At 62.9% G+C, this 50,318-nt stretch carries 37 protein-coding genes and 1 pseudogene; 31 read left to right on the forward strand and 7 right to left on the reverse strand.

Annotation, left to right across the window (positions count from 1 at the left end):
- The first annotated feature begins 118 nt into the window (after positions 1-118).
- From QM672_RS28385 to QM672_RS28420, 8 genes and pseudogenes are all read left to right on the forward strand, one after another.
- Positions 119-5,344 (forward strand): MG2 domain-containing protein, encoded by a 5,226-nt coding sequence (locus QM672_RS28385; protein ID WP_415086632.1) that lies wholly within the window; start codon positions 119-121, stop codon positions 5,342-5,344.
- Positions 5,345-5,537: 193 nt separating this feature from the next.
- The gene (gene pbpC / locus QM672_RS28390; protein ID WP_415086634.1) at positions 5,538-7,658 is read left to right on the forward strand and encodes a penicillin-binding protein 1C; all 2,121 of its coding nucleotides are present in this window, start codon (positions 5,538-5,540) and stop codon (positions 7,656-7,658) included.
- 143 nt (positions 7,659-7,801) lie between these two features.
- Positions 7,802-8,959 (forward strand): LysM peptidoglycan-binding domain-containing protein, encoded by a 1,158-nt coding sequence (locus tag QM672_RS28395; RefSeq protein WP_415086636.1) that lies wholly within the window; start codon positions 7,802-7,804, stop codon positions 8,957-8,959.
- A gap of 335 nt (positions 8,960-9,294) precedes the next feature.
- A complete protein-coding gene (locus tag QM672_RS28400; RefSeq protein ID WP_311934410.1) occupies positions 9,295-10,110 on the forward strand; it encodes a GntR family transcriptional regulator in 816 nt (271 codons plus the stop codon).
- Between the two features lie 90 nt (positions 10,111-10,200).
- Positions 10,201-11,747 (forward strand): annotated as a pseudogene (locus QM672_RS28405) (putative N-acetylmannosamine-6-phosphate 2-epimerase).
- A gap of 25 nt (positions 11,748-11,772) precedes the next feature.
- Positions 11,773-13,116, forward strand: coding sequence for an extracellular solute-binding protein (locus QM672_RS28410; protein WP_311934411.1), 1,344 nt, complete (start codon positions 11,773-11,775; stop codon positions 13,114-13,116).
- A gap of 316 nt (positions 13,117-13,432) precedes the next feature.
- Complete coding sequence (locus tag QM672_RS28415; protein WP_367625721.1) at positions 13,433-14,296, forward strand: carbohydrate ABC transporter permease; 864 nt, start codon at positions 13,433-13,435, stop codon at positions 14,294-14,296.
- On the forward strand, positions 14,293-15,123 hold the full coding sequence (locus QM672_RS28420; RefSeq protein ID WP_311934413.1) for a carbohydrate ABC transporter permease: 831 nt from the start codon (positions 14,293-14,295) through the stop codon (positions 15,121-15,123). The genes QM672_RS28415 and QM672_RS28420 overlap by 4 nt, the downstream gene beginning before the upstream one ends.
- Here QM672_RS28420 and QM672_RS28425 read toward each other — a convergent pair.
- Positions 15,120-15,998, reverse strand: a complete 879-nt coding sequence (locus QM672_RS28425; RefSeq protein WP_311934414.1) for a MurR/RpiR family transcriptional regulator — start codon at positions 15,996-15,998, stop codon at positions 15,120-15,122. The genes QM672_RS28420 and QM672_RS28425 overlap by 4 nt on opposite strands.
- Positions 15,999-16,117: 119 nt before the next feature.
- Between QM672_RS28425 and QM672_RS28430 the strand changes: the two genes are divergently transcribed.
- The 9 genes from QM672_RS28430 (at position 16,118) to QM672_RS28470 (ending at position 29,340) form a co-directional block, all read left to right on the forward strand.
- Complete coding sequence (locus QM672_RS28430) at positions 16,118-16,921, forward strand: N-formylglutamate amidohydrolase (RefSeq protein ID WP_311934415.1); 804 nt, start codon at positions 16,118-16,120, stop codon at positions 16,919-16,921.
- A 113-nt stretch (positions 16,922-17,034) separates the two neighbouring features.
- Positions 17,035-18,627: an amino acid permease gene (locus QM672_RS28435; RefSeq protein WP_311934416.1), complete on the forward strand. Its 1,593-nt coding sequence runs from the start codon at positions 17,035-17,037 to the stop codon at positions 18,625-18,627.
- A 98-nt stretch (positions 18,628-18,725) separates the two neighbouring features.
- Entirely contained in the window at positions 18,726-20,099 is a 1,374-nt protein-coding gene (locus QM672_RS28440) for a glutamine synthetase (RefSeq protein WP_311934417.1), read from the forward strand.
- Between the two features lie 172 nt (positions 20,100-20,271).
- Positions 20,272-21,657, forward strand: a complete 1,386-nt coding sequence (locus QM672_RS28445; protein ID WP_415086641.1) for an aldehyde dehydrogenase family protein — start codon at positions 20,272-20,274, stop codon at positions 21,655-21,657.
- An 81-nt stretch (positions 21,658-21,738) separates the two neighbouring features.
- Complete coding sequence (locus tag QM672_RS28450; RefSeq protein ID WP_367625725.1) at positions 21,739-22,905, forward strand: iron-containing alcohol dehydrogenase; 1,167 nt, start codon at positions 21,739-21,741, stop codon at positions 22,903-22,905.
- A 151-nt stretch (positions 22,906-23,056) separates the two neighbouring features.
- The gene (locus QM672_RS28455) at positions 23,057-23,935 is read left to right on the forward strand and encodes a phosphotransferase (protein WP_415086643.1); all 879 of its coding nucleotides are present in this window, start codon (positions 23,057-23,059) and stop codon (positions 23,933-23,935) included.
- A 324-nt stretch (positions 23,936-24,259) separates the two neighbouring features.
- Positions 24,260-25,030, forward strand: a complete 771-nt coding sequence (locus QM672_RS28460; RefSeq protein WP_415086645.1) for a hypothetical protein — start codon at positions 24,260-24,262, stop codon at positions 25,028-25,030.
- A gap of 681 nt (positions 25,031-25,711) precedes the next feature.
- A complete protein-coding gene (locus tag QM672_RS28465) occupies positions 25,712-27,004 on the forward strand; it encodes a porin (RefSeq protein ID WP_415086647.1) in 1,293 nt (430 codons plus the stop codon).
- A gap of 980 nt (positions 27,005-27,984) precedes the next feature.
- Positions 27,985-29,340, forward strand: coding sequence for a porin (locus QM672_RS28470; protein WP_311934423.1), 1,356 nt, complete (start codon positions 27,985-27,987; stop codon positions 29,338-29,340).
- Positions 29,341-29,597: 257 nt separating this feature from the next.
- On the opposite strand, the gene QM672_RS28475 is transcribed toward QM672_RS28470, so the two are convergent.
- The gene (locus tag QM672_RS28475) at positions 29,598-31,277 is read right to left on the reverse strand and encodes a tetratricopeptide repeat protein (RefSeq protein WP_415086649.1); all 1,680 of its coding nucleotides are present in this window, start codon (positions 31,275-31,277) and stop codon (positions 29,598-29,600) included.
- A 292-nt stretch (positions 31,278-31,569) separates the two neighbouring features.
- Between QM672_RS28475 and QM672_RS28480 the strand changes: the two genes are divergently transcribed.
- Positions 31,570-32,763 (forward strand): porin, encoded by a 1,194-nt coding sequence (locus QM672_RS28480; protein WP_415086651.1) that lies wholly within the window; start codon positions 31,570-31,572, stop codon positions 32,761-32,763.
- A 135-nt stretch (positions 32,764-32,898) separates the two neighbouring features.
- Here QM672_RS28480 and QM672_RS28485 read toward each other — a convergent pair whose 3' ends face one another.
- Positions 32,899-33,936 (reverse strand): transglycosylase SLT domain-containing protein, encoded by a 1,038-nt coding sequence (locus tag QM672_RS28485; protein ID WP_376717643.1) that lies wholly within the window; start codon positions 33,934-33,936, stop codon positions 32,899-32,901.
- A gap of 1,404 nt (positions 33,937-35,340) precedes the next feature.
- Between QM672_RS28485 and dapA the strand changes: the two genes are divergently transcribed.
- Positions 35,341-36,231, forward strand: coding sequence for a 4-hydroxy-tetrahydrodipicolinate synthase (gene dapA, locus QM672_RS28490; protein WP_311934427.1), 891 nt, complete (start codon positions 35,341-35,343; stop codon positions 36,229-36,231).
- A 134-nt stretch (positions 36,232-36,365) separates the two neighbouring features.
- Positions 36,366-36,839 (forward strand): SsrA-binding protein SmpB, encoded by a 474-nt coding sequence (smpB, locus tag QM672_RS28495; RefSeq protein ID WP_311934428.1) that lies wholly within the window; start codon positions 36,366-36,368, stop codon positions 36,837-36,839.
- A 108-nt stretch (positions 36,840-36,947) separates the two neighbouring features.
- Here smpB and QM672_RS28500 read toward each other — a convergent pair whose 3' ends face one another.
- Both QM672_RS28500 and QM672_RS28505 read right to left on the reverse strand, forming a co-directional pair.
- On the reverse strand, positions 36,948-37,592 hold the full coding sequence (locus QM672_RS28500) for a uracil-DNA glycosylase (RefSeq protein WP_394309696.1): 645 nt from the start codon (positions 37,590-37,592) through the stop codon (positions 36,948-36,950).
- A gap of 218 nt (positions 37,593-37,810) precedes the next feature.
- Complete coding sequence (locus QM672_RS28505) at positions 37,811-38,479, reverse strand: NYN domain-containing protein (protein WP_311934430.1); 669 nt, start codon at positions 38,477-38,479, stop codon at positions 37,811-37,813.
- A 433-nt stretch (positions 38,480-38,912) separates the two neighbouring features.
- Between QM672_RS28505 and rpoZ the strand changes: the two genes are divergently transcribed.
- On the forward strand, positions 38,913-39,290 hold the full coding sequence (rpoZ, locus tag QM672_RS28510; RefSeq protein WP_311934431.1) for a DNA-directed RNA polymerase subunit omega: 378 nt from the start codon (positions 38,913-38,915) through the stop codon (positions 39,288-39,290).
- 179 nt (positions 39,291-39,469) lie between these two features.
- Positions 39,470-41,662 (forward strand): RelA/SpoT family protein, encoded by a 2,193-nt coding sequence (locus tag QM672_RS28515; RefSeq protein ID WP_367625753.1) that lies wholly within the window; start codon positions 39,470-39,472, stop codon positions 41,660-41,662.
- 73 nt (positions 41,663-41,735) lie between these two features.
- On the opposite strand, the gene QM672_RS28520 is transcribed toward QM672_RS28515, so the two are convergent.
- The gene (locus tag QM672_RS28520; RefSeq protein WP_311934432.1) at positions 41,736-42,080 is read right to left on the reverse strand and encodes a hypothetical protein; all 345 of its coding nucleotides are present in this window, start codon (positions 42,078-42,080) and stop codon (positions 41,736-41,738) included.
- 235 nt (positions 42,081-42,315) lie between these two features.
- On the opposite strand from QM672_RS28520, the gene pyrE reads away from it, so the two are divergent.
- From pyrE to QM672_RS28565, 9 genes are all read left to right on the forward strand, one after another.
- Positions 42,316-42,906, forward strand: coding sequence for an orotate phosphoribosyltransferase (gene pyrE / locus QM672_RS28525; RefSeq protein WP_311934433.1), 591 nt, complete (start codon positions 42,316-42,318; stop codon positions 42,904-42,906).
- A gap of 2 nt (positions 42,907-42,908) precedes the next feature.
- A complete protein-coding gene (locus tag QM672_RS28530; RefSeq protein ID WP_415086655.1) occupies positions 42,909-43,691 on the forward strand; it encodes a pyridoxine 5'-phosphate synthase in 783 nt (260 codons plus the stop codon).
- Positions 43,688-44,095: a holo-ACP synthase gene (acpS, locus tag QM672_RS28535; protein ID WP_367625736.1), complete on the forward strand. Its 408-nt coding sequence runs from the start codon at positions 43,688-43,690 to the stop codon at positions 44,093-44,095. Before QM672_RS28530 ends, acpS begins: the two co-directional genes overlap by 4 nt.
- 376 nt (positions 44,096-44,471) lie before the next feature.
- Entirely contained in the window at positions 44,472-45,272 is an 801-nt protein-coding gene (lepB, locus tag QM672_RS28540; protein WP_415086657.1) for a signal peptidase I, read from the forward strand.
- A complete protein-coding gene (gene lepB / locus QM672_RS28545; protein WP_415086659.1) occupies positions 45,272-45,943 on the forward strand; it encodes a signal peptidase I in 672 nt (223 codons plus the stop codon). Before lepB (QM672_RS28540) ends, lepB (QM672_RS28545) begins: the two co-directional genes overlap by 1 nt.
- The gene (gene rnc, locus QM672_RS28550; RefSeq protein ID WP_311934437.1) at positions 45,940-46,653 is read left to right on the forward strand and encodes a ribonuclease III; all 714 of its coding nucleotides are present in this window, start codon (positions 45,940-45,942) and stop codon (positions 46,651-46,653) included. Before lepB (QM672_RS28545) ends, rnc begins: the two co-directional genes overlap by 4 nt.
- Before the next feature lie 137 nt (positions 46,654-46,790).
- Positions 46,791-47,705: a GTPase Era gene (era, locus tag QM672_RS28555; RefSeq protein ID WP_311934438.1), complete on the forward strand. Its 915-nt coding sequence runs from the start codon at positions 46,791-46,793 to the stop codon at positions 47,703-47,705.
- A gap of 90 nt (positions 47,706-47,795) precedes the next feature.
- A complete protein-coding gene (gene recO / locus QM672_RS28560; RefSeq protein WP_415086661.1) occupies positions 47,796-48,527 on the forward strand; it encodes a DNA repair protein RecO in 732 nt (243 codons plus the stop codon).
- 65 nt (positions 48,528-48,592) lie between these two features.
- Positions 48,593-49,129, forward strand: coding sequence for a hypothetical protein (locus tag QM672_RS28565; RefSeq protein WP_415086663.1), 537 nt, complete (start codon positions 48,593-48,595; stop codon positions 49,127-49,129).
- Positions 49,130-49,268: 139 nt separating this feature from the next.
- Here the strand turns inward: QM672_RS28565 and QM672_RS28570 are convergent, their stop codons facing one another.
- Positions 49,269-50,042, reverse strand: coding sequence for a TrmH family RNA methyltransferase (locus QM672_RS28570; protein WP_311934441.1), 774 nt, complete (start codon positions 50,040-50,042; stop codon positions 49,269-49,271).
- Between the last annotated feature and the right edge of the window lie 276 nt (positions 50,043-50,318).

Consider the following 50,318-nt stretch of genomic DNA (forward strand, 5'->3'; position numbering starts at 1 on the left):
GTCGTCAGTTATCGATTGGGTCCCATCCATAACTGACGACACGCCCGGGTCACGCCGACTCGCTAGCGTGGACAGGACCGCCGCAACAAGCCCGGGGGCGGGTAAGAGGACAGGCAACATGGTCAGGCAGGCAGCGCGCCAAGGCGTCTTCGTGCGGTTTTTCTCAGCATTCGTGCTCATGCTCGCCGTGCTGGGCTGGGTGGCCGCCGGCCCGGTGCAGGCGGCGCCGCTGTTCCAGGCCGACAGCTATTCCTATGCGGCCGACAGCTACAAGGACAGCATCGCCAAGCTCGCCAAGACCATGAAGAAGAGCGCGCCGCAGCTCCAGGAAGAGCTGAAGGCGGCCATCAGCTCCGACAATGCGCGCAACACCGCCGTGGTGGTGGAGCAGTTCATCGCCCTGTCCCCCAATGACGGTGCGATGTGGAAGCGCCTCGCCGATTTGCTGCTGGTGGCCGAGCCCTTCAACAGCCAGGACGGCTACGAACTGCCCTACAAGGCGCTTGGCGCCTCGATTCGCGCCTATCAGCTTGCCAAGACGCCGCAGGAACAGGCCGACGCGCTCAACGATGTCGCCCAGGCGCTGGTCAAGCGCGAGGATTGGCGGCCAGCCCTCAACGCCTATCGCGCCAGCCTCGATCTGGTCGACAATGCCGAGATTCGTGAAGCCTATGAGGACGTGCGCAAGGATCATGGCTTCCGTATCACCGATTATACGGTGGAGAGCGACGCGCCGCAGCCGCGCCTGTGCTTCCAGTTTTCCGATCCGTTGAGCAATGCGGTCGCCGACTACACGCCCTATTTCACCCAGGATCCTGGGCCTGTCTCGGCCGTCACGGTCGACGGCACCAAGCTCTGTGTCGAAGGCCTGAAGCATGGCGGGCGCTACAAGGTCACCGTGCGCCAGGGTCTGCCTTCTGCCGTGGACGAAAGCCTGCTCAAGAACGCCGAGTATGAAATCTATGTGCGCGATCGCCTGCCATCCGTGCAGTTCGTCGGCAAGAGCTACGTCCTGCCGCGCACCGGCCAGAACGGCATCCCTCTGGTCTCGGTCAATTCCACCCAGGCCAAGCTCGCGCTCTACCGGGTCGGCGACCGCAGCCTGATCTCCGCCGTGATCGATTCCAATTTCCTCGACCAGATCTACGGCTCCCAGGCCAGCGAGATTGCCCGCACCAAGGGCAAGAAGGTCTGGGAAGGCACGATGGACCTTACCAGCACCCCGAATCAGGACGTCACCACCGCCTTTCCGGTCGACGAGGCGCTCGGCAAGATCGAGCCCGGCCTCTATGTGATGACGGCCCAGCCCGGGGAGGTGAAGGAGGACGAGGACAACCAGCTCGCCACGCAGTGGTTCGTCGTCTCCGATCTCGGCCTGTCGACACTGAAGGGCAAAGATGGCCTGCACGTCTTCCTGCGCTCCATCGCCTCGGCCGAGCCGCTTGCCAATGTCACGGTGCGCCTGCTTGCCCGCAACAACGAGATTCTCGGCTCGGTGAAGACGGATGCCGATGGCGCTGCCTTCTTCGATGCCGGCCTCACCAAGGGCAATGAGGGCCAGGAGCCGGCCCTCGTGGTCGCGTCCGACGAGAAGAGCGACTACGCCTTCATCGACCTTACCCAGCAGGCCTTCGATCTCACCGATCGCGGCGTTACCGGCCGCGACCCGCCGGGGCCGGCCGATGCCTTCGTCTATGTCGAGCGCGGTGTCTACCGCCGCGGCGAGACGGTGCATGCCGCCATCCTGTTGCGCGACGGCAATGCCAATGCCCTGGCCGAGGTGCCCGTCACCATGGTGGTGCAGCGCCCTGACGGCGTCGAATATTCGCGCACCGTGCTGAAGGACCAGGGCGCCGGCGGCCGCACGGCCGACATCGCCATCATTCCCTCTGCCGCCAGCGGCACCTGGCGCGTCGTCGCCTATACCGATCCCAAGGCGGCACCGGTCGGCGAGACCACCTTCCTGGTCGAGGACTATGTGCCCGATCGCATCGAGTTCGACCTCGCCACCTCGGGCACCCGCATCGACCGCACCAGCGGCGCCAACCTGAAGGTGGACGGGCGCTATCTCTTCGGTGCCCCGGCCGCCGGGCTCGACATCGAGGGCGATGTCTCCGTCTCCACCGACAGCCAGCCTTTCTCGCAATGGAAGAACTATGCCTTCGGACTGTCGGACGAGAATGTCGATACGGTGCAGAACACCGTCGACGATCTCGCCCAGACCGACGACAAGGGCCACGCCGAATTCACCGTGCCGCTGCCGCAGCTGCCCACGACCACCCGTCCGCTCAAGGCCAATTTCGTCATCCGCATGAAGGAAGGCGGCGGCCGCGGCGTGGTGCGTAGCGCCTCCCTGCCGATCGCCTCCACCGGCCCGATGCTGGCCTTGAAGCCCGGCTTCGCCGAGGGCACGGTGCCCGAGGGCCAGCAGGCCTTGTTCGATGCCATTGCCGTCGATCCCCAGGGCAACCAGGTGGCGGCCAAGGGGGCGACCTGGACGCTCAAGCGCCTGACCACGACCTATCAGTGGTACAAGAGCAACAATCGCTGGAACTACGAAGCCGTCACCACCGCCCGCAAGGTCGGCGGTGGCACGGTCGACCTCGCGGCCGACAAGCCCGCCCAGATCTCGGCGCAGGTGCAGTGGGGCCAGTACCGTCTCGAAATCTCGGCGGATGGGCTGGCTTCTTCCTCCAGCTCTTTCTATGCCGGTTATTACACCAGCGAGAAGGCCGACACGCCCGACATGCTGCCGGTCGCCCTCGACCAGACCAGCGTCAAGACCGGTGATACGCTGCAGGTGAAGATCGACGCCCGTTTCGCCGGCAAGGCCTCGGTGCAGGTGGTCGGCGAGAAGCTGCTGTCCTCCACCCTGGTCGACGTGCCGGAAAAGGGGACGACCGTTCCCGTCACCGTCGGCAAGGATTGGGGCACGGGCGCCTATGTCGTGGTCACCCATTTCCGGCCGATGGACGTTGCCGCCAAGCGCATGCCGACGCGCGCGATCGGCCTTGCCTGGTTCGGCATCGACCGCAATGAGCGCACGCTCAAGGTCACGCTCACGCCGACCGAGTTGATGAAGCCGCGCCAGCCTCTCAAGGTGCCGGTGAAGGTCGAGGGCCTTGCCGGCGAGAAGGCCTATGTCACCGTGGCGGCCGTCGATGTCGGCATCCTCAACCTCACGGGCTACAAGCCGCCGGAGCCGGAGACTTTCTATTACAGCCAGAAGCGCCTTTCGGCCGAACTGCACGATCTCTACGGCCAGTTGATCGACGGCATGGAAGGAGCGAAGGGGCGGATCCGCACCGGTGGTGACGGCGGAGCCAATTTCAACAGTCCGCCGCCGACGCAGGCGCCCCTGGCCCTGTTCTCCGGCATGGTCGAGGTCGGTGCCGACGGCACGGCCGAGATCAGCTTCGACATTCCCGCCTTCAACGGTCTAGTGCGGGTGATGGCGGTGGCCTGGACGCCGACCAAGGTCGGCCATGCCTCGGCGGACGTCAAAGTGCGCGATCCGGTGGTGATCGCCGGCACCTTGCCGCGCTTCCTTGCCGTGGGCGATCAGTCGCGCTTCCGCCTCGATCTCGTCAACGCCGAGGCCGCGCCGGGCGACTATACGCTCGCCGTCACTATGGAAGGGCCGATCGGCGCCCAGCCGTCAGCGCTCTACCAGACCGTGAAGATCGGGGCGGCTGGCTCGCGTACGCCGGTCAACATTCCCATCACCGCCAACGGCATCGGCACCGGCAAGCTTGTCGCCACTTTGGCGGGTCCCGGCAATGTTGCCATCGACCAGAGCTTCACGCTCGGAGTCCTGCCGGCCAATCCGCCGGTGACGCGCCGCACGATCCAGACCATCGCGGCCAATGGCGGCGGTATCACCGTCAATGCCGACCTGGTCGCCGAAATGGTGCCCGGCACCGGCGCGGTCTCGCTTTCGGTGGGGCCGTTCAGCGCCCTCGACGTGCCCGGCCTGCTGCGCGATCTCGATCGCTATCCCTATGGCTGCTCGGAACAGCTCGTCAGCCGCGCGCTGCCCTTGCTCTATCTCAGCGAACTCGGCGGGAATGCGATCGATCTCGACGGCACGGTGAAGGAACGCCTGGGCGATACGGTGCAGCGTCTGCTCGCACGCCAGGATTCCAACGGTGCCTTCGGCTTGTGGAATGCCGACAGCGGTGAATTATGGCTGTCGGCCTATGTCACCGACTTCCTGCTGCGGGCTCGCGAGAAGGGCTTCGCCGTGCCGGAACTGGCGCTCAACCAGGCGGTCGACTATCTGCGCAACCGCGTCGGCAATGCGCCTGACGTGGAAGAGGGCAAGGGCGAGGATATCGCCTATGCCCTCTACACGCTGGCCCGGGCCGGCAGGGCGCCGGCGGGTGATCTGAAATATCTCGCCGATACCAAGATCGGCCAGTTCGGCAGCGCCATGGCGCGGGCCCAGATCGCCGCCGCGCTCGGCATGCTCGGCGACAAGCCGCGGGCCGGCGAGGCGTTCGGCTCGGCAGCCGAGGCGCTCCAGAAGGAGACCAGCGATACCAGCCTGGCCTATCGCAATTACGGTTCTCCGCTGCGCGACGCCGCGGCGGTGGTGGCGCTTGCAGGGGACAACAATGCCAGCCTGCCGGTGATCAAGGCGGCGCTCAAGGTCATTACCGATGCGCGCTCCAAATCTCGCTATGCCTCGACCCAGGAGATGACCTGGATGGTACTCGCGGCCCGGAGCGTCGCGGACCAGGCCCGTTCCCTCAAGCTGATCGCCGATGGCTCGGAGCAGCAGGGTGCCTTCTACAAGGTCTATCGCGGCGAGGCGCTCAAGGCCCCGCATTCGGTCTCGAACCCCGGCGCTTCGGCCCTGCAGGCCGTGGTTGCGGTTTCCGGCTCGCCCGTCGTGCCCGAGCCCGCTGCCAATAACGGCATGAACCTGACGCGCAGCTACTTCTCGCTCGACGGCAAGGCCGTGGATCCCACCGAGGTGAAGCAGAACACCAGGCTGGTGGTGGTGGTGAGCGCCAGCCGCAGCGGCGACAACCAGACCGGCAACTTCCTGCTCGTCGACCGGCTTCCGGCCGGCTTCGAGATCGAGAATCCGAACCTGGTCGTCACCGGCGAGACCGGCAGCATGTCCTGGCTCAAGGATCTCACCGAGGTCACCCATTCGGAGTTCCGAGACGACCGCTTCGTCGCCGCGTTCACCGACCAGGCCGCGAAGGTTGCCTATGTCGTGCGCGCGGTGGCGCCTGGCCGCTACATCCTGCCCGGTACCACGGTGGAGGACATGTACCAGCCCGAGCGCAACGCCACGCTTGCCACCGGCACGCTGACGGTGACCGAAAAATGAGGAGAAGGCCGCGCTATACCCTCCCCTGGAGGGGGAGGCTCGGCCTGAAGGGCCGCGGTGGGGTGATCCTCACCTCGAAACACATTGTATCGTTCGCTGTCGCTCTCCACTGGGAAGCTGGCATTGTCACCCCACCCCGACGCTTTGCGTCGACCCTCCCCCTCCAGGGGAGGGTGAAACCAGCGCTGCGCCCATGACCGCCCGGCGCGTCCATATCCTTTGCGCGCTTCTGTTCACGGCCATTGTCGCCGTGAACGCCGGCGGCTTTGCGCTGTCGGAAGCTGTCAGGCGCCTCGGGCCGGTGCCCCTGGGCGAGAACGTGACCTATTCCCCGCTGGTGGTGGACCGCGACGGCAAGCTGCTGCGACCCTTCACCACCGCGGACGGCTATTGGCGCCTGCCGGCAAAGCCGGAGGAGGTCGACCGGCGCTTCCTGTCGATGCTGGTCGCCTATGAGGACAAGCGCTTCTATTCCCATCACGGCATCGATCCGGTGGCGATGGCCCGGGCTGCCTGGCAGATGCTGAGCCGAGGGCGGATCGTCTCCGGCGGTTCGACCCTGACCATGCAGGTCGCGCGACTGCTCGAGCCGCGGCCGGATCGTACCTTTGCCGACAAGGCGGCGGAGATGATCCGCGCCGTCCAGATCGAGAACCGACTGAGCAAGGAGCAGATCCTCGGCCTCTATCTGGCTTTGGCACCCTATGGCGGCAATCTGGAAGGAACACGGGCCGCATCGCTCGCTTATTTCGGCAAGGAGCCCAAGCGCCTTTCGACAGCGGAGGCGGCGATGCTGGTGGCCCTGCCGCAGGCCCCTGAATCGCGCCGCCCGGATCGGGCTCCGGCCGCAGCCAAGGCGGCCCGAAACCGGGTCTTGCGGCTTCTCGCCGGCAAGGGCGCACTTCATCCCGATCAGGCCGAGGCCGCGACGCTGGAGGCGGCACCGCAGGGGCGCAAGCCCTTCCCGATCCTGGCGGCCCATGTCGCCGAACGGCTGGTGCGGCAGGAACTGGTGCTTCAGGCCCAGGCCGGCAGGAACGAGCCCAATCCGGTAGTGACCACCACGATTGCCCGCTTCCTGCAGGAGCAGCTCGAGAACCTGGCGCGCGAGCGTGCGACCGCCTTGGGCGGCGGCGTTTCGGTTGCCATCGTCGCCGTCGACAATGCCAGCGGTGAGGTGAGGGCGCATGTCGGCGGCGTCGGCTATTTCGACAAGGCGCGGGCAGGCCAGATGGATCTTGCCGAATCCTCGCGCTCACCCGGGTCCACCCTCAAGCCGTTCATCTATGGTCTTGCCTTCGAGGATGGCCTCGCCCATCCCGAGACGCTGGTGGATGATCGTCCCGCGCGCTTCGGGGTCTACAAGCCCGAGAATTTCGACGATGCCTTTCAGGGCACCGTCACCATGCGCCGTGCCTTGCAGCAGTCGCTCAACGTACCGGCGGTGATGCTGCTCAATTCCATCGGGCCGAACCGGCTGATCGCCCGCATGAAGAATGCCGGTGCCGAGCCGTCTTTGCCGCCCGACGCCGTGCCGGGCCTAGCCGTTGGTCTCGGCGGCGCCGGAGTGAAACTCACCGATCTTGCCACGCTCTATCTGGCACTGGCCCGGGACGGGGAGGCACTGCCGCTGATCTGGCGACCGCAGGACCGCGCCCTTGGTGCGCAGCCCCATCGCCTCTTCGAGAAGGCCGCGGCCTGGCAGGTCGGAAATGTCCTGATCGGCGCGCCGCCGCCGGAGAACGCGGTGGGTGGCAAGATCGCCTACAAGACCGGCACGTCCTACGGCTATCGCGATGCCTGGGCGGTCGGGTTCGACGGTGCCAACACGGTCGCCGTCTGGGTCGGGCGACCCGATGGCGCGCCCGTCTCGGATCTGGTCGGGCGCAAGGCCGCCGCTCCCATCCTGTTCGATGCCTTTCAGCGCATCGGTGAGAAGCGGGTGCCGCTCAAGCCGCCGCCGTCGGGCGTGGTGTTTGCGCGGACCTCGGAATTGCCGCCAGCCTTGCAGCGCTTCCGTCCCGGCGCCTTACCCGAAATTGCCGCCGCCGGTTCGGGCGATGCCCCTCTGGTGATTTCCTTCCCGCCCGATGGCGCACGGGTCGAGGTTGCCGGGGGAGAGCCGGATGCCGCGCTGGCTCTCAAGGCGATGGGGGGGGCGCCGCCCTTCACCTGGCTTGCCGATGGCCTGCCTATCGTGATTGGCGAACAACGCCGCGAAGCGGTCTGGGACAAGCCGGGCAAGGGCTTTGCGCGGCTCTCGGTGATCGATGCCAGGGGGCATACCGCCAGTGTGCAGATCAGGCTGGATTGACGGTAGGTTTGTTCGGCGTCTCGATGACCCAGTACGAGTTTTTCCGGCCGAAACCATAATATTCCTGTCAAGAAGTGGGCCTATCCTCAGATGCCGGGCATTCCTTTCATTGGCTGAAATCCATTTTTCCGGGAGAACGCATCGTGCAGGCAGGGCGTTACGTGATCAAGCAAGGCGATACCTTGTGGGGAATCGCCGGCCGCTACTACGGCAACCCGGTGCGCTGGCCGGAGATCTATGCCTACAACAATGAGCCGGCGATCGTGGCCAAGACCGGACACGGCATCGTCAATCCCGACCTCATCAAAGCCGGAGCGGTGATCTACCTGCCGAAGCAGCATCGTCGCGTGGTTCTGCGCGGTACGTCGACAGGCCCGGCTCCGACGGCGAAGCCACAACCCGCCAATCCGCCCGCCCCCAGCTCACCCACGCCCGCCCCTACCCCGACAAGGGGCGGCACGACCCCGTCCCATTCCCATACGCGCACTCAGCCCGATGCTGGCAGCAACCCGGCGGCCAGGACGCTCGCGAACAATTTCGGTTTCGGCTATCAGCTCGACGACCTGCCGATCATCGAGATCAAGGGCAATGGCTTCTCGGCCAGGGTCAAGCTGAAGGGGGCGATCTTCCTGCAGCCGACCGACAAGGTGCCGCTTCTCGTCTACAGCAATAAGGGGCTCGAGTCGCAGGCGCGCCAGCAGACCTCGACCGTGCTGGGCGAGCTGGTATCCGGCGGCAAGTTGAGTTGGGACCGCAAGTCCAACAGCGTCACCTATGAATGCCAGCTCACCTTGCGCGCGAATGCGCATTCGCCGGGCGCCCAGTTCTCTGCGGGCATATCGAGCACGGGCGAACCGGTGCTCAAGGCCACCCTGACCTATCCGCGTATGACCGGGCGAATCCGCGACTATGTCTATGTCGCCAGCGAGTTCAAGGTCGAGATCGAGCTGAAGCCGGACCAGCATTTGCGCCCGCCGCTGCCCGAGCCGGTCCTGGTACCGAGCTATCGTCCGGTTCCCGATGCAACGCGGGTGTGGCGCCCCCAGCCGGTGCACACCGACCGGAAGCCTGCACCTACTCCGGAATCCTCGTCGGGCATCCATTGGGGCAAGGCGACGGTTGCCATCGTCGGCGCGGTGGTCATCGTCGGGCTGACCCTGCTCGAGGACGCGGCCACCGCCGGAGGCGGTGTGGCCGATGATCCGGCGAGCTTCGCCGCCGCGGGCGCCTTGCTGCGCTGGGGCTTGCGCCGGGCGGCCGTGCAGGCGGCGCCGAGACTGGCACCGGCGCTGGCCTATTGAGTCCAAGCCGACTTCCGGCTTTTCGAGCACGAAATCTGTTCTTCCATGCGGTTTCAGGACCTACCGGGCCGGGCAGCCATGCTGACCGGCCTTTTCTCGTCGCCGATGCGTCAATCGAGATTGCGTGTTAGACAGAGGCCGAGTCAGGCAAGAACGACGTTCCTCCTTTGCGTGGCGGCGATGTGAACGTGCCTTTGCGATCCCGCCCATTCGAGCAAGGCGGGTACAGGCGGAAAGGCTGCTTTGCCTGGTGTTTTTGTAATGCTGTGCCCTTGCGTCTCCTGGTCAGTCCACTGAGCCGCAGGGCGCCTTTGCCTGAAAATGTCTGGTGCCGCATGTCTTCTTCCTTCTCTCCCGACCAGAATGCCGGCCGCTCCGAACCGGCAGAAAGCGCGGAGGTCGAGCGGCTGATCGATCATCTGCAACGCAAGGGACGCCTGGAAACAGAAAGCCCGACCGCGCTCTATCGACGCCTGCAGGAGGCCCTGCGGAGCGCCATCTCGGAGGGAATCGTTCCGGCGGGCGCCATGATCCCGGGCGAACGTGAACTGGCCCAGCGCCTCGATCTGTCGCGCGTGACCGTGCGTAATGCCATCAAGGGGCTGGTCGAGGAGCGGTTGCTGGTTCAGCGTCACGGGGCGCGGACCAGCGTAGCGCTGCGCCTGGAAAAGCCGATGACGGTGTTTACCAGCTTCTCCGAAGATATGGAGGCGCGCGGTCGCGTGCCCGGCACGACCTGGCTGCGCCGCGAGGTCGGTGTGGCCGACACGACCGAAGCCATGGCCCTGGGGCTCTCGCCGGGGGCAGGGGTGTGCCGCCTGCACCGGCTCCGGCTGGCGGATCGCGTCCCGATAGCGATCGAATATTCGGTCCTGCCGGCAGAGTTCCTGCCGAACCCGGATCTGATCGAGGGGTCGCTCTATGTGACGCTCGAGCGGCGCGGCTGCCAGCCGGTGCGCGCGCTCCAGCGGGTCAGGGCCGATGTGGCGACCGCCCACGAGGCGCGCCTGCTCGAGATCGAGACGGGAGCGCCCATTCTCGAAATGGAGCGTCGCTGCTCGCTTGAAAACGGGCGGGTGGTCGAACTGACCCGCAGCCGCTATCGCGGCGATGCCTATGATTTCATGGTCGAACTGGCCCGTCGCGGCTGAAGGGTGAATGATCTCCCAACTGGTATTAAACAGGTTGCATTCTGGTCCTATTGATGTCAGGCTTCCTCATCAGCAATCGAGGAGCATCGGGTGGCATCCGCAGTTGAACGAGCGCTCGATGGATTGATCGTGTCCTGCCAGCCGGTGATCGGCGGCGCCATGGACCGGACCGAGATCGTCGTCGGCTTCGCACTGGCCGCCGTAGCGGGTGGCGCCGCGGCCTTGCGCATCGAGGGGCTGGCCAATGTCCGGGCCGTGCGGGCGGCGACGTCGCTGCCGGTCATCGGCCTGATCAAACGGGCCGAGGCAAACACGCCCGTGTTCATCACGCCTCTGCTGACGGACGTCACGGACCTGGCGGAAGCCGGTGCCGACATCATCGCATTCGATGCCACGCAGCGCTCGCGCCCCGTCCCTGTGCCGGCGATGATCGCCGCCATCCATGCCGCCGGACGTCAATCCATGGCCGATTGCGCCGGCTTGGCGGATGCCACCGCGGCTGTGGAAGCAGGGGCATCCGTGATCGGCACCACCCTGTCCGGCTATGTCGGCGGGCCGGTGCCGGAGGAGCCGGATATCGATCTCGTGCGCCAGGCCGCGGCGCTCGGCAGGCCGGTTTTCGCCGAGGGGCGCTATCGCACGCTGGCCCAGGTGCAGGCTGCGCGTCAGGCCGGCGCCGATGCCGTGGTGGTCGGGTCCGCCATCACGCGCCCCGAGCATATCACGAGCTGGTTCGTCGAGGCGGTCAAGTCGCCCTCCGCCCCATCTTCTTAGGAACGCCCATGCAGCGACGGCCTGTCCTTGCGATCGACATCGGCGGCACCAAGACGCTCTCGGCCTTGGTCGACGGTAACAGGGTCCTGGCGCAGCGCCGTGTCGAAACCGCCCGCGAAAGTGGTCCGCAAGCCTGGCTCGATGCCGTCGTCGCGAGCATCGCTGATTGGCGCGGACGCTATGCCGCGGCCGGCATCGCCGTCACCGGTCGGATTGCAGGAGGCCGCTGGTCGGCGCTGAACCCGGCCATCCTGCCGGTGCCGGATGGTTATCCTCTCGTGGAGGTTCTCATTGAGCGCCTGGGCGTGCCCGTCACCGCGGTCAACGATGCCCAGGCCGCCGCCTGGGGCGAATATCGCTTCGGTGCCGGGCAGGGCACCGACATGGTGTTCATGACGGTATCGACCGGCGTTGGCGGTGGTCTGGTCCTGGGCGGGCGCCTGCTGACCGGCCGCAACGGCCTGGCCGGGCATGTTGGCCAGATCCTGACCGATCTCATGGCAGGTGAGCAGCGATTGGAGGATGTTGCGGCCGGCTCTGCCCTGGCGCGATTGGCGGGCGGCAGCGGGCAGTGGCCCGACCCGCCGGCCCTGCTGGCGGCTGCGCGGGCCGGCGATGCTCGCGCCGAATTCCTGATCGACGGCGCGGTGCTCCCGTTGGTTCGTGCTGCGCGCTCCCTGCAGATGCTGGTCGATCCGGATTGCTTCATCATCGGCGGCGGCCTCGGCCTGGCCGAAGGTTTCCTTGACCGGCTGCACAGCCACGCCGCGGCGCTTCCTTCCCAATACCGTCCCGAATTCCGCGCTGCCGCGCTCGGCGCCGAAGCGGGACTGATCGGCGTGGCCGATCTCGTCGACCCATAACCAGAAAGCGCACCGGAGGTGGATCATGTTTGAGCTGAAACGAGGCCGAAGGAACAGATGCAGGGCGCTGCTGGCCGGTCTGGCGCTGGTGCTGGCGGGCAGCACGAGCGCCCTGGCCGAGGTTACCGTCCTCGGCTGGCCGGGCGGGCCGGAGGAGACGGCCCTGCGGGCGACCGCCAAGGCCTACAACGAACGCTCCGGCCTTGCCGAGGCTGACAAGGTCAAGCTGATCTTCTTCAACCGCGAAGGGTTCTGGGACAAGCTGCAGGCGGACCTCGCCGCCGGCTCGACCGAATTCGATCTCAACCTGGTCGCCACCTATTCGCTCGGCAAATATGCGCCCTTCATGCAGCCGGTGGACCTGCCCGCCGACAGCGCCAAGGTCTTCGGCGAGAAGGTGCTGAAGACCATGCAGTTCGACGGCAAGCAATATGGGGTGCCGACGGACCTGTCCTTGCATTTCATGTATGTGCGCAAGGACTTGATGGAAAAGCTCCTGGCCGATGACGGCTGGAAGAAGACCTATGGCGAGATCGCCCAGAAATATCTCGGCAAGCCGCTGCAGCCGGTGAAGCCGGAGGAGTGGACCTGGGACGACTATGCAGCCACGGCCCTGTTCTTCACCAAGAGCATCAATCGGGCCAGCCCGACGCGCTACGGCACCGTGCTGCAGATGAAGAACCTTCTGTTCAACATGATGGTGTTCCAGACCATGGCGCGCTCCTACGGCGCCGATTGGCAGGACGCCACAGGCAAGATCACGGTGGACTCGCCCGCCTACCGCACCAGCCTGGAGCTCTACAAGAAGCTCTACGATGCCGGCGCCAGCCCCAAGGATTCGCTGTCCTACGAATATGCCGAGGCCAATGCCGCCTTCGGCGCCGGGCAGGTCGCCACCATGCTGCAATGGAACGCTGCCGCGGCCGATCTCGACAATCCGGCCAAGAATGCCGTGGTGGCGGGCAAGATCGACACGCTGGCTCCACCCAAGGGACCCGAGGGACGCACCACCCATATTCACGGCCTCGGCTTCGGCCTCAACAAGGCTTCGACCCATAAGGAGGGAGCCGTCAAGTTCCTGAACTGGCTCGCGGGAGCCGAGGCGATGAAGATCTATGCCGAGGCGGGCGGTTCGCCGGCACTCGACAACAGTCTCACTGCTGCGCTGCCGAAACGGCCGGATCTCGCCAAGATCGGCGACTTCGCCGGGCAATATGGTTTCGTGATGACGGGCGGCACCTCGGCCGGCGCCCTGCAGGTCTATGAGACCCAGGCCAAGAACTTCACCGGCTATTGGGCGGGACAGGCCGACCTTGATACGGTACTGAAGGAAACGGCCGCCAAGATGCAGGAATTGTTGAAGAAATAGGCAATTGTCCTGCCGCTGGTAAATACTCACCTCCTGCCACCAAGATCGCACCGCCCCTCACCTTACCTATCCCCGTAGAAACGGGGCGAGGGGACTTCGATGGCGCGTTCCATCGTGCAGCGATCTTATCTCGCCCAACCGCTGGGCGAGATGGGAGGTTCGGGGACCGATCGCGACGCCTGCGCTCCCTCGCCCCGTTTCTACGGGGAGAGGTAAGGTGAGGGGCGGTGCGACCTTGGTGATAGAGGTGTGCACCTATGTGGCGGGCTTTTGTCGATATTCTCGAGACTTGCTATCATCTGCCGGAGACAGCCTGATGGCGCTCGCCAAGAGCAAGACACCCTATCTGCTCATCGCTCCGATCACCGGATTCCTGATCTTTCTGGTGGCGCTGCCGCTATGCATCGACATCATCTATGCGCTCTCGAACGTGACCTTCGAGACTTTGCGCAGCCCGAGCCTGCAGGGCTTTGGCAATTTCCTCACGGTGCTCCAGGACGGTGCATTCTGGAAGGCCATGGGCTTTTCCCTGAAATTTGCCCTGGCCGCCTCGATTGCCCAGATCCTGCTCGGCCTGTTCCTCGCTATCTTTCTCAGCCCGCTCTTGGCCAAGCGCCCCTGGCTGATGGCCGTCCTGATGCTGCCGATGATGTTGGCCCCGGCCCTGGTCGGCCTGATGTATCGCCTGGTGCTGCAGGAATTCGTCGGCGTGATCCCCTATTATTTCCTGTTGTTCACCGGTGACAGCCCGGCTTTCCTCAGCCCGGACAATGCCTTCGCCACGCTGGTGACCATCGAGGTGCTGCAGTGGACGCCCTTTGCCCTGCTGATCCTCTATTCGGCCTATCAGGCAATCCCCATCGAGATCAGGGAGGCGGCGGCCATCGACGGTGCGGGCTATTTCCGACGGCTGCGCTGGATCGATCTGCCCTATATGGCGCCGACCATCGCCATCACCTTCTTCTTCCGCTTCATCGACAGCTTCCGGGTCTTCGACAATGTCTATGTCCTCACCGGCAGCGGGTCCGGCGGCAGCACCACCACTATCAGCATCTACATCTACGAAGCCTTCTTCCGTGGCAGCAATATCGGGGTTGCCGTGGCAGCATCCCTGATCCTGCTGATCATGTCCTACGTCGTGGTGGCGGGATTGATGAAGCTGGCGGAGCGCCGCGCATGACACGGTTTCTCACCCTGCTACGCTGGATCGTCTTTCTTCTCGCGGCCTTCGCGCTGAACTTTCCGCTGATCGCCACCCTGGTCGCGGCCTTCAAGAGCGAAGCGGAGATTGCCGAGAATCCGTCCTTGCTGATCGAGGCGCCGACGCTGGAGAATTTCGCCAAGGTCTTCGAAATCTCCGACCGCTTCGACATTGCCCACTATCTCGTCAACAGCCTGATTGCCGCCTCGTTGGGCTCCCTGTTCGCGATCCTGCTCAGTTTTCCGGCAGCCTATGCCATCGTTCGCCAGGGCGTCGGCCAGCGCTGGCTGCTGCCCGGCGTGACCAATCTGCGCGCCATTCCGCTGATCATCTTCTCCATCCCGATCTATCTGATCTATCAGCGCCTGGCCTTGCTCGACACCCGCTTCGGGCTCGCCCTGATCCTGTGTCTCGTCAATTTGCCCTTGGTGCTGGTGCTGGTCGCCAATGCCGTCAGGGACCTGCCGATCGAGATCGAGGAAGCGGCGCTGGTCGATGGTGCCAGCACCTTCTATGTGCTGTGGCGGGTGGTGCTGCCCTTGACCGCCCCGGCCATCGCCTCCTCGCTGATCCTCGCCTTCATCTATGCCTGGAACGAATTCCTGTTCGGCCTGATGCTGACGACGCAGAGCGCCGTACCGATCACCGTCGGGGCTTCGTTCTTCTTCGCCGCGAGCGGTGGCGGGGTGCAATGGGGCACGGCGGCGGCGGTAATGATCCTCTCCGTGCTACCGCCCTTGCTGCTCAGCCTGCTGGCCTATCGTTATATCGGACGCTCGCTGACGGCCGGTGCGGTCAAGGGCTAAACCGGGCGCTGGCTGTTCTTGCGCAGGATCTCCAGGGCTTCCATGCGAGCCTTGGAGAGGTCCCACAGCGTCTTGGTGGCGGCGGCCATCAGGGCCTCGATGATCGCCAGGATCGCCGCGTTCGAGTCCCAGTTCGACGGCACCCCCGTGCGCGCCGAAATGACATGGCGGGCAAAACGGGCGATCGGCGACAGCCACTGATCGGTGAACAGGATGATGGTGGCGCCGCGTTCGGTGGCCTCCTGGGCCAGCAGGATGACATCGTCCTGGTAGCGCCGGATATCGAAGACGATCAGCACGTCGCGCTTGCCGAAATCGATGACCTGATCGCGCCAAGTCGCCGCCTGTCCCTCCACCAGCGTGACGTCGGGACGGATGACCCTGAGATGGCGCACGGTATAGAGCGCGACGGCCTCGGTGAGGCGGCCGCCGACGACATGCAGCCGGCGCTTGGTGTCGGTGATGATCGCGAGAATCGCATCGAACTCGGTCGGCGCCATCGCCTCGAAGCTGTGGGTGATGTTGGCGACCACTGCGGCGGCGAAGGCGGAGAGTGGAGATGCGTTGGCCTGCTCCGGCGCCTGCTTCATCAGCGGCGACTGCAACTGCGCTTCGAGCTCGTCCTTGAGATGACGCTGGAAATCGGCATAGGCGCCGAAGCCGAGCCGCGCGATGAAACGCAGGATCGAGGGCGCGGAGATGCCGGCGCGCGAGGCAAATTGCGCAACGGTTTCAAGGCCTGCGAACGGATAGTTCGACAAGAGGACATGGGCGGCGCGGCGCTCCGTGGGGGTCAGCGAGCCGAGCTTGCCGCGGATGGTCGTCGCCAAGGTCTCATCGCTTGCCGTGGCCGCCGCGTCTGGGCTTTTGGTCATCAGGCGACTCCCTCTGGAAAAGCGAGAGTGGAAGGTGGACACAATTTTCACAATTGACAAGTCGGCTACGGCTGTACTCAAAATAACACTCAATACAAAAACAAGCTCGGACGTAATGAATGTTAGAATCGCTCGCCGAGAGAGCCGCCGGAGGGACATCGGAAGGGGAAACCCAGCCCGAAACCGCTATCCTGGACAATGGTCGGGGTAGGGGAGCCTATGTCCTCGTCTGCGAGCACGCCTCCAACTTCGTTCCTGCGCGTTATGGCAAGCTCGGCCTGTCCGACGCCGACCTGCAACGCCATATCGCCTGGGATCCCGGTGCCCTCGGGGTTGCCCGTGCGATGGCACGCGAACTCGATGCGCCGCTGGTCTCCTGCGCCGTCAGCCGCCTCGTGATCGACTGCAACCGCGATCCTTCGGTCTTCGATGCCATTGCCCTGAAGAGCGAGGACACGGTCATTCCCGGCAATGTGGATCTCAGCGAGGTCGAGCGCGCGCGGCGGGTGCATGAGGTTTATGAACCCTTCCATGCCGGCGTTGCCGCCGCGGTGGTGGCCAAGCGGCTGGACGGACCGGCCGCCGTCATCGGTATTCACAGCTTCACGCCGGTCTATAACGGCACCCAGCGCCCCTGGCATGTCGGCATTCTCTTCGATCGCGACGAGAGCCTGTCGGGACCGATGATTACAGCTCTGCGCGAGGACCCGGATCTCGTGGTCGGGGTCAACGAGCCCTACAGCCCGGGGGATCGCGTCTATCACACGCTCGATCGCCATGGCCAAAGCCAGGGCCTTCCCAGCGTGATGATCGAAATCCGCAACGATCTCCTGGCGACGCCGAAACAGCAGGAAGAATGGGGCATGAAACTTGCTACCATCTTGAAGCAGATCGGCCTGCCGGGGGACGATTCGCCAAAATGAGAGAGCCGGAGCGCCGGCCGGAAACGACAGCAGTGTGAAAGGCAATATCCATCGGTCCAATGGCTATCGGTCCAATGTCGACCGATCCTGGACCATAAGTCGGGGGACTTTCTATGAGTGGATCGACTGACGAGGACGTCAAAGTCCTCCATTCCATGGGGTACGCGCAGGAATTGGCGCGCCGCATGGGCGGCTTTTCGAATTTTGCGATTTCCTTTTCCATCATCTGCATCCTGGCGGGCGGCATCACCTCGTTTCCGCTGGCAATGGGGACCGGCTCCGGCTTCGAGGCGACGATCGGCTGGGTCATCGGCGGTGTCTTCGCCCTTGTTGTCGCGGCCTGTCTCGGGCAGATCGGTTCGGCCTATCCCACGGCGGGCGGCCTCTATCACTGGTCCTCGATTCTCGGCGGTCGCGGTTGGGGCTGGGCAACGGCGTGGATCAACCTTCTCGGTCTGATCTTCGTGGTCGCATCGGTCAATGTCGGCGTCTGGCTGCTGTTCAGGGACCTGGTGCTTTCGGGCGTCTTCCATGTCGACGTAACGGCTTGGACCGCTGTCACCACCGACCCGCTGCCGTCGGGCATGACGGCCGAACAGGCAACGGCAATCAACAGTTCTGCCTATACCGCGCAGGTCGTTGCGGTTAGCCTGATCACGCTGGCCCAGGCCTTGATCAACCATTTCGGCATCAAGCTCACCACGTTGCTGACCGACTTCTCGGGCTATCTCATCCTGGTGATTGCCGTGGTGCTGACCCTGACTTTCCTGGGTTGGGGCGCCGGTTGGGACTTTTCGCGTCTCACCACCTTCGTGAACAATACGGGTGATCCGGGCGGCAATTACGTGCCCGAGGCACGGCCTGCCTTCATCGCCTTCCTGGTCGGCCTGCTCTACCCGCTCTACACCATCACCGGCTTCGATGCCTCGGCGCACACCTCCGAGGAAACCCAGAATGCCCGCGTGGCCGTGCCTAGAGGCATGATCCATTCGGTGTTCTGGTCGCTGGTGTTCGGCTTTGCGATGGCGGTGTCCTTCGTGCTGGCCAGCCCGGACCTGGCCCAGACCGCCAAGGACGGCGGCGCCGGCTGGTTCAACCTGTTCAACAACCTGCCCGCGCCGGGCCTGCTCAAGGACATCCTGGCCATCGGCATCGTGCTGGCCAATTTCATCTGTGCCCTGGCCGGCCTGACCTCGACCTCGCGCATGATCTATGCCTTTGCCCGTGACGGCGGCCTGCCGGCTTCCGGCATCTGGAAGGGCGTGAGCCCGACCTGGCGCACCCCGGTGGCGGCGATCTGGCTCGGAGCGGTGCTCTCGGTCGCCGCGACGCTCTATTCGCCGGCCTTCGCGGCGCTTGCAGCGGGCTGCGCGCTGTTCCTCTATGTCTCCTATGCCATGCCGATCGCTGCCGGCCTGTTGGCGGAGGGCAAGACCTGGACCGAGTTCGGACCCTTCCGCCTCGGCATCTGGTCCAAACCTCTCGGCGCGATCGCCGTGCTCGGCGTGCTCGTCCTGATGTATGCCGGCATCCAGCCGCCCTTCGATATCCTGATCAACTATGCCATCGGCCTGCTGGTGTTGCTGCTGGTGTTGTGGTTCGGCATCGAGGCGCGCCGGTTCAAGGGCCCGCCGATCGGCGGTGACATCGCCAGGCGCGCCAGCGAGATCGCCGAGGCCGAGAAGGCGGTCGGCCAGAGCACCTAAACACGACGACAGCCGGCCCTGGTCGCAGCCGGGGCCGGCCAATCCAGTGCACCGAACCATCCACCAAGAATAATCTAGAGAGACGGAACTAGCGGATCATGGCGAACCCAGCGAGACCAACCAATGCGGCCGAGGCGATCGCCTATGTGCGCGAGCACGGATTTTCCGATGTGAAAGTCGGTGTCTTCGACATAGACGGCGTCTTCCGCGGCAAATACATGGCTCGCGAGAAGTTCGAGAGTGCTCTCGAAAAGGGCTTCGGCTTCTGCAACGTGGTGCTCGGCTGGGATTCCAACGACCAGCTCTATGACAACACCTCGTTCGCCGGTTGGCACAATGGCTATCGCGATGCCGAGGCCCGCTTCCTGCCCGAGACCATGCGCGTCATCCCGCTGGAAGACGGCATGCCGCTCTTCATCGGCGAATTTGCGGGTGAGGCCGAGAGCTATTGTCCGCGCGGCACGCTGCGCCGGGTGCTCAAGCGTGCCGCCGACATGGGCTACAAGGTCTCGGCCGCCGCGGAGTTCGAGTTCTTCGTCTTCGACGAGACCCCGCACAGCGTGCGCGAGAAGCGCTTCCGCAATCTGAACAACATCACGCCTGGCTTTTTCGGCTACTCCATGCTGCGCGCCGGCGTGCATGCCGATTTCTACCAGGATCTCCTGCAGATGTGCCGGGAGATGGACATGGAGATCGAGGGGCTGCACACCGAGACCGGCCCCGGTGTGCTCGAGGCAGCGCTCAAGGTCGATGAGGCCCTGGCCATGGCCGACAAGGCCGCCCTGTTCAAGACCTATACCAAGATCCTGGCGCAGAAGCGCGGCTGGATGGCGACCTTCATGGCCAAGTGGTCGCATGATTGGCCGGGCCAATCGGGGCATCTGCACGCCTCGCTCTCCCATCTGAAGACGGGCAAAGGGGCATTCTACGATCCCTCCAAGCCGCATGCGATGTCGGACGAGATGCGCTGGTTCGTTGGTGGCCAGCAGGCGCTGATGCCCGAATTGCTGGCGATGATCGCCTGCACGGTGAATTCCTACACCCGGCTGATCCCGGGCTTCTGGGCCCCGACCGATGCAAGCTGGGGCGTGGAGAACCGCACCTGCGCCCTGCGCGTCATTCCCGGCTCCGAAAAGTCCCAGCGGGTCGAGTATCGCGTGGCCGCTGCCGACATCAATCCCTACATCGCGCTGGCGGCGGCGATCGGATCGGGCCTGTGGGGCATCGAGAACCGTATCGAGCCCGACGCGCCCGTGCAGGGCTCGGCCTATGACAAGAAATTCCCGAAGGCGAGGCAGCTGCCGCGCTCGCTGTGGGACGCGGCGCAGCGCCTCAAGGCTTCCAAGGCGGCGCGGTCCTTGTTCGGCGATGCCTTCGTCGAGCACTATGCCGCCACCCGCGAATGGGAGGAGCGTGAATTCCGCCGGACGATTTCGGATTGGCAGCTGGAACGCTATTTCGAAATCATCTAGATGTGATCACAAAGACAGGTCATCCCGGACGCATTGCAGCATGAAATGATGCGATGCAGATCCGGGACCGCCCGTCAGTTATGTCTCATTCGGCTGGCGGTCCCGGATCTGCGAAGCGACTCTTCGCGCCGCATCGCGTCCGGGACGACCAGCATTTTCGAGGTTCTCAATCATGTCCGACATCGTCTGTATCTCTCCCATCGACGGCAAGGAGCTGGTGCGTCGCCCGGCCGCCAGTGCCGCCGAGATCGACGCGGCGCTGGCCGCGGCCCGCAAGGCCCAGAAGGAATGGCGCCGGCTCTCCATCGAGGAGCGTAGCGCCTATGTCCTGAAGTTCCTCGACGCCATGCTGGCGATGAACCAGGAAGTCGTGCCCGAACTCGCCCAGCAGATGGGCCGGCCGGTACGCTATGGCGGCGAATTCCGCGGCTTCGAGGAGCGCGTGCGCTACATGGTGCGCATCGCCAAGGACAGCCTGGCTCCCACCATCCCCGACGATGACCGCCCCGGCTTCAAGCGCATGATCAAGCGCGAGCCGCTCGGCCTGGTCTTCGTGGTGGCGCCCTGGAACTACCCCTTCATGACCGCGGTCAACACGGTCGCCCCGGCGCTGATCGCCGGCAACGCCGTGATCCTCAAGCATGCGGCGCAGACCATCCTGGTGGGAGAGCGCTTCCAGAAGGCGATGGACGCGGCAGGCCTGCCCAAGGGGGTTTTCCAGAACCTGGTGCTCACCCATGAGCAGACCAGCGACATCCTGGCCAAGGGGCTGGTCGACCACACCAACTTCACCGGTTCCGTCGCAGGCGGCCGCGCCATCGAGAAGGCCGCTGCCGGCACCTTCATGACGCTGGCACTCGAACTCGGCGGCAAAGACCCAGCCTATGTGCGCGCCGACGCCAATGTCGAGCATGCGATCGAAAACCTGGTGGACGGTGCCTTCTTCAATTCGGGCCAGTGCTGCTGCGGCATCGAGCGCATCTATGTGCATGAGAGCCATTACGATCGCTTCGTCGACGGCTTCACCAGTCTCACCAGCCAATATGTGCTCGGCAACCCGCTCGAGGAGGGGACGACGCTCGGCCCGATGGCCAATGTCCGCTTCGCCGACTGGGTGCGCAAGCAGACGGCCGAGGCCCTTGCCAAGGGCGCCAAGGCCCATATCGATACGTCGAAGTTTGCGGCCAACGCCACCGGCACGGCCTATCTCGCCCCGCAGGTTCTCACCAATGTCGACCATTCGATGTCGGTGATGATGGAAGAGAGCTTCGGTCCCGTCGTCGGCATCATGAAGGTGAAGTCCGACGAAGAGGCCGTCGCCCTGATGAATGACTCGCCCTATGGCCTCACGGCGGCGATCTGGACCCAGGACCTCGACGCGGCCGAGCGTATCGGTGGCGAGATCGAGACGGGCACCATCTTCATGAACCGTTGCGATTATCTCGACCCCGGCCTGACCTGGACCGGCGTGAAGGATACCGGCCGCGGCACAGGCCTGTCGCGGCTCGGCTATGACTCGCTGACCCAACCCAAGAGCTATCACTTGCGCAACCTGTGATCGGAGGGCGGGTCTTCAGACCCGCCTTCATCTCGCCAATGGCGGCTCTGAAGACCCGCCCCCATTTTCTGGACCCTGCCCATGACCACCACGTCTCCCCGCGCCAATTGGAGCTACCCCACCGCCATCCGTTTCGGCGCCGGCCGCATCTCGGAACTGGCGGAAGCCTGCAAGAGCGCCGGCATCACCGCGCCGCTGCTGGTGACCGATCCCTTCCTCGCCACCCAGAAGATGACCAAGGACGCGCTGGAGAGTCTGAGGGCGGCCGGGCTGCATGCCGCCATCTTTTCGGACGTGAAGCCGAATCCGGTCGAATCGAACGTCTATGCGGGCCTGGAAGTGCTGCGCAAGGGCGGGCATGACGGCGTCGTCGCATTCGGTGGGGGCTCCGGTCTCGATGCCGGCAAGGTCATCGCCTTCATGGCCGGCCAGAAGCGGCCGATGTGGGACTTCGAGGATATCGGCGACTGGTGGACCCGGGCCGATCCCAGCGGCATCGTGCCGATCGTCGCCGTGCCGACCACGGCCGGCACCGGTTCGGAAGTCGGCCGGGCAGGGGTGATCACCCAGGAGAAGACCCACACCAAGAAGGTGATCTTCCACCCCCTGATGATGCCCAAGGTGGTGATCTGCGATCCCGAGCTCACGGTGGGCATGCCCAAGCACATCACCGCCGGTACGGGTCTCGATGCGCTGGCCCATTGCCTGGAAGCCTATTGCTCGCCCTTCTATCATCCGATGGCCGAGGGCATGGCGGTGGAGGGCGTGCGCCTGGTCAAGGAGTTCCTCCCGCGTGCCTATAAGGACGGCACGGATCTCGAAGCCCGTGCCCACATGATGTCGGCGGCGGCGATCGGCGCCACCGCTTTCCAGAAGGGGCTCGGGGCCATCCACGCGCTCTCCCATCCGGTTGGCGCGCTTTACGACACCCATCACGGCCTGACCAATGCGGTGTTCATGCCCTATGTCATCGCCTTCAACAAAAAGGCGGTGAAGGAGAAGATCGAGCGCCTCGCCGCCTATATCGGGCTGAAGCCGCGCTATTCGGCCTTCCTCGACTGGACGCTGGCGCTGCGCGAGGAACTCGGCGTGCCGCATACCCTCGCCGGCCTCAAGGTCGACGACCAGAAATTCGACCTGATGTCGAAGATGGCTCCGAAGGATCCGACCGCCGGCGGCAATCCCGTCACGCTCACCAAGGCCGGTGCCCTCAAGCTCTATCGCAAGACGCTGGAAGGGGCTATCTAGCCTGATCTGATGGTGCTCGGCCGGGGCGGCGACAACTTCCCGCCTTAGCGACGAAGCGCTGGCAATCGTGCAGCAAAGCGCGTCATTCGCATGCGCTTTGCCTTTGGCGTGACGGGATAGCCGATCCCGAGGCGCTATGTTTGAAACTGTCATGCCGAGCAAGCCCGATCATTACGACCGCCTCGCAGCCTTGCCCTTGTGGGACGGTGCCATCGTTGTCGAGCCGATTGCGGGCGGGCTGACCAATCGAAATCTTTTGGTTACTGCACGGCACGGTCGCTTCGTGGCTCGCATTGCCGGCGACAATCCGGCGCACGATATCGATCGCGCGGCCGAGCAAGCTGCCACGCGCGCCGCGGCGGCATGCGGGCTCGGACCCGATCTGGTCTGGGCGGAACCCGGGCTGATGATTCTGCGCCATATCGAAGGGCGCATGCTCGACAGTGCGAATCTCCGCGACCGGGCAAAGCTCCGACAAGTTCTGGCGTTGCTGAACAGGATTCGACGCACCTTGCCGGAGCACTATCGGGGACCCTTACGCGATAGGTACCCGCTCGCCATCCTGGATGGTTACCTCCGCAGGCTGTCTGCCGAACCCAATCGTTGGCAGCAAGTCATCGATCGCTACCGGCCGTTGCTCGACAAGCTGGCGGCGCAGCTTGCCGGCATGCCTGCCGGCTTTGCCCATAACGATGTGCATGGCGATAACATCATCGACGATGGCCAACGCCTTTGGCTGGTCGATTGGGAATATGCCGGGCAGGGCCAGTCCCTGGTCGATCTCGCCAGCTTCTTCAACAATGCCGGCCTGGATGGCGGGATGGCTCCTATCTGCCTTGCCGATTGGCTAGGGCGTCCGCCGACGGCAGAAGAGATGCAGGGCTTCATGGCCATGCGTCTGGCGGCGGCTATGCGTGACCTGTTCTGGGGCTATGCTCAGGACGGCCTGGTGGCAAGTCGGCCGGGCAAACTCGACGGCTATATCGCCATCAACGAAAATCGGGTGCGCGTTGCTGCCGCAGGCCTTTGATCGTCCGCAGGCCTGCCCCTGACAGGGGGCTTTCGACGTCTTCCAAGCAAGTCGATAGTTCTGCTCTTGCCGTTTTCTTCATTCGTAAGAAGGTCGCGGGGGTGGTGTCAATTTACCGCTTCACTATTAAGTGATGTCCGCGTGAGATCAATGTTTTAGCGTTGTACGATGAAGTTTATTTCGCTATCTCTTTGTAAATATATTTGATTCTTTGTGTTTAGATATCGGGGATAGAGCAGTTTATATAATTCAACTTTTGGTTGAGGTGCTGAATTGTTCAAAATTTCGAAGTTATTTTAGAGTTATATTGTAGACGGTGTTGCGATGAAAAAGCCAAGTATTCTTATCGCCTGTGTCTGTGGAAACCGTTTTGTCGACATCGATGCCGTGCGCTCTTTCCTCAGCATCGCCCTGGACTTGAAGGAACGGAAGGTCGAGGTCGACTTTCTCGGGCAGTCTGGCATTCCACATCTGGAGCATGCGCGGAATGCGGTCGTCAGCTATTTTCTCGAAGGCCGCAGCGACTATCTTCTTTGTCTGGATTCGGACATGGAGATATTGCCCAAGACGATCGGACGCTTGCTCCAGTTCAGCCAACTCCACGACAAGCCGTTCACGGCCGCGCCCTATGTGTCGAAGGGCTACGACAATGAGAAGACCAGCAGGGTTTTCGCCCGCGACCTTGAAGATTTTCACGCTGCCGCGTCGCGCTGGAACGTCATGTTCGAGGATCCGCAGGCGCTGACGGGGCAGGGGCGGCTGGAGGTGCGCAACGGCTTTGCGCGCGCCATACGTGTCGGGGCCGGCGCCATGTTGTGCCGCCGCGACATGTTGGAGACGATGGTCGCCCGTTGTCGGGATCAAGGCTATTCCTATCATAATGTGCCGTTCCGCCTGTTTCCGTTGTTCAACATCCCGGTGGTGAACGGCGAGGCGATCGGCGAGGACTATGCCTTTTGCGATCGATGGCGCGCGTGCGGCGGCGAGCTTTGGGTCGATACCACGGCGACCATCCGGCACAATGGCCATCATTCCTATCGGGGCAATCTGGCCGAGACGCTCGACCTGCGCAGACGTGCTTTGCCCCAGGTCTAGCTCAACTCCCAAATAGACACACTCTCGCCGTTGGTTCGATTCTCGGTCATGGGCGCTGCAGCTCGACTGGCTTGGGCTCCATGCTCTCGGAGTTCTGGGTCGAAGGTCGGTTGGTTTTTCTGAGTTCTTTATCGAGGCGGGTTCGTCATCGGTCGATCCGCCGATTCGTCCAGGTGGAGCGCCGGGATGGGCAAAGGGCATCCAGCGCCCTGCCGGCCATGCTTACAATCCTTCAGCAGCGCTTTTCCCGATCAGATGCACGTAAAAGGTGCGTTATGAATTTTTCATAACTTTAAGTATATATATTATTCATTATAGCAACCAAACTTATACGTGCAATAAATCTGGTTTAATTTTGGCCAATTCAAGAACGATTTCGTTTCTAATGTGGGTTGATTGGGTGAAAATATTGCAACCTTAAATTGATATTTTGGCGCCTAGACTCTCAATTTCGGAAAAAGTTGTGTCTTTTGGGTGACATGTCTTGGGCAAAACGATGTGAATACCTTGGCTCGGGTCGTTTTCGCGTTGTGGAAAGGTGGCACCTGCCGCACTGTCACTGTCAACGATTCACGCAATGGGTCGTCTCCGGGCCGCCGCCAGAGGTTGGGGCCGGGGTCTCGCGAGCCGGTCGGAGAGGTCAAGTTTCCGACCGAGTAAAAATGTCTTGGAGGTCATCTCATGACGATGAAGTCAGTTCTTCTCGGCGCCGCCGCCGGTATCGCCGCCATCGGCGCTGCCCAGGCCGCCGATCTGCCCATGACCAAGGGCGAAGCCGTTGAATATGTGAAGGTCTGCTCGGCCTTCGGCGAAGGCTTTTTCTATATCCCCGGTACCGACACCTGCCTGAAGATCGGTGGTGAAATCCGCGCCAAGTATTATGCTTTCGGCGGCACCGGTTACAACCGCAACGACAACCGTTCGGCTTTCGACACCCAGGCCCGCGTCTGGTTCGATGCCCGCACCGAGACCGACTGGGGTCTGCTGCGTTCCTACTTCCAGATCAATGCTGACTCCAACAGGCTGGTGGGCCGTGGCGGTGGTGACGGCCGGCGTAACGATTTCACCATCGACAAGGCCTTTATCCAGTTCGGTGGTTTGACGGCTGGTTACGCGCATTCGTTCTTCGGCTTCTACGACAACGAATATGGCGATACCCTTGAGGGTAACTACTACGCCCAGACCAAGACCGTTAACCTGCTCGCCTATACCGCCCAGTTCGGCGGCGGGTTCAGCGCCACGCTGTCGATCGAAGACGGTCGTGACCATCGCGTCGAGGGAACTCGCGATCCTGTCCCGGTTGGAAATCCAGCTGTTCTTTACGGCTACCGTGAAGGTGGCCAGCAGGTTCCTGACGTGGTCGCCCAGCTGCGTTGGGATCAGTCTTGGGGATCGCTCGCTGTTCAGGCAGCAGGTCATCAGTCTCGTTCGGGGACCGATTATAGCATCGACACGAATGATGATGGTATTGCCGATACGAACGTTGTTGTTCGCCGCAGCAACAAGTATGGCTACGCCGTCGGTGCCACCGGCTTGATCAAGATCCCCGCGATCGATGGCTGGTTCGTTGTGGAAGGCCAGTATGCTGATGGTGCCCTTGACTATCTCGGCGCTGGCAACACCTTCGTGGCCCAGTCTGATCGCTTCGTGAACGCCGCGGGCCGAGTCGATGCCGGTAAGGGCTGGTCGATCACGGGTGAACTGGGCGGACACATCACGCCGCAGTTGCAGGCCGTTCTGGTCGGCAGCTATATCGACACCACGTTCGACAGGTTCTCCGATCTGGGTGACTATGGCATCAAGGAGTTCACCATTAGCGGCAACCTGACCTACACGGTCGTTAAGGGTCTGAAGGTCGCCGGTGAAGTTGGCTATACACACGGTAAGGTCGATCACGGTGCGATTGATACCCTGCCGGGTCGTGACAGCTATAACAATTGGCTGGCAGGCATGCGCATTACGCGCCAGTTCTGATCATTCAGTTCAAATATTCGAGGAAAGGCCCGGCGAAAGCCGGGCCTTTCTTTTTTGAGCGAGACACTTAGATCGCCTTGCGGGTTTGAGGCATCGATCGATCCTCTTTTGCAATGACCGACATATGTTAGTTGCCCCCTGTCACCTGTCATAGGCATGGGCTGACCAGTTGCGGACCGCTTAGGCATAGGCTCAGGCACAGGTGACCGTCAGAGGTGCTGGGACGATACTGCCTATTGTCTATTCGGGACGATGATGTCGTAGGTCCCGTCGCCGGTCTTGCAATGTGAGCCGAGTGCCACTTTGCGATCACGCCAGGCCGGTGTGCCCATTCCAATCTTCACCGCCAATGCCAATGGGTAACAGGCCCCGGCATAGCCTGCACCTGAGCGGCTGAGCGGCACGGGCGACCCCAGTCCCAAAACGGACCCGTTCAGCGAATGGGGCGTTCGCAATGGCCGATTCCTTCGAACGAGTTGCGCCTGAATCACGCCTCAAGCCATCGTGCGAAGGTAGGCAATTCGACGGCGATGATTCCATGTCGATGTCTCCCGAAGGGAGAAAATCGATCGGAATTGCCGCTCCGAACAGGTGCAAAGCGATTTTGTTGCCCTCGAACTTCCGGAAGCGCCGCCGGCGGACAACTGGCTGTCGACCCTGGCCTCTTGCATTGAAATTGTGTCGTCCGGGCATGAAGACAGCCAGGAAAGCCCGGATTTTCGCTGAAATCGTACCCAATTGTGGCGAAAATGCTGCGTGTGTCCTTTTTGCTACACAGCTTTGCCAAAATGTTACGACCCTAGGTTGTTGGGTGTAATCGCTATTGTACAACCAGAGGCAGTGAAGCAATGTCATGACAACGATTCACTCGATGGGTCGTGTCCGGATTGCAAGTTTAACGTGTGATCGGGGTCTCGCGAGTCGATCGGAGCACCAAGCGGCGCTTTCGATCAAATAATAACTGTCTTGGAGGTCATCTAATGACGATGAAGTCCCTTCTCCTCGGCGCCGCTGCTGGTATTGCCGCCATCGGCACTGCCCAGGCTGCTGATCTGCCCATGACCAAGGGCGAAGCTGTTGAATATGTGAAGGTCTGCTCGGCTTTCGGTCCCGGCTTCTTCTACATTCCGGGCAGCGACACCTGCCTCAAGATCGGCGGCGAAATCCGCGCCGACTACCGCGTCTTCGGTGGTGATCGCCCGGCTCTCCTGGGTGCGAGCCGCGATTTCGATCGCAACGACAATCGCTCGGCCTTCAACACCCAGGCTCGTATCTGGTTTGATGCCCGCACCGAGACCGAATGGGGTCTGCTGCGCTCCTACTTCCAGATCAACGCTGACTCGCATCCGATCAGCTCTGGTGGCCGCAACAGCACCTATAACGGCAACACCTTCTCGATCGACAAGGCCTTCATCCAGTTTGGTGGCCTGACGGCTGGTTATGCCCACTCGTTCTTCGGCTTCTACGACAATGACTACGGCAGCACGATCTGGGCGCCCTATTACGCCGAGAGCAACACCGTCAACCTGATCGCCTACACCGCCCAGTTCGGTGGTGGCTTCCAGGCTACCCTGTCGATCGAAGATGGCCGTGACCATCGCGCCGACTCGAGCAACTACCGCACGATCGACGGCAACCTGGTTGGTTATACCTCGGGCGGCCAGCAATATCCTGACGTCGTCGCTCAGCTGCGCTGGGATCAGTCCTGGGGCGCAATCGCGGTGCAGGGCGCTCTTCATCAGGCGCGTTCGGGTGAGAACTTCTTCGTCGACACCGATGATGACCCGACGACCGATCCCGAAGAGGTCACTGTCCGTCACACCAACAAGCTCGGTTACGCCATCGGCGCCACTGGCTTGATCAAGCTGCCCTTCATCGACGGTGGCCACTTCGTCGTGGAAGGTCAGTATGCCAACGGCGCTACCGATTATCTCGGCGCCGGCAACAGCATCCTGGGCTCGCGCGATCGCTTCCTCAACACCTCCGGCCGGTTCTCCAGCGGCAAGGGTTGGTCGATCGTGGCGGAACTCGGCGGCAACATCACGCCGGTTCTCAACGCGAACTTGGTCGGCAGCTACATCGACACCAAGTATGACCGCTTCCTGGCTACGGACGCAGGGGCTGTTGCTGACTACGGTATCAAGGAATTCACGATCGCAGGTAACCTCACCTACACCATCGTGAAGGGTCTGACGATCGGCGCCGAAGTCTCCTACACCCGCGTTCAGCAGGACAATGGTATTGCGATTGTTGACGACGAGGACACCGTCACCGGCTTCCGCGACGACAAGGCTAATGTCTGGCAGGCTGGTGTCCGCCTGAAGCGCGTGTTCTGATCGTTTTCGATCTCGCACAAAAAAAGGCCCAGCTGCGTAAGCAGCTGGGTTTTTTATTTGCTACTGCCGAAATATGTGGGTTGCATTGAGATAGCGGGAATGACGCGATATCGCCCGCATGGTTCAAATTTTTTTGAATTCAAGCCAAAGAATAGAATGCATTTATCCCAGAATACACGCCCGCATTAATTGTTCCTAGGCATTGTGGGTGGCGTGCCCTGGCGCACGGCTTGCTCATGCAAAGAAGATTATTCATTTCATAGTCTGTGCTGCAGGAAAAATTCTGCCATGTGATGCAAGAGTTTTTTCTCACTCCCTGGCGGATATTCAAGTCCGGTAGGTGAGGTCGAAAGCAGGTTCATTGTCGCATTGATCTCAAAGATCAGCAGATTACCATCTTCTGTGAGATCAAAATCCATTCCAAAAATCTCAAGCGGCATCGAGTCTGCAATCGTTCGAAGCTGGTCGTAGATATTACTGCCCAGTTCTCGTTCCGGATCGAGGACGATACGATTGGCAATCTCCAACAGATGCGGGTTCTCATGATAGAAAGCCTGCTGGCCCGGAGTTCGACGGGCTCGCACGTTCCAATGGTCGCTATAGTCGGCACGGACGATGACGGGTTGCTTGTTGACGAAAGCCGTACGCAATGCGCGGAACCTGCCGTCAGCATGGTGGGTCTGGACATAGGTGATTGCGTAAAACTGTAGGCCGTCTAGCTTATCGAGGGCTTTACGAAGCTCCTGTCTATCGCCGATGCGCCAGGTACCCACGCCCATCTGCTGGAAGACGGTACGAATGATGAGAGGGTAACCAAAGCGGTTCTCGATATCCTCGATCAGAGCGGGCCTCTGCTCCCTGTCGCTTTGATAACGGTGGACTTTCGGGAAAACGATGCCGGGGATATTGGCGAAGCGCTCCGAATTCTTCTGGCGTGTCGCCTGCACGGCAAGCTTGGGATGATTGATCACCTTGATGCCAAGGCTGTCCTCCAGAGCGCTGACGCGCTGCAGCGTGTCCTCTACCATCAATTGTTCGGCATTGACGACATTGTTCAGTGCCAGAGCCGGGCGTGGCATGCCACGCAATGCATTGGCGGCAGTCGGGGAGTCCGCCAGGATGGACATGAAGCGGAAACGATCGGCGAAGACCTGTGCCAGTTGCGAAGGGAAGTTGCCACTATAATGGTGATCATAGGGCTCCCGGAAATCGGCGATGAATTCGGGCGAGCGGTTGAATACGGCAAGCACGAATTGCTGGGAGGGGGCGGCTTCGGCGAGCAGGATGGGCATGCTGGCAACGAAGCGCTGACTGCTTTGGCCGCAGGCGGTACGATCATTACGCTCATGGGCAAGTGCGGCGCGAACCGCATGCAGGTTGGGTAACTCTTCTCCTGGACCGAAATCCCGGTCCAGCGCGACGAAGGCTTCATCATTGCGGCCGGCATCGTGCAGCATCTCGGCGATCAGCAGTGCAAATTCGACGTCCTCTCCCATCGTGGACAGGAGGGGGAATCCAGTCGCGAGAGCCCGGTTGGCAAGGCCGATATCTTTGAGGGCGCTGACAAGGCTGACGATGGTACCGTGCTCGACGGCGTCCGGAACGCGCCCTGAGGGCCAGGTGCATGGTGAATAGGTCTCGGCAGCTGCCTTTGCTTCTTCCTGTCGGGCAGATTCGATCAGAAGACCCAGGAGATTATTGAGGTTGCGGTAGGCGAGGGGAACAGACCTCCGATCCAGCAGGCTGAGGCGGAGCAACCGTTCGGCCTCATCGAGATGCCCGACCTGTTCGTTGGCGACGCCGAGGAGACCAAGAATATCCGCACTGTCGGGTTGGTGGGTGAGAAGCGCCGTGTATGCTGCAATTGCCTGTTCGATCTGCCCGTTACGGTGCAAGGCAAGGGCCTTGTCTCGATCAGTATGGGACGGAGCGGACATTGAGCGCCTCAAGCTGAGAAACAGATGACGGCTACCCTAAAGGGCAAAATGGTGGGGCGGAACTACCCCAAAGCTCAACAATCGAAGAAGGGCTCTGATGTCACGCCTCTCTAACGCGCTTAAGGCAGAATCGCCTTGACGTTGCGGCGTGCTCTTTTTGCAACGCGCCGTCTCAATAGTCGGTCTATGGAAGCTTGACCTGCGACATTTCGTTGAGTTGCCTGCGCTTTTGCCGCACTCTGCAGCTGGAGGTTGCGCGGTTGGGGATGGGCCGCCACCTTGGGGAAAAACGATGAAGGCAGTGGCGATCGGCCTTGCCGGTGCAATCTTGGGGGCTGGTGCTGCCCATGCGCAGGATTTGCCGGTTGGCAAGGGCGCGCCAGACAGCTATCTCCAGGCCTGCGTCGACATGGGTGTGGGGTTCTGGCAGCTGCCGGGCAGCGATACCTGCGTGAAGATCAGCGGCGAAGTGCGGGCCGACTATGTCGTGAGCCGCCAACGAATGCGTGAGGATGACTTCAGCGGGTTTGTCACCCGCGGCCAGATCGGTTTCGACGCCCGCACCGATACCGATTACGGCCTGCTTCGTTCCTTCTTCCTGATCGACGCCTATGTCGGCCCGAGGACGAGCACCGAATTCGTGATCGACAAGGCCTTTCTGCAGTTTGGCGGGCTGACGGCCGGCTATGCCCATAGTTTCTTCGGCATCTATGACCTCGACTATGGCAATGATCTCCTGCAGCCCTATTTCGGCTATGCCGCCACCACCAACCTCATCGCTTATACGCAGGAATTCGGCGGCGGCCTTTCGGCGACATTATCGCTCGAGGATGCGCGCGGCACGCGCAGCGACGTGCTGAATTTCTTCGGTTTTCCCGAACCGCGACGCCCTGCCGGCGGAACCGCGATGCCCGACATCGTCGGCAATGTCCGCCTCGATCGCGATTGGGGCACGCTGGCCGTATTCGGCGCTGGCCACCAGCTCCGATATCCCGGGCCGCCGCAGATCGGCGGTTCCGACTATGGCTATGCCGTCGGCGCAGCCTTCGGTCTCAACTTGCCGATACGCTCCGGCGCCCATATCGCCGTGGAGGGAACCTACGCCAATGGGGCCTCTGCCTATCTCGGCTGGCAGCAGATCGATGCCGCCTATGAGAATTTCAGTGGGCGCAAGGATATTGGCCGTGGCTGGACGGTTACCGGCGAGGCGGGCATCAACATCACGCCCGCGCTAACCCTGAATCTGCTCGGTTCCTACCTCGACTACAGCGCAGCGACCACGCGGGACTATGTCAATCCGGCGGCGCCGGATGTGAGAGGATGGGTTGCAGGCGGCAACGCCGTCTATACCGTAACCCGCGGTCTCTCCTTCGGCATCGAGGGGTTCTATTCATCCTATCGGGCCAAGGGCGGGCAGGACTTCTTTCCCTATGAGGAGGACATCCGAGGCTGGACCGGGGTGCTGCGCGTTCGCCGGACGTTCTGAGCCGGGAATTTATTCCAAGCCTCGAAGATGCAGGCGCCTACGAGACCCGACTGCATCGAAATTCTGGATTTAAAATCAAAGGTTTGGCGAAAATCACGAAACGGTACGGAGGGGCGTTTCCAAAGCCTCTCGGTATCACCGGCTCTTGCCACGAAGATCGGCCTCGATCAGCAAGGTGCTCGTGGTATCGAGGCGCGAGCGGTAGACCTGCACGTTTTCCAGCACGCGCTGCACGTAATTGCGCGTCTCCGTGTAGGGGATGCGCTCGACCCAGTCGATCGGGTCGACCTTCGGATCGCGCGGGTCGCCATAGGCCTTCACCCATTCGGCAACCTTGCCGGGACCGGCATTGTAGGCGGCAAAGGTCATGATGTAGGAGCCGCGGAAGCGACCGATCAGATCGCCCAGGTGAGCCTCGCCCAAGCGTGCATTATAGACCGGATCGCTGGTCAGCTTCTTGGCATCGAAGGCGATGCCGGCGAGGCGCGCGGTCGCCTTGGCGGTCGAAGGCATCACCTGCATCAGTCCACGGGCGCCGGCACTGCTGACGACCTCGTGCCCGAACTCGCTCTCCTGCCGGGCTATGCCGTAGACCACGGCGCGTTCGACATTGCCCGAACTCTCGAAGCCGGGAATGGCGCCGATCGGAAAGGCGATCGCATCGAGCGGCAGGCCACGCTGCGTGGCCGACTTGCCGACCGTGAGGGCCGTCTTGGTGTCCAGATTGTCGAGAGCAATCTGGCCGAGCAGGGCCAGTTGCTGGCTGTCCTGCAACTGTCGACCCATGTCGGCGACGAGAATACGAGCATAGTCACGCTTGCCGAGCGTGTAGAGCTGGTTGATGGCACGCACTGCCAGAAGGTCCTCGAAGGCCGCGCGGCTGGCGGGCGTGGCCTCGGGGAGAGCATTCAGGTCGAGCGTCCGCAGCCCCAAGCGAGCCCGGGCGATCTGGCCGTAATAGGTGATGGGGTAGCGCGCGGCTGCCTGGTAGAACCCGGTCGCCCCGGACTTGTCGCCGGCTGCTTCGGCAGCGCGGCCTTGCCAGTACGCACCACGCGCAACCGAGATCGGCCGCTGGGAATCGGCGCTCAGATTGGCAAAATGCCGGGCGGCACTGCGAGGATCGTTCAGGAAGCGCAGGGCGATCCATCCGCAATGGAACTCGGCCTCCATGCGGGTCGTATCGCTTTCGGCGGTAAAGCCGGCGACCACGGCATAGGCGGTACGGGCATCCCCCTGATCGAGCAAGGCACGGGCTATCAGGCGTCGCTCCGTCCACCACTGGTCGGGACGCACCAGTGCGGCGGCGTCGCGGGGGGCCTTCAGCAACAGGGCGGCGGCATCACGCGGCTTCTTCTGGCGCCTGAGATAGGCAATGCGGGCGAAGACGTAGGCCGGGTCGGTGGAAACATTCGCGGCCAGCAGGGCGCCCGCATTCCTGGCCTGCCTGGCCACGGCAATGCGCTGCTTGGCAAGCGTCACCACATCCGGGCCGGCACGGGCCGCAACGCGCAAGCCATCGTCATAACTGCCGTCATAGATCAGGCGATCGGCGCGATATTTATGGTCGGCGGATGAAAGCAGGGCGCCGTAGTCGCGCAGGATATCGCCCTCGAGTTGGCCGGACAGACTGTCATTGCGATAGGCGTCGCGAATGAGGGCGGTTGCGCCCGCCGGGTCGCCGTCGCGCTGCAGCACGGCGGCGAGGGCGACCTTACCTTCGTCGGTCTCGGGCTGGGACGAGGCGAAGAAGGCTCGCACCGTGTCGGCATCGGCTCCCTCATTGTAGAGAGCCTCTTCGCCGCGCCGCCGGATCAAGCCATTGCCGGGCCAGCTCGGATAAGTGGCGAGGAAGGCCTTGATTCGGGCGAGGCCGATATGGCGGGCGGCGCTGCGGATGGCGATCCATTCTGCTGCGGCCTGGCTGGCCGGATCGGTCAGCGACCGGGCGAGGGTGTCGCCGCCGGAGCGGTCGCTGCCCTCATAGGCGGCAATCACCTGGCGCAGGACGTCGAGCTGGTTCACCAGCGGCGGAGGAACGATGATCGAACCGGTGATTTCGGTGTCGGGGCGGGCCGAGACCGCCGGGGGAGCGGCATCCGTGCGCAGCGCGACCGTACGAGGCGGGTGCGTCAGGGTGGCATCGCCAGGCCGCGTGACCGGGGCGGCAAGCGCGCCGGTCAACACCGCGACGAAGAGGGATGTACCCGTCATGAACCGCAAGAGCATTGCCGCCACGCCAATCCAGGTGATCCGGTTTGGCGATTGTCGCGTCCTCTGATTGACGAACCGTGAATGACGACGGAATGCCGCATTCTCGCCATCAGTGAGGCACGAGGAAAAGGTGATTTTCAAGGCCCGAAGGCGGCGGATTCGGGGCTGCTGCCTTAAAAAGTGGCAATCTGGAGCCGACTCATTCCATTAACCAGAGCGATGCGAAGATCATCTCGTTGAAATGGGGTGTTTTCGGCCCCCAATCGGCGCCTATGCTCTTTTCGTGACGGGGTGGCTCGTATATGTCTGGCGCCCGGCTGAGATCATCAGGGCAGCCATCCGATCGGAATCCGTGGAGTTGAGATGATGTCGAAGGCAAAGTTCAGAGGGTCGCTCACCGCTTTGGTGACGCCGTTCCGCGACGGCGCCATCGACGAGAAAGGTTTTCGCGACCTGATCGACTGGCAGATCGCAGAAGGCACCAGCGGCCTGGTGCCGGTGGGCACTACGGGCGAAAGCCCGACGCTCAGCCATGCCGAGCATCACAGGGCGGTGGAGATCTGTATTTCCCAGGCGAATGGCCGCGTGCCCGTGATTGCCGGCGCCGGCTCGAACAATACCGTCGAGGCCATCGATCTGGCGCGTCATGCCGAAAAGGCCGGCGCCGATGCCGTGCTGGTGGTAACGCCCTACTACAACAAGCCGACGCAGGAAGGGCTCTACCAGCACTTCAAGGCCGTCAACGACGCCATCGGCATTCCGATCTTCATCTACAACATTCCGCCGCGTTCGGTGGTCGACATGTCGGTGGAGACGATGAAGCGCCTCTACGAGCTCAAGAATATCGTCGGGGTGAAGGATGCCACCGGCAATCTTGCCCGCGTGTCGCAGCAACGCCAGCAACTCGGACCGGATTTCATCCAGCTCTCCGGCGAGGACATGACGGCTCTCGCCTTCAACGCGGCCGGTGGCCAGGGCTGCATCTCGGTGGTTTCCAACATCGCGCCGCGGCTGTGTGCGGACTTGCAGGAGGCGACGCTGCGCGGGGATTACGCCTCAGCCCTTGAAATTCAGGACCGCCTGGTCCCACTTCATGGGGCAACCTTCCTGGAGCCGGGGCTTGCCGGGGCCAAATGCGGCCTGGCCATGCTGGGGCGCCTGAAGGAAGAGGTACGCTTGCCGCTGCTGCCGGTGACGGATGGCGCGCGTACCCAGATCCGGCAGGCGATGGTGCATGCCGGGTTGCTCAATTGAAACTCTGAAGCGGGGGAGGCAATCCCTCTCCGTCCGAAACGGCCGGGCTCTCGGCTGATTCCAGGAAACGCTTCGAAAAACAAGAAGGTAGAGTCTGTTTCGAGTGTTTTGCTCGAAGGCTCTCTGGGTGATACGTGGCGGACAAGAAGGACGGTGCTCGCAAGCTGGTTGCCGACAACCGCAAGGCTCGGTTCAACTACGAATTGATCGACACCTTCGAGGCCGGGATTGTGCTGGCCGGAACCGAAGTGAAATCCCTGCGCCTGGGTAAGGCGACAATCGGCGAATCCTATGCCGGGCCATCCGGCGAGGAGTTGTTGCTCTTCAACGCGGACATTCCCGAATATCTGCAGGCCAATCGTTTCAACCATGAGCGTAAGCGTCCGCGCAAACTGCTTTTGCATAAACGCCAGATCAACAAGCTGATTGGTGCCGTGCAGCGCGATGGCCTAACGATTGTGCCCACCAAGCTCTATTTCAACGAGCAGGGCAGGGCCAAGATCGAGCTCGCTCTTGCCCGCGGCAAGAGCCTGGGCGACAAGCGCGAGACCGAGAAGAAGCGCGATTGGCAGCGCGAAAAGGGACGCTTGCTGCGGGATAAAGGCTGATCTGTGCGGACGCTGCTGGGGACGCACGCGTCCCTGCCGGTGTCTTCTTCTCCAGGGGCCTTGCTGCCAAGAGCAAGCAGGGACACCTGCGATCCCAGAAAATACCGTTCAGCGATCGAGAATGCCGCGAATGGTCTCGAAAACTGCCCGGAACATCGGCGTGGTCAGGCGGCCCGTATTCGTGTTGTAGCGGGAGCAGTGATAGCTATCGACGAGCGTCAGATTGCCGATCTGGTGCTGCGCGTGATGAGCAAAGGGAAAATGGGCCGGCCTGCGGCCGAGGGCGGTGACCACGCTGTCATGTCCGATCTTGCCGAGCGCCAGGATGACTTCAAGGTTCGCCATCTCCTTGACCGTATTGGCCAGAAAGGGGCGGCAGGCGGCGATTTCGCTGCCGATCGGCTTGTTCTCGGGCGGCACGCAGCGCACGGCGTTGGTGATGCGGCAGTCGACGAGTTCGAGGCCGTCGTCAGGACGCTCGTCATAGGTGCCGCTGGCAAAGCCGAAATCGCCCAATGTCTCGTAGAGCAGGTCTCCGGCCCAATCGCCCGTAAAGGGCCGCCCAGTACGATTGGCACCCTGGAGCCCCGGCGCCAGGCCGGCGATCAGCAGCCGGGCAGAGGCCGGGCCGAAACTGGAAACCGGCGCATTGTGCCAATCGGGATGCCTGGCACGTGCCTGCAGACGGAAGGCAACGAGCCTCTCACAGAGCGGGCAGTCGCGCCCAGGTTCTTGGAATTGGCTGGCGGTCATCGATTACTCGAGCAAAGGGCGTCTTGAAGAAACGCAGCTTGCTCTCGCTCCCTGTTTCCTAGCCAATCCAACGGATTGGCTAGGGCGTCTTTGCCGGTCCCGCCGATTCCGTCAAATCGCAAAGTGCCCGAGGCCAGGAACGAAACCGCAGTGCGGACGGAGCCAGCAGGCAGGCCCCGTCAAATGAAGGCACCGATCGTGCAAGGCGAGTTCTCGACCTATTGATCGTCGGATTGGCCACTCGAACTCGCCGACATGAAGCCAGGGGTCTGGCCGGCGAAGCCCTGCTGGGGCGGTTGGCGGGTCGGCGCGGGGCCGGCCGGAAAACTGCCGCCGGCCTGGCTGCGCACGGCCCGCTCGGACGGATCGCGGCCGATCTTGCTTTGAAGCGTGACGAGGTCGACGAACTCGTCCGCCTGGCGGCGCAATTCATCGGCGACCATCGGCGGCTGGGTCGATATGGTGGAGACCACGGAAACGCGCACCCCCTTGCGCTGCATGGCCTCGACCAGGGAACGGAAATCGCCGTCGCCGGAAAACAGGATCATGTGCGAGATGTGATCGGCCAGTTCCATGGCATCGATGGCAAGCTCGATGTCCATATTGCCCTTCACCTTGCGGCGGCCGGTGGAATCGACGAATTCCTTGGTCGGCTTGGTGACGACGGCATAGCCATTATAATCCAGCCAGTCGATCAGCGGACGGATCGACGAGTACTCCTGGTCCTCCACCAGGGCGGTATAATAGAACGCTCGCACCAGATAGCCGCGGCTGTGGTACTCCTTGAGCATTTTCCGGTAGTCGATATCAAACCCCAAGCTTTTCGCCGTTGCGTAAAGATTGGCGCCGTCAATAAAGAGAGCGATGCGTTCCTGGGTGTTGTTCATTCTTCTGCCAGTTGAGGTTCGTTCTGCTGATGCTCGGTTTGATCGAATGCGATTGAAATCGGTCTAAATTACAGTCTAGAATTAATCCCAAGGGCAACATCGAGAGGGGGCTCTCTGTGTAATCCCAGCGGAACGGCAGCAACGGCAAGTTTAGGCCCGATACATTCAGCTTGTGCCTATCGCGGTATAGAATGTCAAGGTTGTCAGCATTGTCGTTAGATTGAGTGTTTTCCAATGAGAGTGTTGACAGGATTATTGCAATATCGAGACGAGCAGCCTCGATATGTAAGTCGAATGAGGTAGAACTTGCGGTCAATCTCCTTGCCTCGGAGACCCGACGATACCACGGATCGGCCTTTTGGGGTTGCACAAACTCGCCTGGCGGTGTAGTTGGCGCGCTTGATCCCAAAACACGGTACAGAAAGGCGTCGCCATGGCCCGCGTCACGGTGGAAGATTGCATCGACAAGGTCGAGAACCGCTTCGAGCTGGTTCTGCTGGCCAGCCATCGCGCCCGCATGATCGCCGGCGGCGCTGCGCTGACGGTCGATCGCGATCGTGACAAAAACCCGGTGGTGGCTCTGCGCGAGATCGCGGATGAAACCCTGACCCCGGATGACCTCAAGGAAGACCTGATCCACTCGATGCAGAAATATGTCGAGGTGGACGAGCCCGAATCGGATCCGGCCGCTCTCGCCGCCGGCGATTCCGACGACAATGTCGCCTTCGACCGCATGTCGGAAGAAGACCTGCTGCGCGGCCTGGAAGGGCTGGTGCCGCCGGCCAACAACGGCTCGGACGACGAAGAATAAGCTCTTCGCTTCCTCCCAGGCAATTTCAGCGGGCCGGCATCACCGGCCCGCTTTTCTTTTGCGCTGCACCCGTATTGAATAGCGCGATGCTTCGGTTCGATCGAAGCGCGGTAATGAGGTGAGCCGGGTGCGGCAACGCTGCCGGCGGGAGACTGTGAGTGACGGCGCCATTTCGCCTGATGCGGCAATATGAACTCGTCGACAAGGTGCGGGCCTATAACCCGGCCGTGAACGAGGATCTTCTCAACGCCGCCTATGTCTATGCCATGCAAAAGCATGGTGCCCAGTTTCGCGCCTCGGGTGATCCCTATTTTTCCCACCCCTTGCAGGTGGCCTCGCTACTCACCGATCTCAAGCTCGACGACGCCACCATCGCCGCCGCCCTGCTGCACGACACCATCGAGGACACCGATGCCACGCGCGGCGAGATCGAACGCCGTTTCGGCAAGGAGATTGCGGCTCTCGTCGACGGGCTGACCAAGATCAAGAAGCTCGATCTGGTTTCCAAGGAGGCCAAGCAGGCGGAGAACCTGCGCAAGCTCTTGCTGGCCATCGTCGAGGATGTGCGCGTTCTCCTCGTCAAGCTCGCCGATCGCCTGCACAATATGCGCACGCTCAATTTCATGCGGGCCGAGAAGCGCGCCCGCATCGCCCAGGAGACGCTGGACATCTACGCCCCGCTTGCCGGGCGTATGGGCATGCAGGATATGCGCGAGGAGCTGGAGGACCTGTCCTTCCACGAATTGCAGCCGGCCCATTATGAAACCATCGTCCGCCGCCTGGAAGGATTGAAGCGCCGCAATGGCGCATTGATCGCGGAGATCGAGAATGATCTGCGCGAGCGGCTGCAGGAGCGCGGCATCGAGGCGACGGTCAAGGGGCGGGAGAAGCGACCCTACTCGATCTTCAAGAAGACAGAACAAAAGCAGGTCGCCTTCGAGCAACTCTCCGATATCTTCGCCTTTCGCGTGCTGGTGAACAAGGTGGAGGATTGCTATCGCGCACTCGGCCTCGTCCACACCAAATGGCCGCTCGTGCCGGGCCGCTTCAAGGACTACATCTCCACGCCCAAGCAGAACGACTATCGTTCGCTGCACACCACGGTGATCGGCCCGGGCCACCAGCGCGTCGAATTGCAGATCCGCACCGAGGAGATGCATCGCATCGCCGAATTCGGCATCGCCGCCCACGCCCTCTACAAGGAGAACAAGGCCGGCGACAGCCTGCGCCTGGAAGGGGAGAGCCGGGCCTTTGCCTGGCTGCGCCGAACCATGGCGATGCTGGCCGAGGGCGACAATCCGGAGGAATTCCTCGAGCATACCAAGCTCGAACTGTTTCAGGACCAGGTGTTCTGCTTCACGCCGAAGGGCAAGCTGATCACCTTGCCGCGCGGTGCCAACGCCATCGATTTCGCCTATGCCGTGCATACCGATGTCGGCAATACGGCGGTGGGCTGCCGTGTCAACGGCCGCACCACCCCCCTGGTCTCCGAGCTCTACAATGGCGACGAGGTCGCCATCATCACGGCCAAGCAGCAGACGCCTCCGGCTGCCTGGGAAACGCTGGTGGTGACCGGACGGGCGCGGGCCGCCATCCGCCGCGCCACGCGCACGGCGGTGCGAGCACAATATGCAGGGCTCGGCCAGCGCATCATCGAGCGTGCCTTCGAACGGCTGGAGAAGACCTATAGCCCCGACGCGCTGCAGGGCGCGCTCAAGCGCCTCGCCCGCAAGAGCGTGGACGATGTACTCACTGCCGTCGGTCGTGGCGAGATGCGTTCGCAGGATGTGGTGCGGGCGGTGTTCCCGGACTTCAAGCTCGAACAGTCGAGCCACGCCGCCGCCGGGCTCGACGAGACCTGGTTCGGCCTGCAGGGCGGCCAGAATCTGCGCTTCAAGCTGCCGGGGGGCGGGGATCCGGCCAAGGCTGCCATCCCGGTGCGCGGCCTGATGGGCGATCTGCCGGTGCGCTTTGCCGAAGGTGGGGCGGTACCCGGGGACCGCATCGTTGCCATCCTCACGCCGGGCGAGGCGATCACCATCTACCCGATCCAATCGCAGGCACTCGCCGATTTCGAGGACAGGCCGGAGCTCTGGCTCGACGTGCGCTGGGATCTGGAGGCGGCACGCGCCGAGCGCTATCCCGCCCGGATTCAGGTGGTTTCGATCAACGAGCCGGGCACGCTCGCCCAGATTGCCCAGGTGATCGCCGAGACGGACGGCAATATCGACAATCTCGCCATGCAGCGCCGCTCCTTCGACATGACGGAGATGATCGTCGATCTCGAGGTCTACGACCTCAAGCACCTGCTCGCCATCATCGATGGCTTGCGCGCCCGCAAGGTGGTGAGCGAGGTGCAGCGCGTGATCTGAGGCCAGCAGCGCGGTCCCAGCGACATGCGGGCATGTCGCTGGGAGGTCCGCGTTCCAAGCAGGCGCAAGGGCGTCAGGAGCATTGTCCGCCGATGCTGGTCATGCCGATCACGCGCCCGAACATCAGGCTGACGAGGACGGCGCAATTGCGGTCATAGGCCAGGCCGTAGCGAGCCAGGATCCGCTTCTGCTCAGGCAGCGGGATGGGCGGCGTATCACCGCGCTGGCGAAAGTCGAGACGATTGCCGAGATAGACGAGGCGAACGGCGCCGCCTTCCGCGGCGCGAAAATCCGGCTTGCCGTAGCGCTCGACGAAAGCCTGTTCCGACGAGCCCATCGAGAACAGCGGCCGGATACCGCTGTCGCCGATCGTGCATCCGGTGAGCAGCAGCGACAGGCAGAAGATCAGTTTTCTCACGGTACTCGCGCTCCATATCTCGAAAAACAGCGGGAGGTTGGCGGCTAAACCGTGTTGCGACTAGACGAAGTCTCCTGGAAGCGCAAAGGCATATCCAAAACCTCCCGTTGCCGACCCACGGGCGGGACACCGCCGTTGGCTCTTCACGAAATTTTCGACCTCCAACCGGTGTCGGCCATTGATCTGTACGCCCCGGAAGCGTAGCCCGTACAACCGGAAAAACCAGGAGACGATGATGACGCAGGATGAGGTGCTGGCGGAATTCCGGGCGGCGGGGGCATTGCTCGAAGGACATTTCATCCTGACATCGGGACGGCATTCCGCGGTCTATCTGCAGAAGAACCTCGTCTTCATGGATCCTCCGCGCACCGAACGTCTTTGCCGCGCCTTGGCCGAGCGCATCCGCGCCGCCTATGGACCCATCGACATGGTGGTGTCCCCGGCCGTGGGCGGCATCGTCCCGGGCTACGAGACCGCGCGCGCGCTCGGTGCCAAGACGGTGTTCGTGGAACGCGAGAACGGCCAGTTCCAGCTGCGGCGCGGCTTTGCCATTCCCAAGGGCGCCCGCGTGGTGATGGTGGAGGATATCATCACCACCGGCCTGTCCTCGCGGGAATGCCTGGCCTCCATCGCCGACCAGCCGGGCGAAATCGTCGGGGCGGCCTGCCTGATCGACCGCTCGGGCGGCAAGGCCGAGCTCGGCAAGCCTCTGGTGGCTCTGGCGACCTTGGACATCCCCACCTTCGAGGCCGACAAGCTGCCGCCGGAACTTGCCAGCCTGCCGGCCGTCAAGCCCGGCAGCCGGGCTCTCGCAGGACAGGCCTGAAGATGACCGCAACTGCTCTGCCCAAGGTTCCGCGCCCGGAGGCTCTGCGCCTGGGTGTCAATGTCGACCACGTGGCCACCGTGCGCAACGCGCGCGGTGGCCTCTGGCCGGATCCGGTCCGCGCCGCGCATCTGGCGGTCGAGGCCGGCGCTGACGGCATCACCGCCCATCTGCGCGAGGATCGCCGCCATATCCGAGATGCCGACATCCGTCGCATCCGCGCCGAAGTGAAGGCGCCGCTGAATTTCGAGATGGCGGTGACCGACGAGATGCTGGCGATCGCGCTGGACGTGAAGCCCCATGCCGTCTGCCTGGTGCCGGAAAAGCGTGAGGAGCGGACCACCGAAGGAGGCCTGGACGTCAGGGCGGGCGAGGCCAATCTGCGGATGGCGATCCCGCGGCTCAAAGGCAGCGGCATCCGTGTCTCCCTGTTCGTCGAGCCGGACAGGGCGGTGCTGGAAGCCTGCGCCGCCCTGGGTGCCGATATCGTGGAGCTCCATACGGGCACCTGGTGCGAAGCCGTCGCTTCGGGGGAGACCGGCCATGCTGCTGCCGAATTCGAGCGCTTGAAGCTCGGCGCTTCCATCGCCGCGGGCCTCGGCCTTGAAGTGCATGCGGGGCACGGGCTCGACTTCGAGACCTCTGAAATCCTGGCTGCGGTACCCGAATTCGCCGAGTTCAACACCGGGCATTTCCTGATCGGAGAGGCGATTTTCGTCGGGCTCGCCGAGAGCATCCGCACCGTCAAGGCGGCGATGGCGGCTGGACGGAGCCGTGCCGGATGATCATCGGTATCGGCAGCGATCTTTGCGACATCCGGCGGATCGAGGACGCACTCGCCCGTTTCGGCGAGCGCTTCGAACGACGCTGCTTCACCGAAGGCGAGCGGGCCAAGGCCGCGGGCCGGGCAGACAAGGCCGGTACCCTTGCCAAGCGCTTCGCTGCCAAGGAGGCCTGCTCCAAGGCCCTGGGAACCGGCGTCAACGGCATGGCGGGCATTCACTGGCATGACATGGAAGTCCTCAATGCCGAGAGCGGCCGGCCCGAATTGCGGCTCAGCGGTGCGGCCTTGCGCTGCCTTGGCGACATGCTGCCAGAGGCGCATGAGGCCCATCTTCATCTCAGCCTGACCGACGAGCATCCCCTGGCGCAGGCCTTCGTGGTGATCGAGGCCCGACCGCGCGCTTGAGAGGAAAGGTTGTCCGTCGCCGCGCAATTGCCGAAATCATGCTGTTTCTGGCATCCGTCATTCCGGCGAATGATCGATGCTGTCAGGACGTTTCGTCAGGCATGGTACGGCGCCAGACGAGGACGAACCCCGCTCTCATCCGGCGCAAGACCTTGCCTCACCACATGCCCGCGCGGCAGGCTCTGTCGTTGCACCCTCAATCCGCAGGGGTTATAGCAGCCGCAACAGGGTTGTTTCGTTACAAAGCTTCCGGAGCTTGCCTCAAGGCCGGCTCCGGAAGCTTTGCGTAATTTCAAGGTTCTTGCGGGATCTTGGATCGGAGCAATATTTCGAGGCTCCGGTTCCGCCAAGGACCGCCTCCAAAGATGGAAGATCGATGAGCGTGGCCAGCCAACCGAACAAGACGCCCGACACCAGCGGCGCCGCCAAGAAGACGTCGAAAGATGGCGGTATCGGCGAGCTCATCAAGATCATCGTTCACGCGCTCATCATCGCGCTGGTGGTCCGTACGGCCTTGTTCCAGCCGTTCAACATTCCGTCCGGCTCGCTGATCCCGACGCTCCTGGTCGGTGACTACGTCATGGTCTCCAAATACAGCTATGGCTGGTCGCGCTATTCGGTGCCGGTGATTTCCGGCATTCTGCCATCGGGCCGCCTGTGGGCGGGCGAGGGGCCCAAGCGCGGCGACATCGCCGTCTTCAAGCTGCCCAAGGACAATTCGACCGATTTCATCAAGCGCGTCATCGGCCTGCCAGGCGACCGCATCCAGATGCGCCAGGGCCGGCTGCTCATCAACGGCACCATGGTTCAGCGCGAGCAGGCCGGGACCTATCTGGTCAAGGATGAATTCGGGCGCGACAAGCAGGTGCCGAAATATATCGAGACCCTGCCCAACGGCGTGAAGCACGAGGTCATCGAGATCCAGGGCGACACTGGCTACTATGACAATACCGACGAATATGTCGTGCCGCCGGGCAACTACTTCATGATGGGCGACAACCGCGACAATTCCGATGATTCGCGCGATCTTGCCGCTGTCGGCTATGTGCCGCTCGACAATTTCGTCGGCAAGGGCCAGATCATCTTCTTCTCCGTCGCCGATGACGCCTCGCCGCTCGCTTTCTGGCAGTGGCCGTGGACCGTGCGCGGCAGCCGGTTGTTCTCGCTCATTCGATAATGACGGATCGGACCACGCCTGACGGAGTGTTGTATCGAATTCGGCCTCGTGCGAGCCGCCTCGGCAGATTGCTGCTTGCCGGTGGCGCTTTGCTGTTGCTCGCCTCTTGCCGCAATTTCTCCGTGCCGAGTGGTTCCAACATCCCGACGCTGCTCGTGGGGGACATCGTAATGGTGTTGCCCTTCGGCGAGGGGCCTGCAACCGGGGCTCCCGCTCGCGGCGACATGGCGGTGTTCCGATTGCCTAAGGTGCGATCGAGCTATTTCATCAAGCGGGTGATTGGCCTGCCGGGGGATCGCATCCAGATGCGCAATGGCCGTCTGTTCATCAACGGGGACATGGTGCGCCGCGAACCAGCCGGCAGTTACAAGACTGCGGTGGAGTTCGGTAGCGAGAAGCCGGTGCCGAAATACCGGGAGATCCTGGCGAATGGGCGCACTTATGAAGTGATCGAGATCCAGGGCGACAGCGGCTATTACGACAATACCGATGAATATGTCGTTCCGGCCGGCCATTGCTTCGTGATGGGTGATAACCGCGACAATTCCGACGATTCGCGGGATCTTGCGGCTGTCGGCTATATTTCGCTCGAGAATTTCGTGGGCAAACCCTGGCGGGTCCTGTTCTCGACAGCCAAGGCACAAATGCGTCTGTTTAAGATCATACAATGAGTTCGAAGAAGAAACCTGCGCTCGAAACACTGGAAGCTGCGCTCGGCCATGTCTTTGCCGATCGCTCTCTTTTGGAGCGGGCGTTGACGCATATCAGTTTCCTCGATGGGCCAGGCCGGCTGGCGAGCTATCAGCGCCTTGAATTCCTCGGCGACCGTGTGCTCGGGCTGGCGGTCGCGGACATGCTCTACCGCGTCTTCCCCGATGACGAAGAGGGCGCCATGTCGCGCCGGCTTTCCGATCTCGTGCGCAAGGAGACCTGCGCGGCCGTCGCCACCGACTGGGGCGTCGGTCCGCACGTCAAGCTCGGCCTGGGCGAAGCCCATTCGGGCGGGCGCAAGCGTGTCACCACGCTGGGCGATGTCTGCGAGGCCCTGATCGGCGGCGTCTTCGTGGATGCCGGCTATGAGAAGGCGCGCGCCGTGGTCGAAAAGGCCTGGCGCGAGCGGCTCCACGCCCCGGTGCGACCGCCGAGCGACGCCAAGACGGCGCTGCAGGAATGGGCCCAGGGCAGGGCCCTGAAGGCGCCGACCTATCGCCTGGTCTCGCGCACTGGGCCCGACCACAATCCGCGCTTCGTGATTGCCGTCGACATCGAGACGCTGACCTCGGCCGAAGGCGAAGGCAAGTCGAAGCGCCTGGCCGAGCAGGCCGCCGCAGCCGCCTTCATGGCGCGGGAGGGTATTTCCCTGGAGGGGCGTCGCGGCTGATCGGGCCGGCGGAACGCCCACTCATGCGCCTTCGGGCTCGCCGAGCTCTCCGGAAAACGAAGAATAAACCCGGCCGCTGTGCATCATCGGCCAATCGAGCCGTATTTCGGCACGCCAATGTCTGCTAGAAAGCTGAAATGAACCAGACTTCAAACACCAGATGCGGCTTCGTCGCCCTGATCGGCGCCCCCAATGCCGGCAAGTCCACGCTGATGAACGCCATCGTCGGCGCCAAGCTGTCGATCGTCACCCACAAGGTCCAGACGACGCGTGCCATCGTACGCGGCATCGCCATGGCGGGGGATGCGCAGATCATCTTCGTCGACACGCCCGGCATTTTCCAGCCCAAGCGCCGGCTCGATCGGGCCATGGTCACCACCGCCTGGAGCGGCGCGGCCGATGCCGATGCCGTCTGCCTGCTCGTCGATGCCCAGCGCGGGCTCGACGAAGGCAATGAGGCGATCCTGGAAAAGCTCTCTGCCACCAAGCAGAAGCGCATCCTCATCCTCAACAAGATCGATGCGGTGAAGCGCGAGAAGCTGCTGGAGCTTGCCCAGGCCGTCAACGCACGACTGCCCTTCGACGAGACCTTCATGGTGTCGGCGCTGACCGGCAGCGGCGTGGAGGACCTCACCAACCATCTCGGCTCCATCATGCCGGCCGGACCCTGGCTCTATCCCGAGGACCAGATATCGGATGCGCCCCTGCGCTCGCTGGCGGCCGAGATCACGCGCGAGAAGCTGTTCCTGCGCCTGCATGACGAGCTGCCCTACGAATCGACGGTGGAGACCACGGCCTGGACCTCGATGAAGGATGGTTCGGCCCGCATCGAGCAGACGATCTACGTCACGCGCGAGGGGCACAAGAAGATCGTCATCGGCAAGGGGGGAGAGACCATCAAGGCGATCTCCATGGCGGCCCGCAAGGAAATCATGGCCATGGCAGAGGCGCCGGTGCATCTGTTCCTGTTCGTGAAGGTGCGCGAGAACTGGTCCGATGACCCCGAGCGCTATCGCGAAATGGGCCTCGAATTTCCGGTGGAGAAGCCCTGAGGCGGGTTCCTTCTGGGAGTGTCGGCCTCCTGGCTGACATCGCTGACACTCCAGGCCCCCGCGTTACTTTGCCCGGGCGAGGCAGTTCCGATGGAATGGATCGACAGCGGTTACATATTGGGTGTGCGCCGCCATGGCGAATCCAGCGTGATCCTGGAGACAATGACCAGGGATCATGGCCGTCATCTCGGCATGGTGCGCGGAGGGCGCTCGCGGACATTGCAGCCGGTGCTGCAGCCCGGCAATGAGGTGCAACTGACCTGGCGCGCCCGGATCGAGGGGCATCTCGGCCATTTCGCCGTCGAGGGGCTGACATTGCACGCCGCCCGCTTCCTCTCCTCCCGGCAAGCCCTGTTCGCCATGACCCATGTGGCGGCTCTGGTCCGCCTGCTGCCCGAACGCGATCCGCATCCCGGCCTCCACGAGGCGCTCGGCCACCTCGTGGAGGTGCTTGGAGAACCCGATCTGGCACCGGCATTAATTGCTCGCTTCGAACTCGAGATCCTGTCGGATCTCGGCTTCGGCCTCGACCTGGCTGCCTGCGCCGTCACCGGCCGGCAGGACGACCTCATCTATGTCTCGCCCAAGAGCGGCAGGGCAGTCTGCCGTGAAGCCGGCACCCCCTGGCATGACAGGCTGCTGCGCTTGCCCGCCTTCCTGCGCGGGGAGGAGGGCATGCCCGAAGCCGGCGATATCGCGGATGCCTTGCGGCTGACCCAGTATTTCCTCGAGCGCGATGTCTTTGCGCCGCGCGGTCTTGCCATGCCCGAGGGGCGCCGCGTCCTGCTGGAGAGTCTGGTGGTGGCGGAAGAAAAGGGTTAACCAATCCTTATTCCGCCAAAGTCGTTGGCTACCAGCGATGGGATGAAGTTTTCGAGGATGACGCCGTGACGATCCGTCCCGTTTCCCTGTTGGCGATTGCACTCTCTCTCGCCGCCCTCCCGCTAACGCAGGCCCAGGCGGGCTGGCGTGACGCTCCCTTTTACGGCGATGGAGGCTGGGACGGCGAGTTCGAGGCGCCCATGCGCCCTTATCACCCCAGGCCCGTTTATCGCGGGGACGATGGCGGCTACGAGACCCACAGCTTTTATCCGCGCCCTGCCTATCCGCGACCGTGGGTGAGGGGGCCGGCCTATGAGCCCGATATCGACGGGTCTTATGACGTGCTGCCGGAAGAGCGCGGTCCGGCGGTGCGTCCGCTTCGCCCGCCGCGCAGTGTCGTCGGAACACCGCAGAACCTGCCGCGTCCGGCGCTGCCGAAGCCGCGCAGCGCGGCCTTGTCGGCACCCAAGAAGGTCGATCCGCCCAAGGCCCTGCCGCTAGCGGCTGCCCCGAAACCGCGCCCAGAGCCGATTCAGGAGGCAAGAGCATTGCCGGTGCCGCGGCCCAATCTCGAAAGCATGGATTTCGAGCCCCCGAAATAGGGCGGTGGCTGCCATTTGGGCGAGATCTGGAACGTCAGCCTCCGGTTGACATCACGGGTGCCGGAAAGCGCTCGGTTTTCAGGATGTCAGCCGGGGGCTGGCACTCCGAATTCATTGCGCTCTTCCAGCAAGCGCAATGCTAGGCCGGTATCCTCGTCCGCGCGACATAGAGCGCGAGGGCCGCAGCGTTTGAGACATTCAGGCTCTTGATCGCGCCGGGCATGTCGAGCCGGGCCAGCGCATCGCAGAGAGAGCGCGTGCGCTGGCGCAGTCCCTTGCCCTCGGCGCCAAGCACGAGCGCCAGCGGCCCACCGAATGCCGTGCCTTCCAACGTCGCCGGTCCCTCCGAGTCGAGGCCGATTCGTGTCACGCCGCTCGCCCCCATTTCATCCAGCGTATCGCCGAGATTGCGCACGGAAACGACCGGCACATGTTCCAGGCCCCCTGACGCCGACTTGGCAAGCACGCCAGTGGCTGCAGGCGAATGGCGCTCCGTGGTGATGATGGCCGCCACCTTGAAGGCGGCAGCCGAGCGGATGATGGCGCCGACATTGTGGGGGTCGGTGATCTGGTCGAGCACCAGGACGATGTCCTGCGCGCCGAGTTCCCCGAAAGCGGGAGCGGGCAGGGGGGCCGCTTCCAGATAGAGTCCCTGATGAATCGAATCGGCTGTGAGCAGACGGTCGATATCGCCCGGGCGGACGGTTTCCGGTTTGATTCGCGTTTCGACCTTCTCGTCGGCCAGCCTTTTCAGGGCGTTTTCGGTGGCGAGCAGCCGCTTGAGCTTGCGCTTGGGGTTCTGCAACGCCTCGCGCACCGGGTGCCAGCCATAGATCACCACCGTATCGAGCGTTGCCTCGCCGGCATAGCCTCGATGGTGGCCGCGATGGCCCCTGCGGTCCCTGTCCTTCATGTTTATCTCCGTTCCGGGGATTGCCCATGGCATGGCTGGCGTACCAAAAAAAGCCCTGTCCGCGATTAAGTGTAAAAACTCGTCGACAATTGTCGCCTTTTGGGTTGACAGGCACCGATCCCCTCACCATAACGGCGCCCTCTGAACGACGCGGTCGCGCCACTTGGCCGCTTCGATTTCGCAGCGGCGTCACAGCGTTGCGGAAGGACGTTTTGGAGGGGTGCCCGAGTGGTTAAAGGGGACGGACTGTAAATCCGTTGGCTCAGCCTACGTTGG

The organism is Labrys sp. (in: a-proteobacteria) (genome assembly GCF_047605565.1).
GTDB classification, from domain to species: Bacteria; Pseudomonadota; Alphaproteobacteria; order Rhizobiales; family Labraceae; genus Labrys; species Labrys neptuniae.

What these genes read in the sequence shown, in the direction of transcription:
- QM672_RS28530 (WP_415086655.1), top strand. Translation starts at nt 42,909, where the DNA reads ATGACCGCAACTGCTCTGCCCAAGGTTCCGCGCCCGGAGGCTCTGCGC.
- acpS (WP_367625736.1), top strand. Translation starts at nt 43,688, where the DNA reads ATGATCATCGGTATCGGCAGCGATCTTTGCGACATCCGGCGGATCGAG.
- recO (WP_415086661.1), top strand. Translation starts at nt 47,796, where the DNA reads ATGGAATGGATCGACAGCGGTTACATATTGGGTGTGCGCCGCCATGGC.
- QM672_RS28505 (WP_311934430.1), bottom strand. Translation starts at nt 38,479, where the DNA reads ATGAACAACACCCAGGAACGCATCGCTCTCTTTATTGACGGCGCCAAT.
- QM672_RS28445 (WP_415086641.1), top strand. Translation starts at nt 20,272, where the DNA reads ATGTCCGACATCGTCTGTATCTCTCCCATCGACGGCAAGGAGCTGGTG.
- QM672_RS28430 (WP_311934415.1), top strand. Translation starts at nt 16,118, where the DNA reads ATGTTAGAATCGCTCGCCGAGAGAGCCGCCGGAGGGACATCGGAAGGG.
- QM672_RS28460 (WP_415086645.1), top strand. Translation starts at nt 24,260, where the DNA reads ATGAAAAAGCCAAGTATTCTTATCGCCTGTGTCTGTGGAAACCGTTTT.
- QM672_RS28500 (WP_394309696.1), bottom strand. Translation starts at nt 37,592, where the DNA reads ATGACCGCCAGCCAATTCCAAGAACCTGGGCGCGACTGCCCGCTCTGT.
- QM672_RS28440 (WP_311934417.1), top strand. Translation starts at nt 18,726, where the DNA reads ATGGCGAACCCAGCGAGACCAACCAATGCGGCCGAGGCGATCGCCTAT.
- rpoZ (WP_311934431.1), top strand. Translation starts at nt 38,913, where the DNA reads ATGGCCCGCGTCACGGTGGAAGATTGCATCGACAAGGTCGAGAACCGC.
- pyrE (WP_311934433.1), top strand. Translation starts at nt 42,316, where the DNA reads ATGACGCAGGATGAGGTGCTGGCGGAATTCCGGGCGGCGGGGGCATTG.
- pbpC (WP_415086634.1), top strand. Translation starts at nt 5,538, where the DNA reads ATGACCGCCCGGCGCGTCCATATCCTTTGCGCGCTTCTGTTCACGGCC.
- QM672_RS28425 (WP_311934414.1), bottom strand. Translation starts at nt 15,998, where the DNA reads ATGACCAAAAGCCCAGACGCGGCGGCCACGGCAAGCGATGAGACCTTG.
- QM672_RS28455 (WP_415086643.1), top strand. Translation starts at nt 23,057, where the DNA reads ATGCCGAGCAAGCCCGATCATTACGACCGCCTCGCAGCCTTGCCCTTG.
- QM672_RS28475 (WP_415086649.1), bottom strand. Translation starts at nt 31,277, where the DNA reads ATGTCCGCTCCGTCCCATACTGATCGAGACAAGGCCCTTGCCTTGCAC.
- QM672_RS28385 (WP_415086632.1), top strand. Translation starts at nt 119, where the DNA reads ATGGTCAGGCAGGCAGCGCGCCAAGGCGTCTTCGTGCGGTTTTTCTCA.
- QM672_RS28480 (WP_415086651.1), top strand. Translation starts at nt 31,570, where the DNA reads ATGAAGGCAGTGGCGATCGGCCTTGCCGGTGCAATCTTGGGGGCTGGT.
- lepB (WP_415086659.1), top strand. Translation starts at nt 45,272, where the DNA reads ATGACGGATCGGACCACGCCTGACGGAGTGTTGTATCGAATTCGGCCT.
- QM672_RS28485 (WP_376717643.1), bottom strand. Translation starts at nt 33,936, where the DNA reads ATGGAGGCCGAGTTCCATTGCGGATGGATCGCCCTGCGCTTCCTGAAC.
- era (WP_311934438.1), top strand. Translation starts at nt 46,791, where the DNA reads ATGAACCAGACTTCAAACACCAGATGCGGCTTCGTCGCCCTGATCGGC.
- QM672_RS28420 (WP_311934413.1), top strand. Translation starts at nt 14,293, where the DNA reads ATGACACGGTTTCTCACCCTGCTACGCTGGATCGTCTTTCTTCTCGCG.
- rnc (WP_311934437.1), top strand. Translation starts at nt 45,940, where the DNA reads ATGAGTTCGAAGAAGAAACCTGCGCTCGAAACACTGGAAGCTGCGCTC.
- QM672_RS28570 (WP_311934441.1), bottom strand. Translation starts at nt 50,042, where the DNA reads ATGAAGGACAGGGACCGCAGGGGCCATCGCGGCCACCATCGAGGCTAT.
- QM672_RS28415 (WP_367625721.1), top strand. Translation starts at nt 13,433, where the DNA reads ATGGCGCTCGCCAAGAGCAAGACACCCTATCTGCTCATCGCTCCGATC.
- QM672_RS28435 (WP_311934416.1), top strand. Translation starts at nt 17,035, where the DNA reads ATGAGTGGATCGACTGACGAGGACGTCAAAGTCCTCCATTCCATGGGG.
- QM672_RS28450 (WP_367625725.1), top strand. Translation starts at nt 21,739, where the DNA reads ATGACCACCACGTCTCCCCGCGCCAATTGGAGCTACCCCACCGCCATC.
- QM672_RS28470 (WP_311934423.1), top strand. Translation starts at nt 27,985, where the DNA reads ATGACGATGAAGTCCCTTCTCCTCGGCGCCGCTGCTGGTATTGCCGCC.
- lepB (WP_415086657.1), top strand. Translation starts at nt 44,472, where the DNA reads ATGAGCGTGGCCAGCCAACCGAACAAGACGCCCGACACCAGCGGCGCC.
- QM672_RS28515 (WP_367625753.1), top strand. Translation starts at nt 39,470, where the DNA reads ATGCGGCAATATGAACTCGTCGACAAGGTGCGGGCCTATAACCCGGCC.
- QM672_RS28465 (WP_415086647.1), top strand. Translation starts at nt 25,712, where the DNA reads ATGACGATGAAGTCAGTTCTTCTCGGCGCCGCCGCCGGTATCGCCGCC.
- QM672_RS28410 (WP_311934411.1), top strand. Translation starts at nt 11,773, where the DNA reads ATGTTTGAGCTGAAACGAGGCCGAAGGAACAGATGCAGGGCGCTGCTG.
- dapA (WP_311934427.1), top strand. Translation starts at nt 35,341, where the DNA reads ATGATGTCGAAGGCAAAGTTCAGAGGGTCGCTCACCGCTTTGGTGACG.
- QM672_RS28400 (WP_311934410.1), top strand. Translation starts at nt 9,295, where the DNA reads ATGTCTTCTTCCTTCTCTCCCGACCAGAATGCCGGCCGCTCCGAACCG.